This window comes from Streptomyces sp. NPDC056987 (assembly GCF_042673865.1).
Lineage (GTDB): Bacteria > Actinomycetota > Actinomycetes > Streptomycetales > Streptomycetaceae > Streptomyces.
The window spans coordinates 5,200-46,920 of record NZ_JBHURV010000057.1 but is presented as its reverse complement, the minus strand read 5'-3'; the positions used below and the strand labels follow the sequence as shown (position 1 = coordinate 46,920).

40 protein-coding genes and 2 pseudogenes are annotated in these 41,721 nt (G+C 68.9%); 20 read left to right on the top strand and 22 right to left on the bottom strand.

All coding sequences use genetic code 11. From position 1 onward, the window contains the following. Positions 1-135: 135 nt before the first annotated feature. The 4 genes and pseudogenes from ACFTZC_RS39120 to ACFTZC_RS39105 form a co-directional block, all read right to left on the bottom strand. Positions 136-1,431 (bottom strand): annotated as a pseudogene (locus ACFTZC_RS39120) (ISAzo13 family transposase); the annotation flags it as partial. A gap of 31 nt (positions 1,432-1,462) precedes the next feature. Further along, the gene (locus ACFTZC_RS39115; protein WP_382898508.1) at positions 1,463-1,993 is read right to left on the bottom strand and encodes a transposase; all 531 of its coding nucleotides are present in this window, start codon (positions 1,991-1,993) and stop codon (positions 1,463-1,465) included. A 131-nt stretch (positions 1,994-2,124) separates the two neighbouring features. Continuing rightward, the gene (gene ltrA / locus ACFTZC_RS39110) at positions 2,125-3,594 is read right to left on the bottom strand and encodes a group II intron reverse transcriptase/maturase (protein WP_382898507.1); all 1,470 of its coding nucleotides are present in this window, start codon (positions 3,592-3,594) and stop codon (positions 2,125-2,127) included. Positions 3,595-4,096: 502 nt separating this feature from the next. Then, complete coding sequence (locus ACFTZC_RS39105) at positions 4,097-4,681, bottom strand: winged helix-turn-helix domain-containing protein (protein WP_382898521.1); 585 nt, start codon at positions 4,679-4,681, stop codon at positions 4,097-4,099. A 111-nt stretch (positions 4,682-4,792) separates the two neighbouring features. Here ACFTZC_RS39105 and ACFTZC_RS39100 point away from each other — a divergent pair, with 111 nt between their 5' ends. Beyond that, the gene (locus tag ACFTZC_RS39100) at positions 4,793-6,397 is read left to right on the top strand and encodes an ISL3 family transposase (RefSeq protein WP_382898506.1); all 1,605 of its coding nucleotides are present in this window, start codon (positions 4,793-4,795) and stop codon (positions 6,395-6,397) included. A 132-nt stretch (positions 6,398-6,529) separates the two neighbouring features. Here the strand turns inward: ACFTZC_RS39100 and ACFTZC_RS39095 are convergent, their stop codons facing one another. Next, positions 6,530-6,730: an iron-containing alcohol dehydrogenase gene (locus ACFTZC_RS39095; protein ID WP_382898520.1), complete on the bottom strand. Its 201-nt coding sequence runs from the start codon at positions 6,728-6,730 to the stop codon at positions 6,530-6,532. Between the two features lie 23 nt (positions 6,731-6,753). Further along, a pseudogene (locus ACFTZC_RS39090) lies at positions 6,754-6,951 on the bottom strand (iron-containing alcohol dehydrogenase); the annotation flags it as partial. Between the two features lie 71 nt (positions 6,952-7,022). On the opposite strand from ACFTZC_RS39090, the gene ACFTZC_RS39085 reads away from it, so the two are divergent. The 4 genes from ACFTZC_RS39085 (at position 7,023) to ACFTZC_RS39070 (ending at position 11,406) form a co-directional block, all read left to right on the top strand. Next, entirely contained in the window at positions 7,023-7,346 is a 324-nt protein-coding gene (locus ACFTZC_RS39085; RefSeq protein ID WP_382898504.1) for a hypothetical protein, read from the top strand. Positions 7,347-7,472: 126 nt separating this feature from the next. Beyond that, the gene (locus tag ACFTZC_RS39080) at positions 7,473-8,174 is read left to right on the top strand and encodes a hypothetical protein (protein WP_382898502.1); all 702 of its coding nucleotides are present in this window, start codon (positions 7,473-7,475) and stop codon (positions 8,172-8,174) included. An 845-nt stretch (positions 8,175-9,019) separates the two neighbouring features. Then, entirely contained in the window at positions 9,020-9,460 is a 441-nt protein-coding gene (locus ACFTZC_RS39075) for a hypothetical protein (RefSeq protein ID WP_382898501.1), read from the top strand. 65 nt (positions 9,461-9,525) lie between these two features. Continuing rightward, complete coding sequence (locus ACFTZC_RS39070) at positions 9,526-11,406, top strand: ATP-binding cassette domain-containing protein (protein ID WP_382898518.1); 1,881 nt, start codon at positions 9,526-9,528, stop codon at positions 11,404-11,406. Between the two features lie 610 nt (positions 11,407-12,016). On the opposite strand, the gene ACFTZC_RS39065 is transcribed toward ACFTZC_RS39070, so the two are convergent. Further along, positions 12,017-13,294: a cytochrome P450 gene (locus ACFTZC_RS39065; protein WP_382898499.1), complete on the bottom strand. Its 1,278-nt coding sequence runs from the start codon at positions 13,292-13,294 to the stop codon at positions 12,017-12,019. A 296-nt stretch (positions 13,295-13,590) separates the two neighbouring features. Beyond that, entirely contained in the window at positions 13,591-14,256 is a 666-nt protein-coding gene (locus tag ACFTZC_RS39060) for a ScbR family autoregulator-binding transcription factor (protein WP_382898498.1), read from the bottom strand. A 489-nt stretch (positions 14,257-14,745) separates the two neighbouring features. On the opposite strand from ACFTZC_RS39060, the gene ACFTZC_RS39055 reads away from it, so the two are divergent. The 6 genes from ACFTZC_RS39055 to ACFTZC_RS39030 all read left to right on the top strand — a co-directional run bounded on the left by ACFTZC_RS39055 (position 14,746) and on the right by ACFTZC_RS39030 (position 19,806). Continuing rightward, positions 14,746-15,348, top strand: a complete 603-nt coding sequence (locus ACFTZC_RS39055; protein ID WP_382898496.1) for a hypothetical protein — start codon at positions 14,746-14,748, stop codon at positions 15,346-15,348. Positions 15,349-15,593: 245 nt separating this feature from the next. Beyond that, positions 15,594-16,520: a helix-turn-helix domain-containing protein gene (locus tag ACFTZC_RS39050; protein WP_382898494.1), complete on the top strand. Its 927-nt coding sequence runs from the start codon at positions 15,594-15,596 to the stop codon at positions 16,518-16,520. Between the two features lie 2 nt (positions 16,521-16,522). Beyond that, the gene (locus tag ACFTZC_RS39045) at positions 16,523-17,239 is read left to right on the top strand and encodes a hypothetical protein (protein ID WP_382898492.1); all 717 of its coding nucleotides are present in this window, start codon (positions 16,523-16,525) and stop codon (positions 17,237-17,239) included. A gap of 157 nt (positions 17,240-17,396) precedes the next feature. Next, entirely contained in the window at positions 17,397-18,050 is a 654-nt protein-coding gene (locus ACFTZC_RS39040; protein WP_382898491.1) for a WhiB family transcriptional regulator, read from the top strand. Then, entirely contained in the window at positions 18,047-19,615 is a 1,569-nt protein-coding gene (locus ACFTZC_RS39035; protein ID WP_382898489.1) for a hypothetical protein, read from the top strand. Before ACFTZC_RS39040 ends, ACFTZC_RS39035 begins: the two co-directional genes overlap by 4 nt. Continuing rightward, entirely contained in the window at positions 19,612-19,806 is a 195-nt protein-coding gene (locus ACFTZC_RS39030) for a hypothetical protein (protein ID WP_382898488.1), read from the top strand. The genes ACFTZC_RS39035 and ACFTZC_RS39030 overlap by 4 nt, the downstream gene beginning before the upstream one ends. Positions 19,807-19,878: 72 nt before the next feature. On the opposite strand, the gene ACFTZC_RS39025 is transcribed toward ACFTZC_RS39030, so the two are convergent. Further along, complete coding sequence (locus tag ACFTZC_RS39025; RefSeq protein WP_382898487.1) at positions 19,879-20,118, bottom strand: hypothetical protein; 240 nt, start codon at positions 20,116-20,118, stop codon at positions 19,879-19,881. A gap of 8 nt (positions 20,119-20,126) precedes the next feature. Here ACFTZC_RS39025 and ACFTZC_RS39020 point away from each other — a divergent pair, with 8 nt between their 5' ends. From ACFTZC_RS39020 to ACFTZC_RS38995, 6 genes are all read left to right on the top strand, one after another. After that, a complete protein-coding gene (locus tag ACFTZC_RS39020) occupies positions 20,127-20,753 on the top strand; it encodes a plasmid mobilization protein (RefSeq protein WP_382898485.1) in 627 nt (208 codons plus the stop codon). Next, positions 20,750-22,477, top strand: a complete 1,728-nt coding sequence (locus ACFTZC_RS39015) for a relaxase/mobilization nuclease domain-containing protein (RefSeq protein WP_382898483.1) — start codon at positions 20,750-20,752, stop codon at positions 22,475-22,477. Before ACFTZC_RS39020 ends, ACFTZC_RS39015 begins: the two co-directional genes overlap by 4 nt. 221 nt (positions 22,478-22,698) lie before the next feature. After that, positions 22,699-23,142, top strand: a complete 444-nt coding sequence (locus tag ACFTZC_RS39010) for a hypothetical protein (protein WP_382898482.1) — start codon at positions 22,699-22,701, stop codon at positions 23,140-23,142. An 82-nt stretch (positions 23,143-23,224) separates the two neighbouring features. Further along, positions 23,225-23,917, top strand: a complete 693-nt coding sequence (locus ACFTZC_RS39005; protein WP_382898480.1) for a hypothetical protein — start codon at positions 23,225-23,227, stop codon at positions 23,915-23,917. Between the two features lie 178 nt (positions 23,918-24,095). Next, the gene (locus ACFTZC_RS39000; protein ID WP_382898516.1) at positions 24,096-25,217 is read left to right on the top strand and encodes an IS630 family transposase; all 1,122 of its coding nucleotides are present in this window, start codon (positions 24,096-24,098) and stop codon (positions 25,215-25,217) included. 46 nt (positions 25,218-25,263) lie between these two features. After that, positions 25,264-25,836 carry a S1 RNA-binding domain-containing protein gene (locus ACFTZC_RS38995; protein ID WP_382898479.1) on the top strand — a complete coding sequence of 191 codons (573 nt, stop codon included), beginning with the start codon at positions 25,264-25,266 and terminating at the stop codon, positions 25,834-25,836. Between the two features lie 104 nt (positions 25,837-25,940). On the opposite strand, the gene ACFTZC_RS38990 is transcribed toward ACFTZC_RS38995, so the two are convergent. Beyond that, the gene (locus ACFTZC_RS38990; RefSeq protein WP_382898515.1) at positions 25,941-26,747 is read right to left on the bottom strand and encodes a DUF317 domain-containing protein; all 807 of its coding nucleotides are present in this window, start codon (positions 26,745-26,747) and stop codon (positions 25,941-25,943) included. A 68-nt stretch (positions 26,748-26,815) separates the two neighbouring features. Next, positions 26,816-26,998, bottom strand: coding sequence for a hypothetical protein (locus ACFTZC_RS38985; protein WP_382898477.1), 183 nt, complete (start codon positions 26,996-26,998; stop codon positions 26,816-26,818). 897 nt (positions 26,999-27,895) lie between these two features. Here ACFTZC_RS38985 and ACFTZC_RS38980 point away from each other — a divergent pair. From ACFTZC_RS38980 to ACFTZC_RS38970, 3 genes are all read left to right on the top strand, one after another. Further along, positions 27,896-28,963 (top strand): tyrosine-type recombinase/integrase, encoded by a 1,068-nt coding sequence (locus ACFTZC_RS38980; protein ID WP_382898475.1) that lies wholly within the window; start codon positions 27,896-27,898, stop codon positions 28,961-28,963. 80 nt (positions 28,964-29,043) lie between these two features. Then, entirely contained in the window at positions 29,044-29,841 is a 798-nt protein-coding gene (locus tag ACFTZC_RS38975; protein ID WP_382898473.1) for a thymidylate synthase, read from the top strand. Then, positions 29,838-30,341 (top strand): dihydrofolate reductase, encoded by a 504-nt coding sequence (locus tag ACFTZC_RS38970; protein WP_382898471.1) that lies wholly within the window; start codon positions 29,838-29,840, stop codon positions 30,339-30,341. Before ACFTZC_RS38975 ends, ACFTZC_RS38970 begins: the two co-directional genes overlap by 4 nt. A gap of 8 nt (positions 30,342-30,349) precedes the next feature. Here ACFTZC_RS38970 and ACFTZC_RS38965 read toward each other — a convergent pair whose 3' ends face one another. From ACFTZC_RS38965 to ACFTZC_RS38915, 11 genes are all read right to left on the bottom strand, one after another. Beyond that, on the bottom strand, positions 30,350-33,391 hold the full coding sequence (locus ACFTZC_RS38965; RefSeq protein WP_382898470.1) for a Tn3 family transposase: 3,042 nt from the start codon (positions 33,389-33,391) through the stop codon (positions 30,350-30,352). Positions 33,392-33,606: 215 nt separating this feature from the next. Beyond that, positions 33,607-34,497 (bottom strand): endonuclease/exonuclease/phosphatase family protein, encoded by an 891-nt coding sequence (locus ACFTZC_RS38960; RefSeq protein ID WP_382898468.1) that lies wholly within the window; start codon positions 34,495-34,497, stop codon positions 33,607-33,609. Between the two features lie 244 nt (positions 34,498-34,741). Then, the gene (locus ACFTZC_RS38955) at positions 34,742-35,443 is read right to left on the bottom strand and encodes a DUF317 domain-containing protein (RefSeq protein ID WP_382898466.1); all 702 of its coding nucleotides are present in this window, start codon (positions 35,441-35,443) and stop codon (positions 34,742-34,744) included. A gap of 148 nt (positions 35,444-35,591) precedes the next feature. After that, positions 35,592-36,083 carry a hypothetical protein gene (locus tag ACFTZC_RS38950; protein ID WP_382898464.1) on the bottom strand — a complete coding sequence of 164 codons (492 nt, stop codon included), beginning with the start codon at positions 36,081-36,083 and terminating at the stop codon, positions 35,592-35,594. Positions 36,084-36,101: 18 nt separating this feature from the next. Continuing rightward, positions 36,102-36,977 carry a DUF317 domain-containing protein gene (locus ACFTZC_RS38945; RefSeq protein ID WP_382898462.1) on the bottom strand — a complete coding sequence of 292 codons (876 nt, stop codon included), beginning with the start codon at positions 36,975-36,977 and terminating at the stop codon, positions 36,102-36,104. Positions 36,978-36,991: 14 nt separating this feature from the next. After that, on the bottom strand, positions 36,992-38,191 hold the full coding sequence (locus tag ACFTZC_RS38940; protein WP_382898513.1) for an ATP-grasp domain-containing protein: 1,200 nt from the start codon (positions 38,189-38,191) through the stop codon (positions 36,992-36,994). A 92-nt stretch (positions 38,192-38,283) separates the two neighbouring features. Then, on the bottom strand, positions 38,284-38,565 hold the full coding sequence (locus ACFTZC_RS38935; protein WP_382898460.1) for a hypothetical protein: 282 nt from the start codon (positions 38,563-38,565) through the stop codon (positions 38,284-38,286). 29 nt (positions 38,566-38,594) lie between these two features. Beyond that, positions 38,595-39,737: an MFS transporter gene (locus tag ACFTZC_RS38930; RefSeq protein WP_382898511.1), complete on the bottom strand. Its 1,143-nt coding sequence runs from the start codon at positions 39,735-39,737 to the stop codon at positions 38,595-38,597. 80 nt (positions 39,738-39,817) lie between these two features. Beyond that, entirely contained in the window at positions 39,818-40,306 is a 489-nt protein-coding gene (locus ACFTZC_RS38925; protein ID WP_382898458.1) for a hypothetical protein, read from the bottom strand. Further along, the gene (locus ACFTZC_RS38920) at positions 40,303-41,157 is read right to left on the bottom strand and encodes a winged helix-turn-helix transcriptional regulator (RefSeq protein WP_382898457.1); all 855 of its coding nucleotides are present in this window, start codon (positions 41,155-41,157) and stop codon (positions 40,303-40,305) included. Before ACFTZC_RS38920 ends, ACFTZC_RS38925 begins: the two co-directional genes overlap by 4 nt. A gap of 37 nt (positions 41,158-41,194) precedes the next feature. Then, a complete protein-coding gene (locus tag ACFTZC_RS38915) occupies positions 41,195-41,605 on the bottom strand; it encodes a hypothetical protein (RefSeq protein WP_382898455.1) in 411 nt (136 codons plus the stop codon). Positions 41,606-41,721: the final 116 nt, after the last annotated feature.

Here is a 41,721-nt window from a genome sequence, read left to right as displayed (position 1 = left end):
AGGATCGAACGAAGGCCGTTCTCGCGTCAGGCACTCAGCCGAAAGCGCCAGCAAGTTCGAGGCCATGTTCGACCACAGGCGATAAACGCCAAGCTAAGGGCATGCAGATCATTAACTCGTCTTCTTGATCTTGGTTTAGGTGGGCTCTGGAGCGAGGAAGGTTGTGATGTCGGCTGGCGTGCGGAAGCGGGCGGTGGAGGCATCGATGCGGTGGCCGTGTGCTTCCAGGAGTGGACGGACTTCCTGACTCGCTCGGCAGATGGTCACGGCGGTGACCCCGAAGAGTTGGCCCAGGAGGTTCATGGTGGCGATTTTGCGCAGGTGGAGCACGGTGGCCAGGATCCGCTCGGCTGGGGTGAGCTTGGCTTTGGCTCCTGTACCGGGGGCGACCAGACGCTCATGGCCACGACGTGTGCGGAGCACTTTCTCGCGTTGAATCTCCAGCGCGGGCGTCAGCGTGTCGATGAGTCGGCTGAGTTGTTGGCGGGTCATACCGGTCAGTTCAGGGTCCTGCAGTGAACGCTGTGTGAGGCGATCCAGCCTGTTCGCCAGGGTCTGGTCTGACGTGCTACTGGTCTCCGTCGTGTCCGTCGGATGCTGAGGATGGAGAGTGTAGTTCCAGTCGCCGTGGAAGCGGTGCCGGGTGATCGGCAGGGCGGCGATCTCGTCGTCGCTGACCTGGATGCCGGTGGGGTAGGAGTTTGTGTCGAGTTCGGCGTGCACGGTCAGGCCGGTTTTGGTGGTGGTCGCGGCGATGCTCTGAACGATGACTTCGTGGCTGGTCAGGGGCCTTCCCCGCCAGTTCATCGTGATGTGGGAGAAGAGCCGGTGCTCGATCCGGTTCCACTTCGATGTTCCGGGAGGCAGGTGGCAGACGGTGATCGCCAGTCCGGCATCGGCGGCGAACCGGGCGAGTTCGGTCTTCCAGGTGCGGGTGCGATACCCGTTGGAGCCGCCGGCATCGGCGGTGATCAGCAGTCGGCCGGCCGTCGGATAGGCAGTCCGCCCGGCTCCGTTCCACCAGCGGCGGATGGATTCGACGGCGAACGCGGCGGTGTCGTGGTCCGTGCCCACGTTGACCCAGCCGGTGTTCGCGGTGACATCGTAGATGCCGTAGGGCACCGCCCTGCCCAGCTCGCGGTCGGGGAAGTCGTGGGTATCGACCCGCACCGGCTCGCCTGCCGGCTCCCATTCACGGCCGCTGTTCTTGAAGGGGCCGACCAGTTCCTTCTTCTTCGTGTCCACACTGATCACTGGGGACCCACTGTCCTGGTGATTGCGGGCCTGCTCGTTGAGGTGGTGGAACTGTGCGTCCCGGTCGGGGTGCTGCTTGCCTTCGAGCGTTTTGGCGTTGCTCTGCAGGCTGAAGCCCTCCTCGCGCAGGAGGTCGCCCACCGTGTCGGCGGAAATCCTGTGGCCTTGCCGGGTTACTGAGGTTGAACTTGTGATGTCGCTGGGTTGCTCAGGTGGGTCTGATGGTCAGGCCGGTCTCGGCGAGGCAGCCGTCTATGAGGTGACTGCGGTACTGGATGTGCCGTAAGCCGCGTCTGATGGTCTGGACGAGGTGTTCAGGGGTGCTGAAGGCGACGTTGGAGAGCCAGCTGCGTCGCAGGAGGGACCAGATCCCTTCGACGGGGTTGAGGTCGGGTGCGTAGGGCGGCAGGTAGTAGATGGTCAGCCAGTCCCGGGATGCGGCGAACTCCCGCAGGCCGGCGGCTTTGTGGACGTTGAGGTTGTCCCAGATGAGCACGATGGGGCCGTCGAGCTGCTGGTGGGCGGCGATCAGCAGGTCCCGGTAGTCGCGCCAGGAGAAACTCTTACGCCCGTCACGCCGGCCGTCGTCCCGGCGCGGCCGGTAGATCAGCCTCGACCGGTGGCCGGGTTTGTAGCAGGTCAGCGCTGCGATGGAGATCCGTCTGCGGGAACGGCCGCGGACCCGCACCACCGGAGTCCGGCCGCGCTGTGACCAGGTCTTCGCCTGCGGCGGCGTCATGGAGAAGCCGGCTTCGTCGCTGAGTAGGCCCGAGGCGCGGTGCCGAGATTACTCCCGGCCCGTTTCCCCAGACCTCTCGCCGAACCCGCCGTGCCTATTACTAGGCAACGGGCTCTCCACGGTCTCTGCCGTCAGGTTGTTGCAGTGACCCAGGGATTGGGAATCGTGTTGCCGCGGTAGCGATACCGGGTGACCGGGATCGCGCTGATCTTCCGCAACTCGATCTCGCCCGCACTGATCGGCCGCCACCGCCCGGTGGGGGTGGTGAGCCGTCTGCGGACGTCCGTCCAGTTCCAGTGATGCCGCTCTTGCAGCAGCCGGATGACTCGCCACCAGACAAGGTTGTCCAGGTTGCTGAAGTTGCGCTTCGCGACGGCATGCCTGAAGTAGTTGGCCCATCCGTGTGTGACCTGGTTGAGGTTCACCAGGACCACGGCCAGGTCCTGCTGCGATGTCCTGTGGGTGAGCGTACGGATCTTCGCCTTCACCGACCGGATGGGCCGGTCGGCGATGAAGGTGTAGACGTACCACTTGTCCGTTCCGCGCTTGCGGCGCCACTGGATGTGGAACCCCAGGAAGTCGAACCCCTCGCTCAGGTGCACCAGTTGGGTCTTGGCTTCCGAGAGCCGCAACCCCATCGGTGCGAGGACCTGGGCGATCTCTTCGCGCAGTGCCTCGGTGTCCTGCCTGGTCCCTTTGACCAGGACGACGAAGTCGTCCGCGTAGCGGACCAGCCGCCACGAAGGCAGACCCTTGGCACCCCGTCGTTCACGCCGACCGCTAGTGGACAACTCTCCGTCTGGTTCCCATGCCCGGTGCAGGTGCTCATCGAGCGCCGACAGGGCGATGTTCGCCAGGAGCGGGGAGATGATGCCCCCTTGCGGTGTGCCGGTGAGTGTCTCCTGGTGTTCCCCGAGCTCCGTGAGGAGACCGGACTTCAGGAATGCCTTCACCAGTGCCAGTACCCGTTTGTCCTTGATCCTCATCCGGACACGGCCCATCAGCGCGACGTGGTCGATCTCGTCGAAGCACGCCGCGATGTCCGCGTCCAGCACCCACCGATATCCATGGGTGCCATAGAAGTGGATCTCAGCAATCGCGTCCTGAGCCCGCCGCTTGGGCCGGAACCCGTAGGAGACCGGCTTGAAGTCGGCCTCGAAGATCGGCTTCAGCACCAGCTTCAGCGCGGCCTGGACGACCCGGTCGGCGATCACGGGAATCCCCAACCGCCGAACCTTCCCCGACCCACCCGGTTTGGGAATCTTGCGCTCCCGCACCGGTAACGGCCGGAACGAGCCCTGCCTGAGCTGGGCCCGTAGGTCGCCCAGGAAACCTGGGACCCCGAATCGCTCCTCGACATCGGCGGCCGTCAGGCCATCCACGCCGGGAGAACGGGCTCCCCGGTTGCCGGCGACCCGGTCGAACGCCACGATCAGCGTCGCCGGGTCGTGCACGAGGTTGAACAGATCATCGAACCGGCGGCCGGGATCGGCCACCGCCCAACGGTGAAGCTTGGCCTGCATCTCCGATACCCGCTGGCGTGGACCCACCGGGCCCGCCTCCAGCAGAGCACCGCTGTTCAGTGGCGCGTCTTTCGGCATTGCAGTCTCCTTCCCTTCTCGATACCGCTGCCGCCCTTCCCCATGTGCGCGGGCTCTCCCCGGCTCGGAGTACTACGGCGGCTCCGCCCCACCCGGACCGTTCAGCGGTCGATGCGCCTATCCCCAGCCGGGCACTGGCCGTGCACGACAGGGGAGTTGAGAACGGGTGGTTCCCGTGTTCACTGCGATTCGCTCGTTGGAGTAGGAGCCCGACTGTGTCCCTGCGGCATCGCCACGGGTACGCCGCAGACCTTCCTCGTGGCCTCCCGAGCGGCTTCGAAATACCGGTCAGGGAGTTCCCCGCCGCCCTCGGGCAGCGAGTGCGCACCGCTTCCGGCCCAGATCCACCAGGTTTCGAGCCGGTGTAGTCGTTAAGAGACGTAAAGACGCCGGTTCCTCGCGTACTCCTCTCCATCCCGCTTGCCGAACCCGCACCATCTGGCAGTACTGGCACGTCCCGGCTTTGTCAGGGCCGCTCCCGCCCTCCCCGGCACCACCCGGATCAGGCTGCCCTCAGCTCCACCTCCCTGCTACGACAGGTCAGCGGTGAAGGTCTCTCACCTCCACACGAATCACAGCGCCTCACGGCGCAACTCGAAGACGAGCCAGGCTCCACGAGCCGCCGCGAGTCTTCCGCGCAGGGCCACACCTCCTTGACCCACCCGGCCACCGCCTCGTCGTCCCGCTCGATGGCTCGTCGGGCCGGGACCTGGCAGGACCAGCCATTACGGACCAGGAGTTTGCGTACGCCCTGGACCGTGTAGGTCAGGTGGAAGCGCCGGCCGATCACCGTCTTCACACGGCTCAAGGTCCAGCGCTGGTCCTCCCAGCCGTGCGCGGCCGGCCCCTTGGCGAGCTCCGCCTCCAGCTGGGCGAACTGCTTCTCGCTCAGCCTCGGCAGCGACGCCGGGCCCTGTGACCGCAGAGCCCGCGGACCGCCCTCGTCCCACATCTGCCGCCATCGCTGCACTGAACGAACGCTGACCCGTAGGTCCTTGGCGATCACCGAACTCGCCTCGCCCCGAGCGAACCCCTCAGCCGCCTTGAGCCGTAACTCCTCGCGAAACTGCTGCCTTTCGGCGGTCAGCCCGCCCTGTCGGCGTACACGTGAACTGGGCCCTGGCAAGATTTTCGTGAAGCGGGAGTGTGCCTCGGTGCGCCGGTGACGCTCCGTCACGGGTAGCGGGATCGTCTGCGAGTGAGCGATGACCTCGTACGGATTATGTCCCCGCACCTGGATGTGGTGCGGGTGGAGCGGGTGTGGTCGACGGACGGCGTGGTCCGTATCGCGGCTCGGACACGCGAGTTGACGATGGCGTGTCCGGACTGCGGACACGGATCAGCGCGGGCGCACAGCCGGTACTCCCGCACGCTGGCCGACGTTGCTGCCGGTGGACGCGCGGTGCTGATCACCCTGGGGGTGCGGCGCTTGTTCTGCGACAGTCCGAGCTGTGGCCGACGGACGTTTGCCGAGCAGGTAGAGGGGCTGACGGTGCGGTATCAGCGTCGCAGTACGCTTCTGCAGCATCTGGTGGAGATGGCCGGAGTGCTGCTCGCCGGCCGTGGCGGATCTCGGCTCCTGCACATCCTGAAGGCGCCGCTGTCGCGGACGAGTGTGCTGCTGCAGCTGATGCGCATGCGGCTGCCGTCGATCGCGACACCGCGAGTGCTGGGTGTGGATGACTTCGCGTTGTACGCGAATGTCTACGGCACGCTGCTGGTGGATGCCGACACGCGGTTGCCGATCGAGCTGTGGGCCGGGCGCGATGCCGAGCAACTGGCCGCCTGGCTGCGTACGCATCCGGGCGTCGAGGTGGTGTGCCGGGACGGTTCGCTGGTCTACCGGCAGGGCATCACCGACGGTGCCCCGGAAGCGGTGCAGGTCAGCGACCGTTTTCACCTCTGGCAGGGACTGTCGAAACGGGTCTCGGACATCGCTGCCGCCCACCGCGCCTGTCTGTCCGCCGCAGTACCTGAATCCGATTCCGAACCTGCCGCGCCACCGCCGGCAGAACTGTCCGAGACGGTTGATTCTCCCGCTCGCCGCCACGCCAAGCGGCTGTTCGAGGCGGTGCACTCTGTCTCCGATTCCGGCCGCTCGCTCAGCGCGATCGCCCGCGAGCTCGGCCTGAACCGACGCACCGTGGCCAAGTACGCGCGCGCTACCTCCTGGCAGGACTGCGTACGCCGCGCTCCGCCCCGCCGGTCCACGAGCCTCGACCCATATTTGGAGTACTTGCGTCAACGCTGGGAGGAAGGCGAGCACACCGCGACAGTGCTGCACCAGGAGATCGTCGCCAAGGGCTACGCAGGCCACTACCAGAGAGTCAAAATGGCCATCGCACCTCTTCGTCGCGGTCTGCCGATCAGCACACCGCGCGAGCGGCCACCCTCACCCCGCCAGGTCGCCCGTTGGATCACCACGACGCCGTCTCGGCGCGGCCTGGACGCCACCGAGGCACTTCGGCGGTTGCTTGAGCACTGCCCGGAGCTGGACCGAACCCACGACCTGGTACGACAGTTCGCGTCGATGCTCGATGCCCGCGACGCCGCCCCACTGCCGGACTGGCTTGACCACCTCGCCGCCTCCCACCTCCCGGCGCTGGACGGCCTTGCCAAGGCAATTCGCGAGGACCGGCAGGCAGTCGTTCAGGGGATCACCACCCCGTTCAACTCCGGCGTCAATGAAGGCCGGATCACGGATCTGAAGCTTCAGAAGAGGATCATGGCCGGCCGTGCCGGAGTTCCGCTCCTGCGTCACCGCGTCATCCTCATGGCCGGACTCCGACGCAACCACCCGTGACGGAGCGTCACCGGCGCACCGAGGCACACTCCCGCTTCACGAAAATCTTGCCAGGGCCAGACAAGGTCGTACGCCGACACGCCCCCTTGTGGATACCGCATGCCCCGGTGATACCGCACGAGCGACGAGCCGTCAGCCCCTACGACTCCACAAGTTCAACCTCAGTAGTGCCGGGTCGATGATGGCGGTCTTCGGGTAGAGGTCGTCGCCGCGGATTCCGGCTTTCACGCGCCGCACGGTGTCGGTGATGATCGCGCCTTTGGTGACTTCGGCTCCGCTGCCTGCCGTGATGGGGACGGCGATGACGGGCAGGCAGCTGGAGCGCGGGGGCAGGGTGGTGCCGATGAGTGGTCTGACAGGCCGTGGGCGATGCTGACCGCTACTGCCTTCGCCGCGTCGAGGGCCCTGCCGCCGCCGATGCCGACGATGACGTCCGCGCCGGCCGCGCGGGCTGTTTCGGCGGCCGTGTCGACGTCGGTGGACTGCGGGCTGGGCGGGATGCCGTCGATGACATGCGTGGTGACCTGGGCGTACGTCGTCAGACTGGGGCGCATCGTCCCCTTCCGAGGCCCGGCAGTGACAAGGTGGCCCCGGTCGGCGGCATGAGGAGGACAAGGAGTTATTGATGAACAGGCCGAAGGGATCGGGCGACGATGCGTGGGAAGAGTGCGTTCACCGTGCCACGGCCGCGATGGCCGTTGGGCGCCATGCCGTGAACGAGAACTGTTGGGACGATGTCGCGATCCGCGACATCATCGCCGTGGTCCTTTACAGTCTGCATCTGCGCGAGGAGAAGCCCGTCGCCACAGTCGAGTGGAAGTCAGTGCTGTGGCATCTGCGGGACGACGGCCGCGTCAGCACCCTGGTCCGCGACGTGCTGCCCGGCGCCAACTGTAACCTCGGCCAGGGGGGTGAGAACGACGATCCGGTGATGCAGCGATGGCGCTAGCTGACCCGGACCTGGGAGCCGGACGCGCCTGTCAGACCACGCAATCGGCAATCGGCCCCGTACGAACTGGCTTACTGGGGGCCAGACGCAGACCGTCTCACGGCGCCCGAGCCCCGGTGGGACGGTATGAGCCGTGGCATCGGCGCCGCGCTGCCCGATCCGGCGGTCGAGGTCTGCACATCCTGGGCCGCCGATGTCATCCAGACGGTGTTCATCGCCCGGCACGGCGGCTACGCCACATCGCAGAGGGTCCGTGTCACCTACGGCCCCTTCAAAGGGCAGCGCGGGTACGTGCAGCAGTGGGGCTGGGCCTTCGACGACGATACGCAGACCGTGGACGCCGTCGGCTACGTTGTCGACCTCGACGACAGCGAAGGCACCGAGGACATCGACGCCCACCAACTCCGGCGCGCCTTCGACCGCCGCTGGCCGCTGCGGCAGCGCGGATCCCTCAAGGACCGCCCGCCTGCCGCCATGAGCGAGCCGCTCCCTCCGCACCCCTCCTGCGCCGAGGACCTGGAAACGGTCTTGGCGCGGGCGTGCAACCCGCAGGACGTGCCCGATGATCTGCGGCAGACGATCGCCGCGGCCGTCGGCCATTACCACCTCAGCATCGGCCGCGGAGCCTGGCCGGAGCCGAACCGCGTGTCCTGGCGGGTCGTCCAGCACTGGTATCAGCTCACCGAGCATTACATCGAAGGCCAGATCGCCGAGGTGTGGGAGGTTGAGTTCAAGCAGCATCTCCGCGACCCAGACCCGGTCGTCTACCTGGCGCTCAGCGAGCCGGAGGCACACGCCGTGATCGCTCAGCGCGCAAAGCGCCTGTAACCGGGCACCCCGTCGACCACTGCCGAGAGTGACCCGCGCAAAAATGCGGGTGATGTGACAATTGAGCCTCCCGGTCCGCGCCCAGGCTCACCGCGCCCGGGCCAGAACCGCTGGCTGCGAGTGCCTGCGCGGGGCGCCTCGGGCGTTGCCGTCCGCGCCGTGGCTGCCGCGTGATCCCACGTCCTGCACTGTCGGCGTAGGCACCGGCCGCCCCGTGAACATCGGCCGACGGCAGGGCTTCGGCGCCCGGACGGACGGGTCGGCGTCCAACCAGATGCCCCGGTGGAGCGGAGAATTGGTCTCGCTTCACCGGCTCAAGCAGTAGCGCAGCCGTGTCCGGGGGTGAGCAGATTCAGACATTCGTGGCTGCGTCCCGGGGTAAGCCGGGTCCCCTGCCCCCTTTCCGGCAGAGGGCCGTTGCGAGAGCCGTACGTCGACATGATCCGCTCTCCCGGCACCCCCTGAAATGGATCACGTTCCGGTGCCGGATCTCGGGCCCGGGTGCCGCTGCCACCGTGCTTCTCGGCCCCTTCCGGTGAGCCACCGCCGACTGGTCGGCGCGCCTTGCGCCGCTTGTCCGGATCCCGCTCCTGCGCCAGCTCGTTGTCAGTCCCTCACGCGAGGGTTCGGTCTCGCACCCGATTTCAGCGCTCCGCCCCGGGTGCTCCGACCGCTTCCCGTCCCGAGGAGACATCCGTGTATCCCGTGCCTGTGCTCGCCGCTGTTCGCCCTGTGTTCGAGAATTCCCCCGCCCGGGCTGTTGAGGCGACCGTGCTTCGACGCCCCATGGGCGCCCGTCGTGCCCCGTTCGCATCCGCATCACGGCCGGCATCGAGGTGGGGTGCATGACCGAGTCGACCGCTGTTCCGGCGTCCCCGTCCGCCTGGTTCCCCGGAGGACTCGGCAGCCGCCTCGCCGTCTCGGACATCCCACACCCATGGGAGCACGCGCTGGTGCGGGAGCCCGTCCACCCCGACAGGCGGGCGCTTGGGCACTCGGCTCCAGCGCTCGTGGCGGGACTCGCGTCGAGCCCCGAACGCTTGGCGCTCCTGCTGGCCGCGGCGCCCGGACAGCCGATCCGGGAGATGACGCCGCCGCCCGCTCACGCGTACGAGGCGTACCGGCAGCAGGGCGGCGTGTTCCTGGCCCGGTTGCACGTGTGGACGTGCCCGGCCGCGTTCGACGCGGTGAACTGCCTAGTGCGGGGTCCGGCCGACGGCGATCCCCAGGTGACCGCGCGCGGTCAGCTCTCCCTGGACGGGCGCATGGCGGGGGTGCTCGCATGACGCGTCCCTCCAGCCCTGGGAGGAAGGCCGGTTGGGTGACGGAGCCGGGGAACGACGGAGGGGAGATGGTGTCCGTCCCGGCGGCACGGTCTGCGGTTCCGCTGCCGTCCGCGCCGCCTGAGATCGACTACAACGGCCGCAAGCACCGGCATGCCATGGACGACGCGACGTTGTGGGACATGGCCCGCCGGATCCCGACAGCGCTCAGGCAAACCGCCCGGATGGCCTGGTCCGTCGACCGGCGCATGGTGATCACGATCGTCGTCTGCCAGCTTCTGTCCGGTCTCGGGACGGCCGTGATGCTCACCGCCGTCTCCAGGGCCCTGCCACAGCTGATGGTCGAGGACCCGCGCGAAGGGCTGGCCCAGGCGTGGCCGGCACTGACCGTCGCGGTCGTGGCGATGGGCACGGGTTCGGTCATGTGGATCCTCGCGGACTGGGCGGCCCGGCGCCTGAACCCGAAAATCGCCTCCGCCGCCGATCTCGCGCTCGTCGACCTCCATATGCGGGCGGAACTCGCGGCCTACGACGCCGAAGGCTTCACCGACAGGAGCCAGGCGGCGGAGATCGGCGCACTGCGCGCCGTCGACCTGGCCAACGACGCCAAGACGCTCACCAACGGATTCATCCAGCTCGCATCGGCAGCGACCGTCCTCACCTCGCTCCACCCGCTCCTGCTCGGCGTGCTGCTGCTGTCCGTCGTCCCCCGCGGCCTGGGCGGAGTGATCGCCGCACGCGTCGACTACCGCATCCACGACCGTACGATCTCCGCGCGCAACGTGCGCGGCATGATGCGCTGGTGGCTGACCACGGCGGACCTCGCCGACGAACTGCGGGCCAACACCATGCGCGGATACCTGCACTTCTGGTACCGGAGCATGTGTGACAGTGTCGAAGGCCGCGAACTCCAAGGCGCGCGCCCCTACCTGCTGATCACCCTGCTCGCCGCGTCGCTCGGCGGTCTGTTCACGCTCGGCATGTGGGCGTCGCTGGCCGCGCTCGTCCTCACCGGCGCCATGGCGACGACGATCGCCGGGAGCGCCATCATCGCCTCTCAGACCGCCGGACGGGCGCTCAACTCCATCATCCGCTACGGCACGGTGATGTTCCACCACGGCCTCTACCTCTCCGACTATCACGAGTTCATCGGCGAGGTCCGCTCCATGACAACGGCCCGCGGCACCACACAGGCCACGGCCCCGCGGCAGATCCGCCTGAAGGGTGCCTCCTACGTCTACCCGAACAAGGACTCCGCCGCCGTGCAACCGATCACGCTCACCCTCAACCGGGGCGAAGTCGTCGCACTCGTCGGGGAGAACGGCGCCGGCAAGTCGACCCTGATCCGCATGCTCACCGGACTGACCGTGCCCACCGACGGCCAAGTCCTGTGGGACGAGACCGATCTCGCCGACGCCGACGCGGAATCGGTCTGGCGCCACGTCGGCCTCGTCCCGCAAAAGAACGGCCACTGGCCGCTGGCAGCACGGGAGAACATCACCCTGGGCCAGCCCCACGAGCACGGCGACCAGCAGATCTGGGACGCAGCCGACCGCGTCGGCATGACCACCGCGCTGCGCGAACTCCCCGACCAGCTCGACACGCTCCTCGCGCGCTCGGTCTGGGGCGGCCACGAACTGTCCGGCGGCCAGTGGCAGCGCCTGGCATGCGCCCGGGCGATGTACCGAGAACCGGCCGTACTCGTCCTGGACGAGCCCACCAGCGAGATGGACGCCCGCGGGGAACACCAGATCTTCCGCAAACTGCGGACCACCGCACCCGACCGGATCACCGTGGTGGTCACGCACCGGCTCGACAACGTACGCATGGCCGACCGGGTCATCGTCCTCGAAGAAGGCTGCATCCGGGAGCAGGGCACCTTCGACGACCTCGTAGCCACCGAAGGAAGCCTCCTGGGCGAGCTCTACGCCCTCGCCCAGGACCGCTGACCGACAACACGCACGGCATACACAAACCGGCCTAATACATGATCAAAACGGTCTGAAACCGTCCGTGTCGATCGCCTGGGCACTCCGAGAGAGCATGTAGCCCATGCTCCGTACCGTCGAGAACGTGACCGTACGGAGCACGGGCGGCGCCCGTCACACGCTGACGGATCCCACGATGCCGACCCGGCACCAGGACGCGCCGGCACGCGAAATGCCCGTACAGCCACTGCGAAGGGCGCACTGCGCGAAGCCAGACCCGGGAGCAGGGGTCCGGTCCACGGTCCGGGGAGCGCCTTGCCTGCGGGGAGTCGCCCGTCGGCAGTGGTGGAGGCAGCCCGCCATGCCACGCAGAGGTCCTGGCCACACGGGCACATCGAGAGCACCGCGTACGTGCGCCGCTCGGGCCGGGGAGCTGCCTTGGGGGCGAACCCGGCTCCGGGACGGGACACGGAAGCCGCGGTTCGCGCCCGAAGGCGTGCCGACCGCCGGAGCGGCGCTGGCGTTTTCTTTTGGAGGACGGCCCCTGGTAGCTGGCCTGCACCTGGGTGAGGTGGAGCCACGCCTGAACTGGCCGGTAACCGCTGGTCGTCGATGTGTCTGCCGGCGCCGCTCATCGGGGGGAGCGGGATGCCTGCCCAGCCGGTCCGGTGCCGAGGATTGAGGGTAGGGACCGGTGGGCGTTCCAGAGGTAGGACTCTTGTGGGTGCAGGACACCGGGCTCGGCGAGGGCCAGTTCGGGATAGCTTTCGAACAGGACACGGAGGGTGACGCGGGCGACTGTCCGGGCGAGGTCGGCGCCCAGGAACCGGGAGTGACCGTATCCGAGGGACAGGTGCTGGCTGCGGGTCGGCCGGGTGATGTCGAAGTTCGACGCGAGTCGGTGGATGTCGGGATCGCGGCCTATCGCCGCGAGGTTGGCGGTGATCAGTTCGCCGCGAAGGAAGTGTTCGCCGGTGGGTTCGTCGGTGATGTGGTCGACGACGTATCCGACTGCCGTGTACACCACGGGCGGCTGGTGGCGCAGGGTCTCTTCGACTACGTCGTTCCAGGTTGCGGTGTGGTCGCGGACCAGGCGGAGCTGGTCCGGGTGCCGGAGGAGGTTGACGATGCCGTGGTCGAGGATGTTCGCGGTGATCTTGCTCGCGTCGAGCAGCTGCTTCATGGCGCTCAGCAGTTCCGGCTGCGAGAGACGAGTGCCCGTTTCGACGTCATGAGCTTCGATAAGTTGTGTTGTCAGGTCTTTGCCGGGTTGGGCGCGTTTCACCTCGATCAGGTCACCGAGCAACTGATGAACGGTCCGGCGGTTCAGAGCGGCCCTCCCTGAGCCGGTTCCGTGAGGCTGTCCGGTGGTGAGACCGTGGAAGAGGTCGCGCATGCCGGCCGTCACGCCGAGCAGCATGCCGGTCACCAAGCATGGAAGCCGCACGGCGAACCGGGCACGGAGGTCGACCGTCTCTCGTGGGTGCGGTGCGATGTCGGCGAGGAGGTTGTGCGCGAGGCGCTCGATGTCCGGAATGAACGGTGCGAGGCGTTCGGCGCTGAGGCCGGACGCGGCCAGGCGGTGCAGCCGCCGGCACTCGTCCTCGCGGTGGGCGGAAACGGATCCGATGGCGCGGCCGTGGCTCTGCGGGTTCCATACGCCGGGGCTTTCGCCGCCGAGTCCCCCGGAGCGGAGGGCGTCCGCGTGTCCGGCGACCAGAGGGTTACCGAAGAGGCGCGTGGCCAGCGCGTGGTCGGTTACCGCCCAGGCCCGCTCGCCGTAGGGCAGTTGGACCGGCGCGGCGGCGCCCAGACCGAGGAGCATCTCGGCCTGTTCATGGTGATCGGCCTCCAGCGGGTGGATGGGGTGCAGGTGGCTGAACAGGGTGAGGGAGCTCTGCTTTTCCATGGCCTCTCCGTGGTTTGTGCCGTTGTCGCTCGGGATGGACTCACCGGGCGGGTCCTGTCGGGATGTCCTCTGTTGTCGCTCGCACAAGCGGAGTTACGTAAAGTGATCATGTCGCCTTTCTTGGTTTCATATCGTTACGGAGACCCCCGGCGGGGGGATTCCCCAGTCCTGGAATACCCATCTCGACGACGGATCAAGCGAATCTATTAAACAGCCCGAACGGGCTGTTTAATCAGCTTCACGGCGACACTCGGATAGCTCCCCGGACGGGCACGTTTCAAGCCGTCAGGATCATTTCAGATCAACGGAGTTGTCAGCTTCAGGCGGGTGAGCCGGTCGGGTGCGATATCGAGACCGAGGAGCATTCCGGGCGCTGCTATACCGGGCAGGGTCACCTTCCAGAGCTCGGAGAGCCGCACCGGGAGGCTCGTGCGGTCGTCGGTCGCCTTGGACATGAGCTGGATTCCCACGAAGCTGCCGATCAGCGTCTTGGCCACCTCCGAAGGGGTCGCACTGGGTAGCATTTGCCCGGATTTATGAGCCTGCGTCAACACCTGCTCCACATGCTGTGCCCACTGGTGGAACGTAGGGGCCGCGTTGATCTCCTGCGGCAGTCCGCCGTCGGTCGAGAGTCGGACGCTTCCCCTGATCAGCGAGTTGTTCAGCATGAGATCCACGAAGTGGAACCCGGTATCGATGAGCTCCTGGATCTTGGACTCCTGGGGCGGGACGGTGGCCATCGGCACCTGCTCGGTCAGCAGCGCGATGGCCAGATCCGCCTTGGAGTCGAAATGGTGGTACAGGCGGCCCTTTGTGCTTCCTGTCCGCTCATAGATGGTCTTGAGTGTTGTCGCGGCATAGCCGTGCTCGGCGAAGACCTCGCCCGCGGCGGCCAGGAGGAGAGCCCGGGTGCGGATCGAGCGCTCCTGCTTCGCCCTGGTCCGGGGGAGAACTACGTCCATGAACTTCCTTTTTCGATAGCACTGTTGGCGTTGAGGGATATTCCTCGCCAGTGGCGCACTCGCGAGGAATGATGACAGTATTGCAATACCGCCTGGCGTGGCCGTACTCTTGGCGCCGCCGACGGTCCGTCGGCACTCGTTTCTGATTCGGTGAAATGGAGTCAGGTCGAGTCAATGGATGGAGAGATGGCCCCGTGTCTTTGTCGCAGCGTTGGGCGCGATACGGAATAGGGGCATGCCGATTCGCTGCGGGGAATCTCACATGTTGGACACGGTCTTGTCGTCAGGAGGCAGGGCCGTGCCGCAGGACCGGACACGTCGGTGTCCGGGGCAGCACACGCGTTTTCAGCACCGCCGGCAGGAGCGTCGGCGTGACCGGGAGGCAGAAGTCGGGTGGGGGTGCTCCAGATGTTCCGGGGCGGCAGGGCGAGGGAATCGGGGCTGGGCGTCCGCTCGGTCCGCAGGGAGGCCCGCCGCATCGTCGGGGAGATGCCCATCCCCCGTCCGTTCGACCTCGACGTGCTGATCGCCGGGATCGGGGAGGTACGGGGGCGGACGATCAGGCTCGTGCCCATCCCCGACCGACTGCTGGGGAGCACCTCACTTCACCTGCACAGCACCACCCGCTTCCACCGCGAGAAGATCATCTTCCGTGACTCGGACATCTGTGGTGCGACGATGCCGACGGGATCCCCCACGAAGAACTCGGCCGCGCGGCCCGGGACTTCGCCACGGAACTGGTCCGTCAGCTCATCGGACGGGAACCAGGCCGCCGGCCGCCGGCGCTACGGAACCCGCAAGGAAGCCCGCGCGGAGACCATCGCGGACCTCATGCACAGCCTCGCCGTCATCGGCCTGACCGCACTGCTCCGGTACGCCGCGGCCGTCGACCGGCACGCCCTCCTGGCCGGCACCGGATGCGCATCCTGCGTGGATCCGGCCCGCGTCGCGCCTGGCCGGACGACTTCTACAGACTTTAAGAACCAAGTCTGGATCTTGACGCGGGTCAGTGCGTATGTTCGTCGTCCCCGGGCGGCCCGCCCGGCAGGTACGACCATGAGGAGCAGCATGCGCGCGCGACGGACCGTGTAGGTCCGGATACAGCGGCGGCGTCCGGGAGCGGTAACTCCCGGACGCCGGACGCCCAATCAACACGAAACCGTCCCGGCAAGGGCGGTATCGCCACCATCACCACGCTGATCCCTTAGCTAGAGGCATGTCAGCGTGGCAATCAAAGGGGATTGTTACATGCGCCCAGCCCTGCGCAAAAGGCCCGTCCTGTCCCGAGCGGCAGCCGCACCACTCACCAGCTCCCGCCTGCCTTCGGGGAGTGGCCGATGAGCAGCGATGCCCGTGAGTGGGTGTGGGAGCACAGCTCCAGCAGGGGAAACGCCCGCCTGGTCCTGCTGTCGATCGCCGACCGGGTGGCAGATGAGCAGTGCATCTCCTGGGCCTCGCTGTCCAGCCTGGCCAAGCGCACCCGCGCGTCCCTCTCCACGGTGCGCGAGGCCATCGAGCGCCTGGTCGACTCCGACGAGCTGGAACAGCTCGACGACCTCACGGGGCCTCAGGGCAGCACGGTCTACCGTCTGCCCCTGGCCGCCGTAGCCGTGGCAGCAGCCGCCCGGGACCAGGATGCGGACGCCGACAGCACGGACGGCACGGACGACACGGACGAGTCGGTGGACGAGCCCGAATCCCCTCCCGCTGTGCGGATCTCGGCTCTGCGGCGGTACGGGATCCGGCTCCGTGCAGTGCCGGAATCCCCCGAGGGGTACCGGAAACCGGCAGTACCGGAATCCGGCAGGTCCCGGCGGAAACCGGCACCCCGGGGTACCGGAAACCGGCACAGGGGTGTACCGAAAACCGGCACCCAGAACCGTAGTGAACCGGATAAGAACCGTAGGTACAGCAGTGGTGGTGCCGCCGTCACCCCGGCTGCCGAGTGGGAAGTCGACCCCGACACCCACACCTGGACCCGCCAGCAAGGACACCTCGACCGCCTCGGCGAGGAGGGCTTGGCCCTGGCCGACGCGAAGTGGCGCGCCCACCGCGCCGGTCACCCGCCCCGGTCGGCCGGTGTGTGGGCTGCGGACTGGCGGTCCTGGATCGCCCGGGAGCACGCCCCCAGCCGCCCCAGGCTCCGCGCCCTTCCCGGCGGCGCCGGTGGCGGCCCGGCTCCGGCGGGCGGGATGACCCGCGCCGATGCCCACATGGCCGCCCTTCTCGCCGCTCTCGACGAGCCGACCGGAACGGAGGGCTGACCGTGGACCGCCGCGAAATCGCCGCCCTGCTCGCCTACATCGGCCGGCTCGACCCCCGCACCATCCGCACCGAGAAGGGCGAGGCCAGCGACCAGATCGCCCAGTGGCACGTACTGCTCGCGGACGTGCCCCCGGCCACGCCCTACGGCTGGGACGCCCGGATCGCCGCCCACCAACACATCCGCACCTCGCCCTACCCGATCCTGCCCGCGGACATCGCCCGTCCCTGGGACAGCTACCGGCGCGAGCGCCTGGCGCGGCATACCGACCCCACCCCCCTCGCCGATCCGAACGACCAGATTGCCTATACCGCCGAGTTGATCGGCACCCGGCGTGCCGTCGCCACCGGCAGCGTCCAGCCCCGGGAGGACCGGGCGATCACCAGCGGTCGCGGCCGAATCGACCCGGAGCTGAAGGCGCGGCTGAAGGAGGTCGGCTCCTGCATCCCGCCAGCCGCCCGCGCCGCCCTCAGGCCCTTCAGGCCCGCCCGCGCGGCTCGCGAGGCGGCCGTGGCCCAGGGACGGCCCGACGCCCTCGCGGTGATGTGCGAGTGGTGCCAGGCACCGGTCGGTATGCCGTGCCGTAACCGCCGAATCGGCCCCAAGGACGGAACGCGCCGAACCACCCCGCGCGCCACCCCGCACTCCGGCCGCCTCGACCTCGCCACCACCCAGCAGGCCCAGGAGCCCCAGCGGCTGCAGCAGCCCACACCGGCCTGAACGGCCCCATGCCTGCGCCGGTGCACCCCGTCAAGGTGCACCGGCCCCCAACATCCCGCTGCGGCCCCGCGCGCCCCGCGCCGTGCCGCGGCCGGTACCGAACGCCGCGTCCGCCTCCCCGGCCCCAGGCGGAGACGCGGCATGACATCGGAGACCCATGCGCCACATCACCACCCACGCCACACCGGCCACCGGCCTGCGCGGCATCGCCGACACCAGCTGGCAGCCCCGAGGCGCCTGCCACGGCATGGACGTCGAGGACGCCGAAGCCGTGTTCTTCCCCCAGCCCCGGGACCACGAGGCCATCGCCGAAGCCAAGGAGCTCTGCGGCTGGTGCCCGGTGCGCCGCGAGTGCCTCAACTTCGCCCTGGAGAACGTCCTCAAGGAAGGCATCTGGGGCGGGCTGACCGAGGCCGAGCGGCGCCCCTGGCACGACGGACTGCCCCAGCGCCGCGACTACCGGCGCGTAGCCGCCTTCTTCAACGGACGCGACGTCCAGCTCACCGAGTCCGAACGCCAGCTCGCCATCGACCTCGCCTACCTGCGCGGATGGCGTCCCGTCCGGCTCGCCGTAGCCCTGCAGATCAGTGTCAAGCACGCCCGCGACCTCCTCCACCAGGTCGCCAACAAGGTCTTCGACCGAGACCGCAACCTCGGCATGCCACCCAACCCGCACAAGAAGAAGGGCAAGGGCAAGCAGTCCGCCCCGGCCCACAGACGGCCCGCAACCGCGCGACCCACAACCACGCCGCCGGCACCCCGCCCAGGGCCGTCGGCCTGCGCGGACGCCCTTGCCGGAAGGGCCGTATGACGTCCCTCGGCGCTGTCCCGGACCTGTCCGTCCTCCTCGCCGCCGGAATCCCCGCCACCGCCCTGGCCCTGGCCCTCGCGGGGTGGGCATTCCGCCGCCGGAACACGACCCCGCAGAAACGTCTCCGCAGTCCGGCGGTGAAGGTCGCCACGCTCGCCGCGCTCGGCTGCACCGCCTACAGCGCCGACACGAGCTGGCGCTTCGCCGCCGACTACCTCGACATGGCCGGCACCGCCGAACGCGCCGCCATGTTCGCCGCCGCCGAACTCGCCCTGTTCGCGACCGCGCTGATGGCCCGCCAGAACCTCGCCACCCTGGGTGCGCCAGGGCTGCCCGGGACGCTGGTCTGGGTCATCACCGGTGTGCAGATAATCCCCGCGTACGCCGAGAGCGGCCCCGTCGGCGGCACGGTCCGCGCCTTCGTCGGACCGGTCATGGCCGCGATGCTGTGGCACCTCGCCATGGGGATCGAGCTGCGTCTGCACACCCCTGGCGCAGCTTCCCACGGCCTGATCGCCACCCTGGGACGGGAAGCACGTGAGCGGCTGCTCTCCCGCCTCGGCATCGCCGCCCGGGACCGCGACGCCGCCCAGATCACCCGCGACCGCGCGACCGCCCGTGCCGTCGCCCTCGCCGCACGGCTCGCCGAACGCACCCCCGAACAGCGAACCAACTGGCGCGGCCGACGCCTCACCCAGCGGCTGTCGAAAGCAATCGGCCGCGCCTCGGTCGGAACCGACCCCCTCCAGCGGACGGAGCTGCTCGACCAGCTCGCCGCCCGCCGCCACGCCCTCGACCTCGCCACGGTCCCCCTCCCCTCCCCCTGGTCCCCACACCACGACAACGACAGGCCCGCCTCGGTCCCCGCGGTCAGGGGACCGGGGACCGCGGTCCCCATCAACGGTCCCCAGACCGGCGCCGAACCGGCCGCCGAACCGGTCCCGGGGGCCGCGAGGGGACCCGTCCCCGGTCCCCAGGACCGCAGCGCGGGGACCGGGGACCGCAGCGCGGGGACCGGGGACCGCAGCGCGGGGACCGGGGACCGCAGCGCGGGGACCGGGGACCGCAGCGCGGGGACCGATAAGGCCCTCGACAGCGGCACGGGGACCACCGCGTCTGCGGGCGAGGTCGCTGCTCACACGGGTGACTCGAACCGGGGACCGAGGAGCGCCGAGTCGGGGACCGACCCCAACGGGGACCGGGGACCGACCACCACCAACACGGGGACCGACCCCAACGGGGACCGGGGACCGACGGTCTCTCCGCAGGGGCGCAGGGTCGCGAAGGCCGGGGGCACGGGCAAGCGGCGTGGCGGTCGCAGCCCGCAGAGGACGCGTCCGGGGCGTGAGCCGGAGCAGTCCGTGGAGCAGCTCGTCCGTCGGATCAGCCCTCATGTCCCCGCGTTGCTCGTGCGGGATGGCAACGAGTCGGTCACCCGTGCCCAGTTGCGGGAGATCCTGCGGCGCGAGGGCCTGCCCGGTGGCCGCAACGACCGGCTCGGCCTCGTCCTGCGGCATGTGCGGGACGAAATGACCAGCAAGACGACAAGGAGCACCACTCGATGAAGACCTGCCGTCGTTTCACCCTGCTTCACCGGCAGTTCGAGCAGGAGATCAGGTTTCTGACCGAGCACTCGGCACGGCATGCCGGCCGTCGCGTCGCGAAGTCCAATGCGACGTACGCGATCTCGGCGAAGCAGCGGATGGCCCGGGCGCTCAGTGGCCATGTCGGCCGCTGTCCCGAGTGCGGCGGATAAGCGCAAAGACACAGCACACAGGCCCTTTCCGACCGGTGGCCCGGCCTGACGCCGGGCCGTCGGCGGCCCGTTCTAGGAGGTACCGTCATCGACTCCCGTATCGCCCGCTCGTGCGGCCCGACGACCGCTGAGGCCGGCGCCTGGGCGGACGTCCTGGTCCGCCGTCGGCTTCTGCACGCCGCGGTCCTCACCCCGGGCGGCCAGTGGCTCGTCCAGCACCGCCGCGACAGCCCCGTTCTCCTCCTCGCGGGACCGGCCGGTGTGCTCGAACTGGCTGCCGCCATCCAGCAGCGTCTCCGGACCACGGGGCATGAGGCCCGATGACGAACCCGGAGGAGGTCAGCCACGCCCCGGATCGCGAGTCGACGTTCAACTCGGTCTCGGGGCGAGCAAGTTGGGGCGGAAGCATAGCTTCCGCCGATCCCGCCCCCGAGGGGGCGGGATCGGACCTGCACCGGGGGGCGCAGGTCCATCAGGCTTCGACCGGGGGCGGATCGAAGCCGGGGCAGGAGGAGAAGCAGACTGAGCCGCGCGCCCGCCGACAGCGCGCTTCCCGCGCCCGTCAGCGACCGCGTCAACCGCCCGAGAAGAAGCGTCTGCGCCAGCCCGCGACGCGATTCAACGACGATGAGTACGCCCTGATCGAGTCCGCCGCCGCCCGGTGCAATCTGTCCGTCGCCGGGTTCCTCGCCCGCTCCGCGCTCGCTGCCGCCCGTGACCTCGACCGCACCCGTGCCGAGATCGCAGACGAACGCGAAGTGATCACAGCCCTGTTCGACAGCAGGCGTCGGCTCGGCTGGGCCGGCAGCAACCTCAACCAGGCAGTCAAGGCCCTCAACTCCGGTGCCGACGCTCCTCATCTCGAAGCGGCCGTCGCCGCCGTACGGCGTGCCGCCGACACCGCGCACGAAGCCTCCACACGGCTGATCGAGCACCACGGCTCGTGATCCCCAGCGTCAACCCGTCCGGGTCGGACACCCGAGGGCTCCTCTACTACCTCTACGAGACCGGCAAATACGAGGACCACACCGACCCCCACCTCGTGGCCTCCTTCGACGGAATGTCCCCGGACCCCGGCCGCGACCCGAACGCCTCCCTCACCGACCTCCAGCAGCTCCTGGACCAGCCGGTGATGGCCCTGGCCAAGCACCGCCGTCCGGCCAAGCACGTGTGGCACACCTCCGTCCGCGCCGATCCGGGAGACCGGATCCTGTCCGACGAGGAGTGGGCCGGCATCGCCCGGCGCATCGTCGCCGCCACCGGCATCGACCCCGGCGACGGAGAGTCTGGCTGCCGCTGGGCCGCCGTACGCCACGCGGACGACCACATCCACATCGTCGCCACCCTCGTCACCGAGGACGGGCACCGTCCCGACGACTTCCGCTCCGGCACCCGCGCCCAGGCCGAGGCCCGGCTCATCGAGAAGGAACTCGGCCTCCACCAGGTCACCCCCGGCGACGGCACCGCCGCCCAGCGGCCCACCAGCGCCGAACACCACAAAGCCAAACGCCAGGGCCGCGAGCGCACCGCGCGCGAGGAACTGCGCGAGACGGTACGGCGGGCAGTGGCAGGCGCGACCGGCGAAGAGGAGTTCTTCGCCCGGCTCACCGCCGCCGGCCTCCTGATCCGTCAGCGCACCGCCCCTTCCGGGGACCTGCTGGGATACAAGGTCGCCCTGCCCGACGACCGGAACAAAGACGGCGAGCCGGTGTTCTACCCCGGAGCGCGCCTCGCCCCCGACCTCTCCCTGCCCCGCATCCGCGAGCGCTGGTCCGGCGACGCCCAGGACCAGGACACCCCGGCCCTCCCGCCGGATCGCACAGTCCGTACCGGCCCAGGCGCCCCGGCCGCCGCCCGGCGAACAACAGCGACGGCAGCGTGGCGGGCCGTGCTCGTCATCGAGCACAGCGACGACTCGGCCGCAGCCGCCTCCATCGCGTCGGCCGGCGAGGTCCTGGACGCGCTCGCGAAAACCTCCGCCGCCCACACCTGGCGCGAACTACACGACGCCGCCCGCGCCTACGAGCGCGCCTCCCGCTCCCACGTCCGCGCCGAACGCGGCCACGACCGGGCACTGCGGCAGGCCGCCCGCGACCTCGTCCACGCCGGCCCCGCCCTCGGCCGGGGCGAGGACGGAGCCACCACGGCGATGGCGATCGACATGCTGTTCTTCCTCATCACCGCCACCATGCACTGGCACGCCAAGAAGGGCCACGCCCAACAGGCCGCCGCCGCCCGCCAGACCGCCGAGCACCTGCGTGCCGCCTACCAGACCGCCTCCACCCAGCCCCTCACCGCGCTCTACCAACGCGGCCGACACCTCACCCGGCCCCAGCTCCAGCAACAGACGACAGTCCTGCGCCAGACGCTGCCGAAACTGGCCGAGAGAATCATCGCCGAGCCCGGCTGGTACGCCCTGGCCGCGACCATCACCGACGCCGAATCCTCCGGCCATGACCCCGCCATGCTTCTGTCCAATGCCGCCCGGCGCCGCGAACTCACCACCGCCGACTCGATCAGCGACGTACTGGTATGGCGGATACGGCAGATAGCCGACCTGCCCGCCGACACCCCGGACAAAGACACGCTCATGACTCACAGAACAAGACCCCAGCCACCCGCACCCGGCCGACACCATGGCGCGGAGAACCCAGCGAGCAAGACCCGGTGATCCCCCACCCGGTCCACAGCAGCAGTGCCAGTACACCACCGAGACCAGGGACAACACCGCTCTCCCTCGCCCTCCAGCATGCCTGTGTGCCGCTCCGGCCCGAGCAGCGGCCACATCCACGCTGCCCCGAAAATTGGATGTTGACTTTGTGAATTGAAACCGGCAGCGGCGTAGGGCACGATCAATGACGCGCACAGGACAAGTCAAAGGAGGACGTCACGATGTTTGACCGGATACGCCGCCGGGCGGAGGAGCCCAACGACGCGCAGCGCCGGTTCTTCGAGCTGTCGGCGCGGCTGCAGGACCCGGGCTCGCCGGAGGCGGGGCAGGTGTGGGCCGAGCTGGAGCGCGGCGAGCAGGCTGACGCGGTGGACGACTCCCTGTCACCGGAGCTGCGGGTGCCCAGCCGCGACCAGCTCGGCGGCATGATGATGCCCTGGCCGCAGCCGCTCGTTCTCGACGAAGAGATGGTCGCCTGCTCCGAGTGCGGCGCGTACCGGGACTGGCTCGTCCTCTCCGCTCGCGACCAGATCTGGCTGCGCTGCCGGGCCGGTCACCAGCAGTTGGAGACCCGTCTGGACACCGCCTGGTACAACCGCAACTCCGGGCCGTGGGTTTCGACGCATGCTACGTTTGAGGACTGTCTGCGTCACCTCGGACACTGACCCCCACTCCTACGACCCCCACCGGGCCTTCGGGCCCGGGTACTGACCGCCCGTCACCTAGCATCAAGGGGTCAGTACAGTCATGCGCGTTCGCACCGTCACCACCATCCTGGGTATCAGCGCCGTTCTCCTCGCCGTCCCTGCCTGCTCCGCCGACACCACCGGCATGACGCCCGGCACCGCCCCCTCCTCGGTCGGGGAACCGGCCCGGCCCGGCCAGAATGCCGCTCCGCTGTCCTCGGCCGCGCTGAAGGCGCGCCTGCTCGACGAGCAGGACCTGGGCAGCGGCTACCTCCGCAAGCCGGAGCGTGTCACCCGGCACGACGACGTCACCGTCATCGGCTGCCCGGCCCTGAACAAGCTGGGCGGCGACGCGGCGACCGGCTCGCTCACCTTCCCGCGCAAGGCGAAGGCCACCTTCACCTACACCGGCAGCAGCAGCTCGGAGGTCTCCGAGGAGCTCTACAGCGACAGCGCTAACACACTGTCCGACAGCATCGGCCAGATCTTCGATGCCATGACCGGCTGCCCCACCTATCAGGTCGTCGCGGGCAGCACCGTCATCGACATGGCCACGCAGAAGCTGACCGCACCCCGCCGGCTCGGCGACGAGCAGTGGAGCCAGCTCCTGACATTCTCCGTTGGAGGGCAGAGCACCGTGGTGAAGCAGACCGCGATCCGCGACGGCAGCCTGCTGCTGGTCGTCTCCGGCTCCCCGGCTCTCGTCGACCGCCATCTCGACAAGGCCCTCGCCAAGGCGACAGCGGGCGGCTGACCGGCTCCCGGCATGCCGCTGCCCCCGACCGAGGAATCTGGTCGGGGGGCAGCGGCGCCGTGCTACACGTCCCGCTGAGCGGTCCGGCGTTCTAGTGCTCTGACCGCATAGGTTGGCCGGTTTGGTGATCGTGGCGGTTGGATGGGCGGTGACGTCCGATCCGACCGCTGGAGGCGCGGTGGCCGAGCCTGTCCGTGTGCGCAGACTGACCGACCAGGAGGGGCAGAAGCTGCAGCAGATCGTGCGCCGGGGCAGCACCAGCTCGGTGCGCTATCGACGCGCGATGATGCTGCTGGCCTCGGCCGGCGGGAACCGGGTGCCCGTGATCGCCCAGCTGGTGCAGGCCGACGAGGACACTGTCCGGGACGTGATCCACCGGTTCAACGAGATCGGCCTGGCCTGCCTGGACCCTCGGTGGGCGGGAGGCCGTCCCCGCCAACTCAGCCCTGACGACGAGGACTTCGTCATCCAGACGGCCATCACCCGCCCGGCCAAGCTCGGCCAGCCCTTCACCCGCTGGTCCCTGCGCAAGCTCGTCGCCTACCTGCGCAAAGCCCACGGCCACGTGATCGGCATCGGCCGCGAGGCGTTACGCTGCCTGCTCGCCCGCCGCGGCATTACCTTCCAGCGCACCAAGACATGGAAGGAATCCCCCGACCCCGACCGCGAGGCGAAACTGGACCGAATCGAGGAGGTCCTCGACCGCTTCCCCGACCGGGTTTTCGCCTTCGACGAGTTCGGCCCGCTCGGGATCCGTCCCACCGCGGACTCGGGCTGGGCTGAGCAGAAGCGCCCCGACCGGCTGCCCGCCACCTACCACCGCACGCACGGCGTGCGCTACTTCCATGGCTGCTACTCGGTCGGCGACGACACCCTGTGGGGTGTCAACCGTCGCAGAAAGGGCGCCGCCAACACGCTGGCCGCGCTGAAGTCGATCCGCGCTGCCCGGCCAGACGGCGCCCCGATCTACGTGATCCTGGACAACCTGTCCGCCCACAAAGGTGCCGACATCCGCCGATGGGCCAGGAAGAACAAGGTCAAGCTGTGCTTCACCCCGACCTATGCATCCTGGGCGAACCCGATCGAAGCCCACTTCGGACCGCTTCGGCAGTTCACCATCGCCAACTCCCACCACCCCAACCACACCGTCCAGACACGGGCCCTGCACGCCTACCTGCGCTGGCGTAACGCCAACGCCCGCCACCGTGACGTCCTGGCCGCCGAACGACGTGAACGCGCCCGCATCCGCAGTGAGAAAGGCATCCGCTGGGGCGGACGTCCCCTCAAGACCGCAGCGTGAGCGCACTTCCCACCCCGTGCACGGCTCCTCGTGAAAGGCTGGGAGCATGATGGGTGGACCGTCTGAGAACCCAGAACTCTGGGCATTCCTGGAATCACTGCACCGCGGCGAGTTCCTTTCCGGCACCGTCACAGCGATCGAACGGTTCGGTGTGTTCGTTGCGCTGGACGACGGACCCGACCATCCGGTCTTCCCCGGCGTCGGGTTCATCTCCTTCGCTGAACTGTCCTGGCGACGTTTCGAGGCAGCCTCCGACGTCGTGCAGGTTGGACAGCGCGTCTCATGCGAGTTCCTCCAGTTCGACACGTGGAACCTGGAGGCCAGACTGTCCTTGAAAGCCACACAGCCGGACCCCTTTCAGGTATTCGCTGACACCATTGCGGTGGGGCAGAAACTGCCTGGCCAGGTCACCAAGCTGATCCCGTTCGGCGTCTTCGTCCAGGTCGCCGAAGGAATCGAGGGACTGGTTCACCTGCGAGAGCTCGCCTGGACACCGGTGGAGACTCCATCAGATGTCGTCCAGGTCGGCGACAAGATCACGGTGGTCGTCACCGAGATCGACCGAGAGCGACGCAGGCTAGCCCTCTCCCGACGACAAGGCTCATCCGCCGGCATGTGATGCGCTGTCTTCCTGCGACAGCTCCCTTGCGCGAGTGTTCCTGAACGTCTGCTCAGTCAAAGGAGGCACACTCGCCAGGCCGGTGAACCTTTGCGGTCACAGCACTAGACGGCCGGCGCGCGCAGGAGCCGCTCGCGGGTGGCCTCCGGCAGCACCCGGCGCAGGACCGGCACCGTCGAGCTGAGGGAGGCGGCGAACGCGGCCACCAGGTCATGCGGAACGCTGGCGCCGAAAGACGCCACCCACAGGTACGGGGCGCCGGGGTCGGGCTCGGACCATGCCTGCCATCCGGTCGGGCCCGCCTCACCGGACCCGGTGGTCAGGGCGCGCGGGTCGCCGTCCTGGATGAGAGGCGGCACCCCGCCGAGGTTGAAGCGCGAGGTGAACGCGGGATCCACTGCCGCGTGGGGCTGCTCGATGTCACGGAGCCAGCCGTGTGCGGCGACGGCGTCGAGGACCAGCTCGGGTCCGGCGAGCGGCACGGCAGGCTCGTCGCGGGCGTCGAGCGCGACAAGGAAGTCGGCCACGGCCTCCCCGGGGACGTCCGGAGTGAAGTAGGCCGACCACGCGGCCAGCGGACTACTCGTGTCCGCGCGCGCCGATACCTGCCAGGCCACCGGCCGGCCCCCCAGGTGGAACGGCTCGTCGGCCAGACTCCACTGGGCCCAGCGCAGGTTGTCGGGGCTGATGTGCAGGACCGTGCTGCGCAGGACCTGACGGTCCTCCGTTGCCTCGGCCGGGTCGTGCCGCCCGCGGACGATCGTCAGGCTCGTCCAGCCCAGACCGGCGAGCGTGTCGGCAACGGTGTCGTAGAGGCGTCCGTCGTCACCGGCCAGATAGCGGGGACCGACCCAGTACGCGCCCGGGGCGCCGTGGGGAACGGACGGGTCGAGCGGAGAGTCGGGGTACAGGGCGCCTCCAAGGGCTCGGTGCGGGTTCTACTGGGGGGACGGTGCGGCGGCGCCTGGACCGGCCACTGTCAGGTGAGGGTCACGGCGACCTCGGGCGGCAGATGACCGAACTGTGTGTCCACGTCCCGCCCTTCGGCGGGATAGACCACCCTCCGACCGTTCTCGTCCACGTACTGCCGCACCGGAGCACTCCGGCCACAGCCGGACAAAAGATCAATGAGACCGCCGACGGCCATCTCCGTATGAGCCACGGACAGCCTCCTTGGTGCGGAGAAGACAGTGAACGGTGGACCCCGGCCTGCCGCTGTCGGTCCGCACAGGGCATACACGATCAGGTTGACGTCACCTGCGGACCGCTCGTCCATGCTGTGTGGGACTGGCCGCGACCAATCCATCCACTCGCGCAGCAGGGCTTTCGACGGCGGTGAACAAACCAGGCCAACGAGGACCCCGGTCACCGGCCACCATCTTTCTTTGACCTGGGGATCCTTGCGGAGTTGTCTACGTTGACATGACCTCAGACGCGTTGGCCAGTCTTTCCGTGCACTTCCTTGTCTGCCCCGGGCGAACTCGCCCGGTCCCAACGAACCGAGTCGCCGCCGTTCGTCTCAACGAATCCAGTCGCCGCAGGCCGGAGGATCAGTGCTGCGGGCTCGCCCCAGCGAGGGCTGCCTCAACCTCCCATGCCCCCGACTGCATCACGAAAAAGCCCCGCGGGCAGCACTCCTGCGCGATCCACGGACACGTTCGGCCCGCTCAATCTAATGCCCACCCTGGCCGACAGCGGGCAGAAGGCGGCGGCAGACACAATGCCCCCGACCGCGATCCCGACCCCGCTAGAAAGCGACCTACTCGGCCCTGCTCTCGTATAGCTACGGCGAACGGACATGTAGCGCTGGGTAACGCTCGGGGCTGCGTTCGCCGTGAAGGCCGGCGGTGCAGCGGTTGGCGGTAGCTTCGGTTCCGTTTCGAGGTCGACTTATCGGACTTCCTTGGCCTGATGACTCGTCAGGACGATGCCGCAGTAAATACCGGATTTACTGCGGCAGAGCCTCTACGGTGATCTTCGCGACCTGCGGTGGACTCTCCGGCCGCCGCAGGCGAGGTGTACGCATTTACTGCGGCAGCGCCGGAAGGGCGGGGCAGGCGTGACGATCGAACCAGCGACCGAACCCGGGAACGGGGGCGCGCTCCGCCTCCCGCGCGCCCGGGTCGTACCCCTGTCCGTCCCGCCCGCCTCGTACACCGCGGCCATCGAGCGGTACCTCACCGGAGCGGGCATCGCCAAGTCCTCCGCGCGGATCTACCGGATCTCGTTGACGACGTGGGGATGGATGCTCGCCGGCGAACCGGCGCCGACCGGACCAGCCCGCCGGGGCGCGAAGCCGCCCGTCTTCCCGGTCACCGCGATCGACGACCCGGCACTGCCCGAGGCGCTGGCCGAACTGGCGGCAGCGCGGGCGGACGAGATGGACGCCGACACCGTCAACCGGGAACTGTCCATCGCCCGCAAGGCGATCGGCTGGTGGCAGTGCCAGGGCTGGATCATGAGCGACCCGACGATCGGCATCGAGCGGCGGCCGGCCCCGCCGGACCGCACCAAATCCCTCGCGGAGAACCAGATCGCCGCCCTGTGGCGCCTGGACGTCGCCCTGCGGGAGAAGACGTTCTGGAAGATGCTCTACGAGTCCGCCGCCCGCGCCGAGGAGGTGCTGTGCCTGAACGTGGAAGACCTGTACCCGCAGGACAAGCGCGGCAGGATCACCGCCAAGGGCGGGGCGACCGAGTGGATCCACTGGCAGTCCGGCACCGCCCAGCTCCTGCCCCGACTCATCGCCCGCCGCACCCACGGCCCGCTGTTCCTTACCGACCGCAAGGCCCCGGCCGGGACACCGACGCTCGACGTGTGCCCGGAGACCGGCCGGGCCCGGCTCTCCTACCGCCGGGCCGAGGAGATCTTCGAGGAGAACACCCGGTTGCTGGCCAACCCGCTGGCCTCGCCCGAGGGCATCGAGGACCTGGACGGCTGGACCCTGCACCGGCTGCGGCACTCCGCGCTCACCCACGACGCCGAGGGCGGCACCTCCACCCCGATGCTGCTGGCCCGCTCCCGGCACGCCTCCGTCCGCTCCCTGGAGCGATACGCCCGCCCTGGCGTTGACGCGGTCGCCCGGCATGTCGCTGAACGCGACTCCGCAGCCCGCCGCCGGCGCTGAGCCTCACGCCGGTGCCTCGCTGTACGGGGAGACGTGACCGTCAAGTGCGTGCCTGTCGGCGGCCAGTAGACTCGACCGCCGTGGCGGACACCCAGTACGAAGACCTGTTGCGGCTGGTACTTACCTCCGGGACGGCCAAAGCCGACCGGACGGGTACCGGCACCCGAAGTGTCTTCGGGCACCAACTGCGCTACGACCTCTCGCAGGGGTTCCCGCTGATCACCACCAAAAAGGTGCATCTCAGGTCCATCGTGTACGAGCTGCTCTGGTTCCTGCGTGGCGACTCGAACGTCGGCTGGCTGCAGGAGCACGGCGTCACCATCTGGGACGAATGGGCCGACGCGAACGGCGAACTCGGTCCGGTTTACGGCGCACAGTGGCGGTCCTGGCCCGCCCCGGACGGCAGGCACATCGACCAGATCAGCGAGGTTCTCGACACTCTGCGCCGGAACCCAGACTCCCGCCGGATGATCGTCTCCGCCTGGAACGTCGCCGAGCTGGACAAGATGGCTCTCGCGCCCTGTCACGCCTTCTTCCAGTTTTACGTCGCCGACGGCAAGCTCTCCTGCCAGCTGTACCAGCGCAGCGCGGACCTGTTCCTCGGCGTCCCGTTCAACATCGCCAGCTATGCCCTCCTCACGCACATGGTGGCTCAGCAGGCCCGCCTCAAGCCGGGCGACTTCATCTGGACCGGCGGCGACTGCCACATCTACGACAATCACGTCGAGCAGGTGACCGAGCAGCTGTCGCGCGCCCCGTTCGAGTTTCCCGGGTTGCGTCTGCGCCAAGCCAACTCGCTTTTCGACTATGCCTACGCCGATGTGGACGTGCACAACTACCAGCACCACCCGGCCATCAAAGCCCCGGTCGCGGTGTGAACGTCGGGCTGATCTGGGCGCAGACCCTTGATGGCGTGATCGGTGCGGACAATGCGATTCCGTGGCGCCTGCCTGAGGACATGGCACACTTCAAGGCAACCACCCTCGGCCATCCCGTGGTGATGGGGCGCAAGACGTGGGATTCGCTGCCTCCACGATTCCGCCCGCTGTCCGGCAGGCGCAACATCGTGGTGACCCGTGATCCGCAGTGGGTGGCCAGTGGTGCCGAACGCGCCGGGTCTGTCGCCCAGGCTCTGGAGCTTGCAGCCGAGACGTCGGAGCGAGCTGCCCCTGCTGCAGCATGGGTGATCGGAGGCGGGGAGATTTACCGGGCCGCCCTGGGGTACGCCACAACGCTCTCGGTGACTGAGGTCGACTGGACGGTGGACGGCGACACCTATGCGCCGCCACTGGGCCCGACGTGGAGAGTCACCGAGGACAAAAGCTGGCAGTCTTCCGTGTCCGGACTGCGCTACCGCATCCGCAGGTACACGCGGTGACAGTCGACTCACAACCCCGAGGCGGCGGCTGTCTCATCCTGCGCCATGCGAGGGTTGGGCACTGTAGCCGCCCTGATACCTAGGTCCAGTTCCAGGCGGCTGCTCATGTCCAGCTCGAACCGGCCGTAGGGGTTCACGTGGGTCCAGAACAGCGGTGACAGTGCCCGCCGGTCCGCGTCGGTGAGGGTGTCGGCCCACTTCGGATCGGCGAGGACCTGCTGCATCAGCAGCGTGTTGACGTGAACCAGGGCGGACTGGAGCAGGTGCAGGGCGAGCATGGACACCTCCTGGGACTCCTTGTCCTGCCCTGCCAGGTCGCCGTCTTTGCCATAGAAGAGGTCCTTGTTCGCGCTGTTCCAGTTCTCCACGACCTGCAGGCCCTCGTGGATCTCCTGGCGCAGCTCGACGTCGGCGAGGTAGTCGCAGACGAACGAGGTACGCACCGCGCGTCCCAGCTCTTCGATCGCCTGGTAGGTGGGGTGCTTGGGGCCGCCGCGGGTGAAGCGGCGCAGGACCTGCTCGGCCTCGGCGGTCCCCAGGCGGAGCGCGGTGGTGTACTTCACGATCTGGTCGTACTGCTGGCGGATCAGGTCCCAGTTGATCGTCTTGGTGGACAGCACCGGTGCGAGGTTCGGCCAGTTGTCGTCCTCGCCTGCGGCCGGCCGGTACAGCCGGGCGGAGCCGATGTTCTTCAGCCTCGGCATGAGCTTGAAGTCGAGCATGTGGGCGAAGGCGAAGCCGACGATGGACGCGCCGTGGGTGTCGGTGTACTGCCGGTCCACCTCCATGTCTGTGCAGTGCCGCAGCACGCCCTCGATCATCGAGGCGACTTCGGAGGCCGAACAGCTCTTGAGCTGGGAGTAGATGCACACCGACTTCCGCTCGACGTGCCAGTAGATCATCACGCCGGGGCCACGGTAGCGCTGGTGCCACTCGGTCATCAGATTGCTGGACCAGGAGCCGAACTTGCGGCTGTCGGAGGCGCAGGCGGTGCCGGTGCCCCACCACATTACGTCGCGGGCGGCGAAGGTGGCGTTGACCAGCTTCACCAGCGCGGCGCGCATGTTGGCCCGGTTGACGAACAGGTGTCGCACCCTACGCAGCGTCGCCTCGCTCTCGCCGTGCTTGCCGGTCACCGCGACCCGTTTGATGCCCATGTTGGTGCCCAGAGCGAACAGAACCAGCAGCAGGCGGCGCCGCAGCACGTCCTTCGAGAGGTTCTCGCGGGTGGCGACCGAGGAGAACTCGGCGATGAAGTCCGTGTCGAACTCGGCATACTTCAGGATGTCCAGCAGGTCGATGGTGCCCCAGCGCCGTTCGATCTCCGCCTTGATCGACACCAGGGACTCCGGCTCATCCTGCTTGCCGCGTGGGGAGACCCTGATCCACGGCTCGCCGTGCTTCTTCACGATCGCCACCCCGTCAGTGGTGCCCTCCGCCAGGGCCTGCTCGAAGCGGTCCAGCGAGGCGCGGAGCTTGCCTTGCAGGGCGGCGATGAACTCGCCGGCGTCCTGCGGCTGGCGGATCGCGGCGTAGTGGACGTCCCGGTTGTCCTCGAAGTCGGCGGGCAGGTCGTCCTCCGGGTTGCGCCACCGGTTCGCGCCCACCACCCAGATCTCCCGCCGGCGCAACGCGTCCCGCAGCGACACGAGCACGCACAGCTCGTACGGGATGCGCTCGACGCGGCCCTTGTCGTCCACCACCGCAGCCCGCCACTGCTCCGGGACCACTCCGTCCAGCGGCACCGTCTCGGCCGGGTCGAAGAAGGCGCCCTCCTTCAGTGGCTGCTCCAGGTACCGCTTGAGCAGGTCGATCGCGTCCATCACCGGCCGGTACGCGGTGTTGTTGCACTTCAGCGTCAGCCCCTTCAGCAGCGGCGCGAGCATCCGCCTCCAGTGCGCCGAGTACGACGACCGCAGTACCGTGCGGACCCGGGCTTTGTAGCGTGCTTCGTTCGCCGCGGCCTCTGCCGCCAGGGCCTTGAGCGTCTTCTCTCCGCCGACTACAGGGAAGATCACCCGCCGCACCGTGCCGGACGGCTCCGACAGCGCCGCCTCCGCGACCCGCAGCAGCATCGCCTCCTTGCCGCGGACCTTCCTCAGCTCCGCCCCCAGCTCCTTCTCGACCTTCCGCTCCGCCCTCGTGTTGATCTTCAGCACGAGCTGGATGAACAGGTCCACCAGCGAGTCGGTGATCTCCGTCTGCCGGACATGGCACAGCGTGGCCAGCAGCGTCAGTCGCCGCGGCGGCTTCATCCGCTCCAGGTTCGCCGGGTACTCCTTCGACGCACGCGCCCGCCAGGCGTCGACCAGCTTCTCCGACACGTCGGCGAACAGGTCCGCGGGCAGTTCCAGCCGTCTCACCCGCTCCAGCTTGTTCACCTCGGCCAGCAGGCTCTCCAGGCCCGGGGCTCCAGGGTCCGTCTTCAGCTCGGTGAAGTGCGACCGCCCGCCCCCGGCCGCCGCGCCAGCGGTGTCCTTGTTGTGCTCTGTGCCGTCGCCTGCAATTAGGTCTTCCAGCCGGGAGCGGGTGACGTGGCTGATTCGGTCCGTCGTGCTGCGGCAAAACCGCTTCTCGAAGTCCTTGACCGCCTTGCCGACCAGCCGCCGTACCTGCCCCGGCGCCGGCGGCTCGACGCGGTCGTTGCGGCACCGGGCCACCACCGCCGCCGCGAGCCGGTCGCGGGACAACTCCACCGGGCACAACTCGGTCGCCAGCCACGCGGCCAGCCGGTCCTGGTCCTCTTCGGTGTTCGCCCGGAACCCGTACGCCGCCCGGATCTCGCCCCGATGCCGCTGGATCGCCTTGCTCTGCCAGTCGTAGTCCGCCCACGCCTCCGCAGGTACCTTCACCTGCTGGGCTACGTACTCCACAGCGGCGGCCGGCACCTCCTTGGCCGACTCCGGGAACCGGGCCTCCACCTCGAAGAACTTCAGCAGCAGCGCGAAGCCAAGTCTCGTCGTCCCGGACTTGTTCCGCACCCGCTTCATGTCGTCTTCGAGCAGCGTCCAGACCTCGATCAGGTCCTCCGGCTCCCATTCCTGCCGCACCCGTGCTCCTCTACCCCACCCGAGATCACTCGTTCAGCTCAACGAGACGCCCAGCGAGGGGAAACGACGACCACCACGGTCACGCAGCGCTACATGTCCGTTGGCCGTAGCTATACGAGAACAGGGCCTACTCCTACACGAACGGGGTTGATGGCGCTTCTTTTCGGGAAGCCTAGTATCGGACAAATGCAGCCCTTGACTTTGCCGGAACCCGCTTAGCGGTAGGTCCAGAGGTTGGTCACGTCGATGGCATCGGTGTCGATACGGAAGACGAGGCCGTGGTGATCGCTGGCCCCGGCGGGCTCGTCCAGGAGATGGTAGTCCGAGACGGCGTTGGCCAGGGGGCCGGAGACCCACGCCTGGTCGATGCGGTCGTCGGTGGCGGTTGGCCGCAGCAGCGTGTTGTTCCGGGTCTGCTCGAAGAGGTGCCAGGCGACGTCGACATAGCCGTTCTGGGCGAGCTTTCGGGTGACGTCACGGTTCGGCTTCAGAGGCTGGCCGGGGATGAAGTCTCCAGCGGGCAATCGGGTCCGGGAGCCGAGGTTGTAGGGCCTCATCTCGGCGAAGTCGGGCAGTGGGTGGGCCGCCGAGGCGGGGGCATAGTTGACGTCGCCGGCCAGGACGGCGAACGGCCCGTACTTGTAGCCGCGGGTCGCAGCGTAATTCGCTTCGATTACGGCCTGCTCGGCGGAAAAGGGGGTGAAGTGGACGGGGAGAAAGCTCAGCTTCGCCGGCAGTCCGGGAATGTCAAAGCTCGTGACGGCCAAGCCGTGCAGGGCTTCCTTGCCGAAGTCCGGATTGTGACGCGCCCACGGGCCGAGGACTTCGCGACGGTAGAGGAGCCCGGTCCCGTAGCCGCTGCGAGAGGGTGCGAGCGGGGCTGCATCTAGCCCCAAATCCTCTACGGCGCGGGCAAGTTGCTTGTTTCCGAAGCGGTGCCAGTCGACAACTTCGCACAACATCACGACGTCGACCTGGCCGGCTCCTACCCGGTCGGCCGCGCCGTTGAGACGCCGGGCCAGCTGCGGCCATCGGTCTTCCGGGTTTCCGTCTCCGTCCGCAAGCCCGCCGTGTCCAAGATTCTGAACAGCCACCGTCAGCTGCATTCCTTTTCCCTCTCTGAGTGATGTATTGCTGAGCCGATCCGTGTGGGTGGTGACGGCGGTGTGCCAGCTGCGGGACGGCACCCCGCCGCTCGCTCTGTTGCAGGCGCAACACGCCCTTCGATTCGCAGAGTTCGGCCGCCAGTTCGGAGATCCGACGTCGGTGAAGCGGGAGTTGTACCGGGAGGGCATTGAACGACGTCTCCACCGAACACTTCTCGCTGTTCAGCTCTGCCGATGGTGGACGTCAGCGGCTGGGGCCCGTACCCGGTCCCGGTCCCGCAGCGGGGGGAGGCTGGGCAGCGGGCCGGTCGGCGGGCGACTTCCCGGTCGCTGTCGCGAGGTAGAGGTTGCGCCGGGTGTGGAGGGGCACGTCGTTCACGATGCGGATCAGCGGGTCGGTGGAGATCAGCGAGACGGTGAAGGCCGCGACGAGCGCGGTGGGCGTTCCGGAGGTGATGCGGGCCTGCCAGTGCGGCTCGCTGTGGTGTCCGCCCCAGATCCACCAGGCACGTTCGTGAGGGCTCGTGGTGGCGTAGCGGTGGTGTACACCCGCGAGGCGGTCGGCAGGGAGGAAGGTCTGGGTGCCATCGGTTTTGACGTCGTGGCTCCAGCCGCGGGCGAGAAGCGGTACGTACGCCTCCTGTGCTGGCGTTTCGTCCTCGAACAACCAGTCCCGGTCGCTGTGACGGTCCTCCAGGTATAGGTCGAAGAGTTCAGTGTGCAGACTCTGCAGCAGTTCGACGGGGGTGGTGGCGTCGAATCTCATCTGCCAGGCGGGTGAACTGAAGGGAGCGCGGTGTGCGCTGATGGTCCATGTGCCCTTGCCGGGGTTGTCAGGCTGGGGTTCGTAGGTGGTCTGCAGGCGTAGGCAGGGGCTGAAGGCGGCGGCCGTCCCCTCCTCGGTCTGGGCGGACGGCCATCCCTCGGAGAAGGGGAAGGACCACACGGTACGAGGGTCGACAAAGCCGGGTCCGGCAAGGTGACGTGGGAGGACCTTCACCTTCGCTGCGGGATCAAGATTCTCAAGCGGATCGGTCGGCAAGGGGCTCCTGTGGGGAAGGGCGTGCAGTGCGCGCGGGTCTGGGGTCCGGGGCTCAGCGCTTGCGACTGCTGGTCTTGGCAGTCGACAAGGAGGGAGCCTGGTGAGCGGTACGGCCTACGGCCCGGCTCGGCGCCGGTGCGGGCCATGCGCCGGGGAACCAGACGGCGCTGTACTGTTCGATGGCGTCGCGTAGTCCGTTGATGTGGGCGCCTTCCCACGGCACCCAGTCGGGCCTTTCCCGGAATTCCCTGACGAGGGCGTACCCCGACTGCCCGGGGGTGCGTCCGCGTCTCGCGTCGCGGTGGTCGAAGGTCTTGTGGTCGTCGAACCGCAGGATGCCGGTGTCGAGTGTGCCCAGCTCCTGGTGGATGAGAGCGAGGCGCAGGCCGCTGTACTCGCTGTCATATTGGGTCCGGGCGAAGTCGATCCGCAGCCGCAGCAGGCCGCCGGGTACGGGTGTGGCGTAGTAGGTGTCGCCGACGACAGCCCTGTCGGTGAAGGGAAGGTCGAGTTCGGCGAAGAACTCGCGGGCGTGCATCGCCATGAGGGCCTCCGTAGGGTGTCAGCGGCGCGGTCCGGGCAGGGCAGGGCGGCTGGTGGTGCTCCAGCGCGGCACGCTGGGGGCGGGAAGCGCTGCCGGGCGGCGTGACGCGGCAACGCGCTGTATGTCGAGCGGTGTGGGCACGGGTGATTGCGGCGGGAGGATCGGGGTGAGCTGGGCGCGCTTGGCGTAGCTGAAGGTTTCCTCGCGCCACCGGGGAAGCGGGGCCGGGTCAGAAACGGCCTCGGTGACTGCGGCAAGGAGAGGGACGGGAGTGTTGGTGCTGGCCGTGGCGTACCAGACGGGCCGGTTGATGAAGGTGCCGGCCCACAGGTGCCAGCGGGCGGTGCGGCTTGTCAGTTCGCCTTCCGGGTCCAGTGATCCGGTGGTGAACTCCAGTGCGGCAAGCCGGTCGGCGGGCCGGATCGCGAAGACGCCCGGTTCAGGTTTGTCAAACTCCCAGCCGCGTTGGAGGAGCGGTGTGACCAGGCGGAAGGGGTCTTGGTCTTTGTCTCCCGGGTTCGGTGCGGCGAGGTAGACGTCGGGCCCCTGTTCGTACGCTGCTGCGAGCGCGGTGGTGAAGGCGCGGACGAACTCGGTGGGGGTGTCGCTGTTGAAGCAGACGCCCCAGGCCGGCGCGTTGAACAGTTCGTGGTGGGCTTTGTAGGCGTTGATGCGCCACAGTCCGTCGTCCTCGGCCTCGGGCAGATAGCCCAGGCGCACGCGCCGGTCGGGGGCGTTGATGTAGGCGTTGCCGAGGTCGTCGTGCGACAGTTCCCAGCCGAGGTCAAGGAGGGGCGCGAGGGCGGGGTCGCCGATGGCGGTGCTGCGAGCGAGGTAGCGCGGGGAGACGTGGACGTCCCCGTCGATGGTGAGACGGTCGTCGTCAAGGGGCATGTGGATCCCGGTGGTCAGGACGTGGTGGCGGGCTCGACGCGGGCGTGGAGGCGGTCGAGGGCCGTGGTGGCACGGGTGTCGGCGCTGATGGCGTTCGGGCCGGTGGTGATGAGGTAGCCGATCCGGGCGGTGAACAGGTGTCCGCCGTCGGCCGGGAGGAGGAGGCGGTCGCCGGGGTGACGGTGGAAATGGATCCGCTCCAGCCAGGGCGGCTGGGGGCCGTCGAAGTCGAGGTGGGTGAGGGTGCCGGAGGCTTCGGGGTAGAGCAGGCGAATCGCGGCGGCCGAGGACCGGGTGGGGGCGAGGTCGGGTGTGCGGTGGCAGGCGATGTCGGCGGCGGCGCGCGCCAGGTCGATGCCGGTGGCGAGATGCACCAGGTGGCTGATCATGTCGCCGGCGATACGGCCGTTGACCTCGATGAGGCGAGGGCGGCCGTCGACCAGGCGCATCTCGATGTGGCTGACGCTGTCGGTGATCCCGAGCGCGCGGATCGCGGCCCGCGCCGTAGGGGCCACCGTAGCGAGGAGCGGGTCGTCGGCATCGACGGTGTGTGCCAGTTGCTCGAAATACGGCGGGGCACTGATGGTTTTGCGGGTGACGGCAACCACCGTGGTCTCGCCCCAGTAGGTGGCGCACTCGACGGAGACCTCAGGCCCGTCGAGATACTCCTCCACCAGAACCCCCGCACTCTCCAGCCCCTGTCGGGCGGCCCGGTAGGCGAACGCGTACGCGGCCAGGAGTTGTTCGCCGGTGTCGGCGCGGCTCACGCCGACACTGGCAGCCCGGCCGGCGGGCTTCAGGACGACCGGATAGCCGATCTGCTCCGCCGCGGTGGTGGCTTCCCGCAGGCTGCCCACGCTGGTCGAGGCGGCGGATGGAACGCCGTAGCGGGCGAACAGGTTTCGGGCGGTGGCCTTGTTACGGCATGCCTGCATCACTTCCGGCGCAGTGGTCGGCAGGCCGAGTTGGCGGGCGAGGCGGGCGACGGGGACGAGGTACCACTCGGTCCACGTGAACACCCCTGCTATGTCGTAGCGTTCGGCCAGCGCACGGCCCGCGGCGGACAACGCCGCCAGGTCGCTCGGGTCAGCCACGACGATGCAGTCCCGGATATAAGGGACTTCCCAGGAGGGTTCCTCGCTGGTGATGAGGAGGACGTCGTAGGCGGCGGCCACGGACTGCAGGCAGGAGGCGCGGTACGCCTCGGCTTCCATGTCGGCCGCAGCAACGACCAGGACAACGGGACGATCGGACAAGAGACAGGCTCCTCGGGTTATCGGGCGAATGGTGAATGCGGGGCCGAGGTTCACGGGGCGCGTCGGCGGCGGACCTCGATCACCGAGGTCCACTGCGGGTGCTCGGCGAGCAGGCGCCGTGCGGGTGGCGCCAGCGCAGGGCCTCGAACAGGGCCTTCATCCCGACCCGCTGCGCATCCCTGGGCGCGCCGTTGCCCGACGAGCTGCACCAGGGCGCGGTAACCCCAGGGGTGTTGCATGTCGAAAGCCTTCAACTGTTCGGTGATCGTCGGCCGTAGGTCCTGGAACGGGAGGGCGAGGCCGGGCAGCCCGTCCTGCGTGGTGGGCGGCATGAGCGGGGCAGACTCCCCTCGTGACGAGGTCAGGCAGGCCGGGGCGTCAGGGCCGGAAGGGTGCGCAGCCGGATGAAGGCGGTGGAGAGGCCGATGGCCTGCAGGATCGCGGCGGCGGTGATGGCGTGGCCGAGTTGGGCGGGCGGGAGGGTGGCGACGAGGAGGCCGGCGGTGGGGTAGGGCAGCAGGAGCAGCAGGATCGTGACGGCGAGGGTGCTGCCGAAGGCGTGGGGTGGGATGAGGTGGGAGCGCAGGGTGCGCAGGACGACGGCAAGGCCGCCCTCGCCGGCCATGAGGACGGCGATCAGCAGGACGTAGCCGTGGTAGGTGCTGGTGTGGGCGAGGGTGAGGGTCGCGCCGGCGGCGGTGGCTGCGGCCATGGCGCCGACGGGCCACAGGCCCCAGCGGTCGATCGCGATGCGGGAGGCGGTGATGGCGAGGAGGGAGGCGAAGGCCGCGGCGGACCAGATGAGTCCGGCATCCGTGCTGGAGCGGCCGAGGTCGGTCACCACGATCACCGGCATCGCCGCCTGCAGCAGAGCGACCGCTCCGTTGGAGACCATCAGACCGGCGACCAGCCAGGCCAGGGCCGGCAGCGAACGCAGCGTCACCCACCCCGCACGCAGACCACCGCCCTTCCGCAACGCGACGCCGGCCGGTGCGGGATGCTCACGGGGGCCGAGGGCGGCGGCGAGCAGGGAGAAGGCGGCCAGCACCCCGAGCATCGCGGCGGGACCGGTGTGTTCCAGCAGCAGACCGGAGAGAGCGGGACCTGCGAGCATGGCGCTCTGGTCGATCCCCAGCAGAACGGACTGCACACGGTGCGCGCCAGTTCCCGCTGCCCGGCTGGCCGCCCCACCGGCCGTCTCCGCCGCCACGTAACTGAACTCGGTGAGCACCCCGGTCAGGGCCGCGAGCAGCATCACCGTGACCGTCGCCGCCTGCGTTCCCTCGGCCAGGCCCGCCAGAAGGGCGGCGGCGAGCAGGACGACACCAGCCCTCGCGAGACACGCCGCGCGGAAGACACGGACGGACCCATAACGGTCGACGAGAGCACCGGCCACAGTGAAGGCGCCGATACGCGGGATCCAGGCCAGCGCGAAAGCGAGCCCGGTCAACGACGCAGACCCGGTGGTGGCCAGGACGAGCAACGGGATGCCGTAGCTCGTCATCGCGAACGCCGCGGCATCCGCCCCACGCGGCAGATAGACCCTGCGCACGAGCCCTACAGTTCTGATGTCTGCGCTGGGTCTCACGCGGCGGCACCGTACGTGTCACGGCTCGGCTGGGGCTGGTGCGCGTTAATCCATTCGGCCAGCAGGCGCCGGACGTGTTCGGGTCCGGCATCGGCGCCGTTGTCCGCCGATCCGGACTCGGCCTGCGTCGGATCGTGGAGCAGGGCGAAGGTGTGGCGTATCCGTCCGGCGAAATCGCTCTGTGGCGCGGGGTAGTTGTGTCGTCGGGCCCAGCGGGCGGTCGCGTCGTAGACGTCGGCGAGGCTCTGGCCCGCAGCGGTGAGTCCGAGGCCGTCGTACGTGCGGTCGAGGAGTCCGAGGGTGTCCGCCAGCATGGTGGCCTGCCGGATCTGGTGGGTGGAGAGATCGCCGAGGAATCGGGCCAGGCCGCGTTCGGGGATGGCGCCGTGGTCGTCGATCTCGCTGACCAGCCGGATCAGGCCCGGAGACGACAGCACGGCGCCGGCTCGCTGGAGCTGCTGGCCGAAGGTGGGGGTGGTGGTCATCGGCGGGCTCCTCCTCCGGTCGGCAGGGCGGTCTTCGGGCGGGGCGGGCCGGCATGGGAGAACAGCTCTCCCCTGTTCCAGACGGCCCCCGGGCGCGGTGCGGGCGTGGACGTGGGAACCGCAGGCGCCGTGGTGCGGGCCCGGTGGCTGGCCCACGGGAGAGAGCCGGGAGCAGTGCTGGGGTCCGGCCGGCCCCAGAGGGGATGACGGGGGGCGTGGTCCAACGGCCGTCCGGCGGCCCACATGGACAGTGCGCCGAAGACGGGTCCCAGGGCGGCGCCGGAGGGTGAGAGGCGGTAGGGCTGGCCGGAGCCGTTGCTCGTCACGAGGCCGTCGTCGATGAGCTGGCGCAGGGGCGGGTAGATGTTGGTCCAGGTGCCGTCGGGGATGACGAGGTGGGCCAGCGCCCGTGCACTCACCTCGTCCCGGGTTTTCAGCACCCACAGGATGGCGGGGGCCTGCCGGCGGGTGAGGAGGGTGAGGCTGTCCTCGACCTGCTCGATCACGGGCAGCGGGACCTTGGGCTTTTCCAGGTATGTCTCGGCCCAGTTGGCGATCACCGGCAGCACCGGCAGCAGTTGCCGGCCGCGCTCAGTGAGGCTGTAGGCGACGTGGCGGGGGCTGTACTCGGTCCGCTCGACCAGTCCGGCATAGCACAGGGACTGGAGTTTGGGATGGAGCTGACTGATCTGGAGATGGGGCAGCTTGGCCGCGATCTGGTTGTAGCGCTGCGGGGGCTCGTTGAGAGCCAGCAGGATCCGCACATTCCACCGCGGGGTGGCCATGTGGAGGACTTCGGTGACCCGGGCGATATCCGCCTCGATGTCCGGGGACAGACCGGTGGTGGCCAAGATAGGGACTCCTGGAAAAGGTAGGGACCGGGAGGCGTCAGCGGCCCGGCGCGGCGGGCACGGCCGGTGCGGGAACAGCGGCGGGCGCCTGCGCGGGGCCGGAGGGTGTCTCCGGCGCGGGGGTGCGGACGAGGCTCTGCAGAACCGCCTGGATGGTGGCGCTCTGGGTGTCGCGGACGGCCACGGACTCGGCCAGGCGTTGGGCGCAGTCGAGGATGTGCAACACCTCGGCCGCGCCTGTCTGCCGCTCGGGATGGACCAGTTGCTGAAGCCGTTCGCGGTGGACCGTGATCCGCTGCTCGGCGAAGGCGAGGGTGTGGTGGCTGCCGAGAAGGGCGGCGAGCATGCCGGGCGGTTGGTCCTGGATGTGGGCTTCGAGCTCGTTCAGCGGGGCGCCGTACAGTTCCTCGATCCGTGCGGCGATCTGGGCGGACGACGGGTGGATCAATGGACGGGGGCTTTCACGGTCGGTGGGGGCGGGGTGGCCCCGCACGGGGGGGCGGGGGCCCCCGGGGGCAGGTGGGAGCCACCAGGCGCCCGGGGCCGGGGGCGGGCCGGGCCGGG

What these genes read in the sequence shown, in the direction of transcription:
- ACFTZC_RS39115 (WP_382898508.1), bottom strand. Translation starts at nt 1,993, where the DNA reads ATGACGCCGCCGCAGGCGAAGACCTGGTCACAGCGCGGCCGGACTCCG.
- ltrA (WP_382898507.1), bottom strand. Translation starts at nt 3,594, where the DNA reads ATGCCGAAAGACGCGCCACTGAACAGCGGTGCTCTGCTGGAGGCGGGC.
- ACFTZC_RS39085 (WP_382898504.1), top strand. Translation starts at nt 7,023, where the DNA reads ATGAACAGGCCGAAGGGATCGGGCGACGATGCGTGGGAAGAGTGCGTT.
- ACFTZC_RS39080 (WP_382898502.1), top strand. Translation starts at nt 7,473, where the DNA reads ATGAGCCGTGGCATCGGCGCCGCGCTGCCCGATCCGGCGGTCGAGGTC.
- ACFTZC_RS39075 (WP_382898501.1), top strand. Translation starts at nt 9,020, where the DNA reads ATGACCGAGTCGACCGCTGTTCCGGCGTCCCCGTCCGCCTGGTTCCCC.
- ACFTZC_RS39070 (WP_382898518.1), top strand. Translation starts at nt 9,526, where the DNA reads ATGGTGTCCGTCCCGGCGGCACGGTCTGCGGTTCCGCTGCCGTCCGCG.
- ACFTZC_RS39065 (WP_382898499.1), bottom strand. Translation starts at nt 13,294, where the DNA reads ATGGAAAAGCAGAGCTCCCTCACCCTGTTCAGCCACCTGCACCCCATC.
- ACFTZC_RS39060 (WP_382898498.1), bottom strand. Translation starts at nt 14,256, where the DNA reads ATGGACGTAGTTCTCCCCCGGACCAGGGCGAAGCAGGAGCGCTCGATC.
- ACFTZC_RS39055 (WP_382898496.1), top strand. Translation starts at nt 14,746, where the DNA reads ATGCCCATCCCCCGTCCGTTCGACCTCGACGTGCTGATCGCCGGGATC.
- ACFTZC_RS39050 (WP_382898494.1), top strand. Translation starts at nt 15,594, where the DNA reads ATGAGCAGCGATGCCCGTGAGTGGGTGTGGGAGCACAGCTCCAGCAGG.
- ACFTZC_RS39040 (WP_382898491.1), top strand. Translation starts at nt 17,397, where the DNA reads ATGCGCCACATCACCACCCACGCCACACCGGCCACCGGCCTGCGCGGC.
- ACFTZC_RS39035 (WP_382898489.1), top strand. Translation starts at nt 18,047, where the DNA reads ATGACGTCCCTCGGCGCTGTCCCGGACCTGTCCGTCCTCCTCGCCGCC.
- ACFTZC_RS39030 (WP_382898488.1), top strand. Translation starts at nt 19,612, where the DNA reads ATGAAGACCTGCCGTCGTTTCACCCTGCTTCACCGGCAGTTCGAGCAG.
- ACFTZC_RS39025 (WP_382898487.1), bottom strand. Translation starts at nt 20,118, where the DNA reads ATGCCCCGTGGTCCGGAGACGCTGCTGGATGGCGGCAGCCAGTTCGAG.
- ACFTZC_RS39020 (WP_382898485.1), top strand. Translation starts at nt 20,127, where the DNA reads ATGACGAACCCGGAGGAGGTCAGCCACGCCCCGGATCGCGAGTCGACG.
- ACFTZC_RS39010 (WP_382898482.1), top strand. Translation starts at nt 22,699, where the DNA reads ATGTTTGACCGGATACGCCGCCGGGCGGAGGAGCCCAACGACGCGCAG.
- ACFTZC_RS39005 (WP_382898480.1), top strand. Translation starts at nt 23,225, where the DNA reads ATGCGCGTTCGCACCGTCACCACCATCCTGGGTATCAGCGCCGTTCTC.
- ACFTZC_RS38995 (WP_382898479.1), top strand. Translation starts at nt 25,264, where the DNA reads ATGATGGGTGGACCGTCTGAGAACCCAGAACTCTGGGCATTCCTGGAA.
- ACFTZC_RS38960 (WP_382898468.1), bottom strand. Translation starts at nt 34,497, where the DNA reads ATGCAGCTGACGGTGGCTGTTCAGAATCTTGGACACGGCGGGCTTGCG.
- ACFTZC_RS38950 (WP_382898464.1), bottom strand. Translation starts at nt 36,083, where the DNA reads ATGGCGATGCACGCCCGCGAGTTCTTCGCCGAACTCGACCTTCCCTTC.
- ACFTZC_RS38945 (WP_382898462.1), bottom strand. Translation starts at nt 36,977, where the DNA reads ATGCCCCTTGACGACGACCGTCTCACCATCGACGGGGACGTCCACGTC.
- ACFTZC_RS38940 (WP_382898513.1), bottom strand. Translation starts at nt 38,191, where the DNA reads ATGGAAGCCGAGGCGTACCGCGCCTCCTGCCTGCAGTCCGTGGCCGCC.
- ACFTZC_RS38935 (WP_382898460.1), bottom strand. Translation starts at nt 38,565, where the DNA reads ATGCCGCCCACCACGCAGGACGGGCTGCCCGGCCTCGCCCTCCCGTTC.
- ACFTZC_RS38930 (WP_382898511.1), bottom strand. Translation starts at nt 39,737, where the DNA reads ATGACGAGCTACGGCATCCCGTTGCTCGTCCTGGCCACCACCGGGTCT.
- ACFTZC_RS38925 (WP_382898458.1), bottom strand. Translation starts at nt 40,306, where the DNA reads ATGACCACCACCCCCACCTTCGGCCAGCAGCTCCAGCGAGCCGGCGCC.